Origin of the sequence: Streptomyces sp. NPDC059567 (assembly GCF_042735655.1) — a bacterium.
Lineage (GTDB): Bacteria > Actinomycetota > Actinomycetes > Streptomycetales > Streptomycetaceae > Streptomyces.
In genome coordinates, this window is record NZ_JBHWBS010000031.1 from 1 (window position 1) to 57671 (window position 57671).

Sequence of the window (57671 nt, forward strand, 5' to 3'; positions counted from 1 at the left end):
CCCCACGGGTTCGGGCCCCACACCCCTGTCGCGAGTCCGCTTCTCACCCGTCAGAGCGTCGTGGGGAACCGGTCCCAGGCGCGGTGGCCGGCCAGGGACTTCGTGATCTTCTTGAGGACCGCGCCGGCGGTGCCGCCCAGCACGATGCCCGGTTCGTTTGCTCCGATGCCGGCGGCCTCGAGGGCCAGGGAAGCGTCGCCCCATCCGCCGATCGCCTTGCCGTGGCGGTACGCCTCCGAGACCAGCAGCAGGACGCGGGGGTCCGGTCCCCCAGGCTCCGCCGCACCGGCCTTGGCGTCGCGGGCGCCGTGGGCGTCGGCGGCGGCCTCGGGCGTGCCGGCGAGCAGGAGGGCGTCGAACTCGACGGAACGGGCCGCGGCGAAGGTGCGCTGCACGTCGACCGGGTTCTTCGCGCGCCCGAGCGCGCCGCCTGTGGGGGCGATGACCAGGGGAACCATGCCTGCCTTGAACACGGCGTCCCGTACGGTACGGACGCTCCTCAGGTCTGCCGCCGGGTGGGCGATGATGCCGATGACCCGTCCGTCCACGGGCCAGGTCCGGCCGAGCTGCGACAGTGCCGGGCTCGGGTCGGGACGGGTCAGGGGTTCCGTGGGGGCCGGTGCGGGGAGACCGAGTCCGGTGGCGACCTCTTCGCAGAGCTGGGGGTCGATGTTGGCGAGGACGGCCAGGACACGTTCCTTGATGGCCTGCTCGTAGCACTTGCTCAGTTCGAAGGTGTAGGCGGCGACGATGTGTTCGCGCTCCACCGGCGTCATGCTCAGCCAGAAGAGCCGCGGTTGTCCGAAGTGGTCGGCGAACGACGCGGGGGCCTCACGGACCTTCTGCGCGGCGGGCAGCTCGACGGGCACTTCGATGGAGGCGGCCGAGTCGGCACCGGCGAGGAAGGGACAGCCGCCGTCGAGGCTGTTGGGCCGGAAGGGGGCGGTCCCCGCGTGGACGGCCGTCTGATGCATGCCGTCGCGGAGCATGTCATTGACGGGGGAGTGCGGGCGGTTGATGGGGATCTGGGCGAAGTTCGGGCCGCCGAGCCGGCTGATCTGCGTGTCGAGGTAGGAGAACAGCCGCCCCGCGAGGAGCGGGTCGTCGGTGACGTCGATGCCGGGAACGAGATGCCCGGGGTGGAAGGCGACCTGCTCGGTCTCGGCGAAGTAGTTGACCGGGTTGGCGTTCAACGTCATGAGCCCGATGGCCCGTACCGGAGCGAGCTCCTCCGGAACGATCTTGGTGGGGTCGAGGAGATCGATGCCCTCGAAGGTCTGGTCCGGGGTGTCGGGGAAGGTCTGGATGCCCAGCTCCCACTGGGGGAAGGCCCCCGCCTCGATCGCGTCGGCCAGATCCCTGCGGTGGAAGTCGGGGTCCATGCCGTTGGTGATCTGCGCCTCCTCCCAGACCAGGGAGTGGACGCCCAGCTTGGGCTTCCAGTGGAACTTCGCCAAGGTCGTGGCGCCCTTGGCGTCGACCAGGCGGAAGGTGTGGACACCGAAGCCCTCCATCATCCGGAAGGAACGGGGAAGAGCCCGGTCCGACATGTTCCAGAGAGTGTGGTGGGTGGCCTCGGTGTGCAGGGACACGAAGTCCCAGAAGGTGTCGTGGGCGCTCTGTGCCTGCGGGATCTCCCGGTCGGGGTGCGGTTTCGCGGCGTGGATGACATCGGGGAACTTGATGGCGTCCTGGATGAAGAAGACCGGGATGTTGTTGCCCACCAGGTCGAAGGTGCCTTCCCCGGTGTAGAACTTCGTCGCGAATCCACGCGTGTCACGGACCGTGTCCGCCGAACCCCGTGATCCGAGGACGGTGGAGAACCTGACGAACACCGGCGTCTCGGCGCCCTTGGCCAGGAACGCCGCCTTGGTGATCTTCGCCGCTGTGCCGTATCCCTGGAAGACCCCGTGGGCGGCGGCGCCGCGTGCATGCACGACGCGCTCGGGGATGCGTTCGTGATCGAAGTGGGTGATCTTCTCCCGAAGATGGTGGTCCTGCAGCAGCACCGGCCCCCGTGCGCCGGCCTTCAGGGAGTGGTCGCTGTCGGGGAGCCGGGCACCTTGCGCGGTCGTGAGGTAGGCGCCTGTCTGGGCCACGGCGGCCTCGGGCGCGCCCGTGGACTGCCCCGTGGGGCTCACCGTGTCCGGGCCGCTCTGGTCCGGCTTGGGCGGCAGCGGCTCCCGGGGCCGGGTCGGCTCCGCCGCGGCGGGTGGCCGGGGCGAAGGCCGCCCGGGCGGTTGTTCCGACGTGGCCTGCTTCTTCGGCGTGGTCCTGGCATTCGTGCCCCTGCCGGCCGCGGTCTTCTTCGCCTTCTTCTGCACCATGCCTGACGTCTCCTCCTGGCGGACTCGTGCCCGCGAGATCTCCGCCGCGCAGGTCGGCGGGGCCGGAGCGGCCCCGCCGCAACCCTCGCTCCTGTGGCTGCCCGCGGCACGCCGAGTACGCCCGTACCGCCTAACAGCCCCGACCAGCCGGCCGGGCACCACCCGCGTCATCCCGCATGTCCGGTTCTGGCGACAGACCGATAGATCGCCGCATCGTGGATGAGCCACCTCTCAGGGGGCAGTCGCAGGGAGCGGTCGGCGCCTGTCGGCCCGCGACCTGTCCCGTCGATCATGGAGGTGTGCCGTGTCCGGTACGGCTCTGACACCGGGCACGCTGCCTGCCGGACTGATCGCCCTGCCCGGTGTCTACCGACCGCAGGCGGACACCCGTCTGCTCGCCCACGCACTCGCCCACGAGGAGCTGGGCCCCGGGACGCACGTGCTGGAGATCGGTACAGGAACCGGCGCGCTCGCCCTCCATGCCGCGCGGAGACGTGCGCGGGTCACGGCGGTCGACGTCTCGTGGCCCGCCGTCGTCACAGCTCGGCTGAACGCTCTGCGCCAGCGACTGCCCCTGCGCGTCGTGCACGGCGACTTCGCGGCACGCGCCGCAGGCCGCCGCTTCGACCTCATCGTCTCGAACCCGCCCTACGTCCCGGCACCGGGCGCCGGGCCGCCCTCGCGGGGACCCGAACGTGCCTGGGACGCCGGACCCGACGGGCGCGGCGTCATCGACCGGATCTGCGCGAGCGCACCGGCGCTGCTGCGTCCCGGCGGGGTCCTGCTCATGGTCCACTCCGGGCTGTGCGGTGCCCAGGAGACCGTCGACCGGCTGCGCGGGGCGGGAATGGCCGCGGAGGTCACGACGAGAGCCTCGGTGCCCTGGGGACCCGTCCTGCGCTCGCGCCGGGCCTGGCTGGAACGAGTGGGCCTGGCAGCCCAGGCCGAGGAGTGCGAAGAGCTGGTGGTCATCCGTGCCCGTTGACCCCCGGAACACCGCCGGCCCGGCCCGCGGGGAAGCGCCGGCCCGCCGGGTGGCCGTGGACCCGAAGGGCCCCGTCCTCGTGGAGGGCCCCGTCGAGATCGTCCTCGACGACGGAACGGTCGCCCGGTCCGACCGCTTCATGGTCGCCGTCTGCACATGCCGCCGCAGCCGTACGTACCCGTGGTGCGACACAAGTCATCGCCCCCGCGTGCGCGCCACCTCGACCTCCGAGGACAAGGACCCCCGATGACGTCCTCCGCAACGAGCGCCACGGCCACCGCCGCCGGGCCCCGACTGGTCGAACCCCGCGGCGAGCTGTCCATCGCCGTCACCGAGGCCCTGCGATCGAACGGCGTCCCGGCCTACCGCCCCGGGGCCGTACGGACGGCGGATCCATGGGGTGAGGACCTTCAGCTCGCCCTCTACCTCCTCTACGAACTCCACTACCGTGGTTTCGACGGTGTGGACGACGCCCGCGAGTGGGACCCGGAACTCCTGCGTCTGCGCCAGGCCATGGAAGCCCGCTTTCTGCACGCCCTCCGCACCGAGCTGCCCGACGCCCCCCGATCGGTCACGGAGGCCTTCGCCCCGCTCCTGGTCGAGCCGCCGGACCCCGTCGGCAGTCTCAGCCACCACCTCGAACGGAAGGGCGAGTTCTGGCAGTTGCGCGAGTACGCCGCCATGCGCTCGCTCTACCACCTCAAGGAGGCCGACCCGCATGCCTGGGTGATCCCCAGACTGCGCGGCCGGGCGAAGGCGGCGATGGTGGCCATCGAGTACGACGAGTTCGGCGCCGGCCGCGCCGACCGGATCCACGCCCAGCTCTTCGCGGACCTCATGGAGGACCTCGGCCTCGACCCCGCGTACGGCCACTACCTGGAGCATGCTCCTGCTCCGCTGCTCGCCACCGTCAATCTGATGTCCCTCTTCGGGCTCCACCGATCCCACCGGGGTGCCCTCGTCGGTCACTTCGCCTGCGTCGAAGTGACCTCGTCACCCGGCTCCAGGCGGCTCGCCAAGGCGATGCGGCGCTGCGGGGCAGGACCGGCCGCCGAGCACTTCTACGACGAGCACGTCGAGGCCGACGCCGTGCACGAGCAGGTCGTACGCCATGAGGTCGTCGGCGGGCTGCTCGCCGACGAGCCGTCTCTGGAGGCCGACATCGTCTTCGGCTGCGCGGCCACCATCCATCTCGAGGACCGCCTCGCCGACCACATCGGCGCGGCCTGGGCCGAGGGACGCAGCGCGTTGCGCACGCCGTTGGAAGGGCCGTGACCGTACCGGCAACCGTCGTACCGTCCGACCGAGCGACCTGACGCGATCGGCGAGCCCGGACAGACCGCCGGCATGCGAGGGGCGTGGCTCCAGCGCAGGCCCTCGCATGCCGGATCGAGGCGAGCGAGGACCGCGTCAGGCATGCCGGCTCCCGGTGCGGTCCTCCTCCACGACCCTGGCGAGGCGGGCCAGCATGCCACGGTGCCGGAGCTGGACGGCTGCTTCGCTGACGGAGTTGTGCAGGGTCCCGCCCAGACCCCGCAGGGGGTGCTCGTCGCAGACGACCAGGGTCTCCTCTCCCCACGGCCTGAGTTGGAGGAAGATCCTCGCCGTGCCGAGGGCCTTGAACGCCGCCTCCAGTTCCAGCTCCCGGCCGGCAACGGTGTGCCGGACCGTGGTGGTTCCGTCGGTCGACCAGGGGCCGAGACGGACGGTGTAGCGGAGCCGGGAGCCGACCTCCGGCCAGGAGCGGTCGAGTGGCGTGGACTCGGACGGGCCCACCACCCACTCGCCGTAGCGGGTCGGATCGGCGAGAACGGCCCACACGGCATGCGGGGGACGGTGGATCAGCTGATGACGGACGGCCATGAGGATGCTCCTCCTACCGGGACGGTCTGGACGCGGCGGACCCGCTCGGCAGGGCCCTGGGCGGGCGAACCGGTCGGTTCCGCGGCTCCTGAGGCACGGCGACCTCCCTCGACGGATGGCGTCACGGTCATGGTGCGCGTGCCCCGATCGCACCGCATCTCACACGTTTCCGGCGGACACTTCCCGCCGAGGCCCGTCCGAGGAACCGGGCGCGCCGACGAGACGCTCGGAAGTGACGCTCCCACCACGGGGAGATCCTGAAGCGGAAGCGCACATCCGCCACTGCTCGGTCACTGTCGGTGATTGTCCGTGCGGGCAGAGGTGTTCCAGGGAAGGAGCCGTCAAGCGAGCAGGTTCACGACATGCTGGAACAGGCGAGGAAACCTGGCGGCCGCCGGCGCGATCAGGGGGGCCAGCCCGGGCTGGTTCCGGGCCCAGAGGAGGGACGTCGTCAGGAGACGGTAGGTGCGGGACAAACGACACCACGCACGTTCGTACGCCTGTGGGCGGTTGGCATGCAGGCAGCGCACCAACGCGTCCGCCGATGCCAGAGCGAGGGTGAGCCCCTCACCCGTCAGTGCGTCGACGTACCCGGCCGCGTCACCTACGAACAGCACCCGGCCGGCCACTCGGGAACGGGATTGCTGGCGCAGCGGTCCGGCGCCCCTGACCGGGGTCCTGTCGGCCCTGCGCAGGCGGGAGGCCAAGAGGGGGAAGTGGGCCAACTGGGATTCGTACGTGGCATGTTGGCAGGTAAGGATCGCGACACCGATCTGCCGTGGCCCCAGGGGCGTGACGTACGCCTCGCACTCGGCCGACCAGTGCACCTCCACCAGGTCGCTCCACGGTTCGACGGCGTAATGGCGCCGCAGTCCGTACCTCGGTGGGTGTCGCCGGGCATCCGGCCGGACGGTCAAGCCGAGCATCCGGCGGGTGGGGGAGTGCAGTCCGTCCGCCGCCACGAGATAGCGGGCGGCCATTCCGTCCGCGGTGACGTACGCGTCGTGCTGGCTCACCTGGCGAATGCGGTGCGGGACGACCGGAACACCCAGCTGAGCCGCCCGGGCGGTGAGGGCCTCGTGCAGCAGGGTTCGGCGGGTGCCGAGGCCGTACCCGGTGCGGAACTCGGCTTCGGCGCGCCGGCCGTCGGCGGCGTCGACGTAGCGGATACCCCGCAGGGCCTGGCCGGGCACGCTCACGTCGAGCGTCTTGAGAGCCTGTACCGCCGCGGGCATCAATCCCTCACCGCATGCCTTGTCGACAGGTGCGGGGCGCGGCTCGGCGACCACCACGTCGAGGCCGCGTCGCGCCGCGTGGATCGCGGTGGCCAGTCCCGCCGGGCCCCCTCCGACGACGAGGAGGTCGATCACGGCGCCGTACCGGAGGCGGAGAGGGTGCGTGACGGCGCCAGCGCGGTGTTCTCGCAGCGGATGCGTACGGTCAGCAGAGCCGCGTTGAGGAGCGTGAAGCACAGGGCGGTGAGCCAGGCGGTGTGCACCAGGGGAAGGGCCAGGCCCTCGACGACCACGGCCAGATAGTTGGGGTGCCGCAGGTACCGGTACGGGCCGGAGGAGATCAGCGGAAGGTCGGGGACGATCAGAACGCGGGTGTGCCAGCGGGGGCCGAGGGTGCTGATGCACCACCAGCGCAGCCCTTGGGCGGCCAGCGTGAGGGCGAGGGCGGGCCAGCCGAGCATGGGCACAAAGGGCCGGTCGGCCGCCCAGGGCTCGACGAGGCAGCCGAGGAGGAGCGCGGCGTGGAGGGCGACCATGGTCGGGTAGTGCCCGGCGCCGTGCTCGAGGCCGCCGCGGGCTCGGCTCCAGGCGCCGTTGCGGCGGGCCACGGCGAGTTCCGCGAACCGCTCGGCGACGACCAGGAGGATCAGTACGGTGTAGGGCGTCACGTCGTTCTCACCAGGCCAGCAGCACGAGTTCGGACGAGAAGCCGGGCCCGAGGGCGATCATCAAGCCCGTTGTACCCGCCGACGGCTGTGCTGTCCGCGAATCGCTCAGAATCTGCAGCACCGAGGCGGAGGACAGGTTCCCCGTGGCTGCCAGGGCGCGACGACTCGCGGCGAGGGCCGAGTCCGGCAGACCGAACTCCTCGGCGAGCGCGTCGAGGATCCGGGGGCCGCCCGGGTGGCAGATCCACTCCGTGACATCCATGGGCTTGAGCTCGTGCTCGGCGAGGAAGGACTCGACCTCCTCGGTCACGTGCAGCCGGACCAGCTCGGGTAGTTCCGGACCCAGCACCATGCGGAACCCCCACTCGCCGACGTCCCAGCCCAGCACGTGCTCGGTCCCGGGGTACAGACGGCTGCGCGTGGCCACGACCGTAGGCCCGAAGGCTTCCGTCCCGCCCGTCGCCGTGGACGCACGGTCGCTGTGCGCGGCCACGAGCGCGGCGGCACCGTCCCCGAACAGGCTTCCCGCCACCAGGTTCGCCATCGACATGTCCCCGCGCTGCAAGGTCAGCGAGCACAGTTCGGTGGACAGGAGGAGCGCCGTGCGGTCGGGCCGGACACTGAGATGGTCGTGCATGCGGGCCAGACCGGCTGCGCCTCCGGCGCACCCGAGACCGAACAGAGGCAGGCGCGTGACGTCGGACCGCAGTCCTATCCGCGTGGCGACGCGGGCCTCCAGGGAGGGGGTCGCGATCCCGGTCACGGTCGTCGAGACGACCAGGTCGATCTCCTCGGGGGCCACCCCCGCATCGCCGAGGGCCCGTTGGGCCGCTTCGACGGCCAGATCGGTGGCCAGTTCGACGAAGAGCCGGTTGGTCTCGCCGAACGTGCCGAGCGCCCGGTAGCGGTCGAGGGGCAGAGCGAGATGACGCGTGTCCACCTGAGCCCCGGCGTGCAGCCGGCGCAGGAGGCCGCTGTCGGCCCCGGGCGGCAGGCTGGAGACGAGGTCGTCAGTGATCTCCTGCTGCATGTAGCGGTGCGGCGGGAATGCCGTACTCACCGCGAGTACACGAGTCATTGCTCCAACATAGGGACAGGGAGACGGCGACACCCTGAACCCGGCCGTCACGGGCGCGCCGTGGCCTAGCGTGTCGGTGGTGCACGCCACCACTGATGAAGGAACCGACGGCTTGGTCGGCCCGGGCGGTCAGGGATGCGGCGAACGGACCGTCCTCATCGCTCTTCTGAAGGCCGCTCACCCTGTGCCGGCTGTGGCGGTCACGGCCCTGAGCGCGCTGCTGGCCGCCGCCGTCGGGCTGGGCCCCGCCGCCGGGGCCACGGCGACGGCAGCGGTCGCCGCAGGACAGTTGTCCATCGGCTGGTGCAACGACCGGATCGATCTGCGGCGCGACAGAGCCGCAGGCCGGCATGACAAGCCGCTTGCCGTGGGGGCGTTGCGGCCCGGGACCGTGGGTGCGGCGGCCCTGGTGGCCCTGCTCGCCTGCATCCCGCTGTCCCTTGCGTGCGGGTTCCGGGCCGGCGCGGTCCACCTCGCCTGCGTCGCCGCCGCATGGGCCTACAACCTGTGGCTGAAACGAACGGTCCTCTCGTGGTTGCCGTACGCCGTAGGCTTCGGGCTGCTTCCCGCGTTCCTGACCTTGACACTCCCGGGCAGCCCGTGGCCACCTCCGTGGCTCATCGCTGCGGCGGGCCTCCTTGGCACCGGTGCACACTTCGCGAATGTCCTCCCGGACATCCAGGACGACCTTGCGGGGGGTGTGCGGGGACTTCCGCAGAGAATGGGCAGGCGCGGATCGATCGCATGGGCCGCCATCCTGACGTTCACCTCCTGCGTGGTGGTGACGGTCGGGCCGACGGGGTCCATCACCCGCAGCGGAGGAGTCCTGATCGCGGTGACCCTGACGCTGTGCCTCGTGTCGGTGACCGGACCGACCGCACTTGTGGAAGGCCGCCTGCCGTTCCGGGTCATTCTGGTCATGGCCGGAGTCGATGCCGTACTCCTGGTGCTGGCCAGTCGCATGCCGTCCGCCGGACAGGCCTGGCCGTGACAAGGGCACCGCCGGGCCGCGCCATGACGGGGCGCTCGTGATCGCGGTCCGCTCGGGGGTGCGTCCTTCCCTGAGCCGTTGTCGGTGCGGGGGGTCAGCTTGTGGTGGGCCGCCAAGCGGCCTCGGCGGCTTCGGCGGTGGGGTGAGTGGGGAAGACGTGTTCCAGGCCGACGATGCGGAAGATCCGGTGGAGGTGGTTGGGCACCGCGGCCAGCGCGATGCTCGCGTCGGCGGCGAGGGCGTGGTTGCGTGCGGCGATGAGTACGGTGATGCCGCTGGAGTCGCAGAACGTGAGACCTGCGAGGTCGAGGACGAGCTGTTGGCCCGCACGCAGGCCGGCCGCGGGCAGCGCCGCGCGGACCTCGGGTGCGGTGCGGTGGTCCAGCTCCCCGGTCAGTTCGATGACCGCTCCGGTGGTGGTGGTGCGGGTGTGGAGGGCCAGGTGCCTGGTCATCGGTGCTCTTCACTGGTGGGCCGGGGCACGTGGACGGCCAGGACGGCGGTGTCGTCGTCCACGCCGGTGCCGAAGGTGCCGAGCAGGTCGCGGACGGCGCCGATGGTGGCTGACGCGGTGGTGGGGGCGAGGTCGCGACCGAAGGCGAGGAGGGCGTCGTCGCCGTAGCGGCCCTTGGTGCCGGTGTCGGTGTGGGCTTCGGTCAGGCCGTCGGTGTGCAGGAGCAGGGTGTCGCCGGGGGCGAGGTGGACGGAGGTGGTGGCGATGTCGGCGTCCGACAGGACGCCGATGAGTTGCCCGCCGGGCGTGTGCAGGTAGTCCGCGGTGCCGTCCGCGCGCATCAGCAGGGCTGGTGGGTGGCCGCCGCTGGCCAGGGTGATACGGAAGCCGCCGCGGCCGGGGTCGGGGGTGAGCAGGCCGAAGATGACGGTGCAGAAGCGCGGGTCGGTGCCGTTGTACTCGTGGTTGAGGACCGTGTTCAGGTTGGCGAGGACCGCGGCCGGGTCGGGGTCGTAGACGGCCGCGGCGCGGAGGGTGTAGCGGGCCAGCGAGGTGACGGCCGCGGCGGCGGCGCCCTTGCCGCAGACGTCGCCCAGGAACAGGCCCCAGGTGCCGGCGGCCAGGGGGAAGAGGTCGTAGAAGTCGCCGCCGACCTCTTCGACGGAGGCGATGTGGTAGTACGCGGCAACGTCCAGGCCGGGCACGTTCGCCAGCGCCGGGGGCAGCAGGGTCTTCTGCAGGGTGGTGTTCAAGAGCTTCAGGCGGTCGCGTTCCTGGTCGGCCTCCTGGCGGGCGCGCAGCAGCTCGGTCTCGTACGCGCGGCGGTCGCGGGCGTCGAAGATGGTGGTGCGGATCAGCAGTGGCTGACCGTCGCTGCCCGTCTTGACCGTCGAGGTGACCATGACGGGCAGGCGGGACCCGTCGGCGGCCTTCAGTTCCAGAGCGATTCCGCTGATCGCGCCCTGCATCCGCAAGAGCGGTGCGAAGTGCGTCTCGTGGTAGAGCCGCCCGCCTACGGTCAGCAGCTCGGAGAAGCGCTTGCGTCCCACCAGGTCTCCGCGCTCGTAACCGAGCCAGTCCAGCAGCGTGCTGTTGACCTTGGCGATCCGCCCGTCCAGCAGGGTGGTCAGGTATCCGCAGGGCGCGTGCTCATAGAGGTCTTCGGCGCTGTCCTCCAGCAGGGCGGAGAACCGGGCCTCCTCATCCGTTGGACTCCGGTCCTCGCCCAGGTCTCCGCTCTCTGCCGCGTCGCCTGCCCTGGCCATCTATCCGGCGGTTCCCATGAACGCGGCGATCGCCGCGGCGGTCTCCTCCGGGGCGGAGAGCTGGGGGCAGTGGCCCGTCGCGTTCAGCGTGACGAGCCGGCTTCCCGGAATCCGTGCGTGGACGAACGCGCCCACCTCCTGCGGAGCGATCGCGTCGCTCGAACACTGAGCGACCAGGGTGGGCACACTCACCGATGCGAGATCGGCGCGGTTGTCGGACAGGAACGTCACCCGGGCGAACACCCGGGCGATGTCCGGGTCGGTGCGGCAGAAGCTGTTGGTCAGCTCCGCACCCAGCTCCGGCCGCTCAGGGTTACCCATGATCACCGGGGCCATGGCGCCCGACCAGCCCAGATAGTTCGCGTCCAGCGACTCCAGGAGTTCGTCGATGTCCTCGGCGCTGAACCCGCCCCGGTATCCGGTGTCCGGGTCATCGATGAAACAGGGCGAGGGCGCGAGCAGTACCAGGCCGGTGAACGCCTCGGGCTCCCGAGCGGCGGCCAGCACGCCCATCATCCCGCTCACCGAATGCCCCACGAAAGTGACCGGGCCCAGCGCAATCTCCCGGCACAGCTCCAGCACGTCGTCGACATACCCGTCCAGTGACGAATACCGCTCGCGGCTCCACGCCGACAGCGCCGAGTTCCCCGAGCCCACATGATCGAAGAGGACCACGGTGAAGTCGCGCTCCAACGCGGGCACCACCAGTCGCCACATGTTCTGGTCGCACCCGAAGCCATGCGCCAGCACTACCACCGGCCCGCCGGTACGCCCGGTCACCGTCACATGGTTCCTGCTCCGCACGTCCATGCGGCACATCCTCGCAGACCCGTTCCCGACCGCCCGCACCGTCGAGCCTTGCACGAACGTGCCGCGGGCCGAAGCGCAGGTACGCGGTCAGCTCGACTTCGAGAACCCACGACTTCGTCGGGCCATCGTCGTCCCGCACCGTGAACGCCCAGGACGAGCCTCGCTGCCCGGCGAGGACGCGGACAACGACGACGAGACCGCCCGGGACCGGGTACGGCATCGCCCGGGAGCACGCCCCCATGCGGACCGCGCCCCTGACGGGCGCGGTCCGTCCGGCGTCAGCGGCCGCGGCGGCGCAGGTCGGGTTCCGTGAGCGACGGCGGGACATAACCCCCGTCGCGCGCGGAGAGGTTGGTGCCCGGAGGCACGATCTTGTCGATCCGGTCGAGGACGTCCTGGTCCAGCCGGACCGTGTCCGCGCCCAGCTGGCTCTCCAACTGGTCGAACGTGCGCGGGCCGATGATGGCCGACGTGACCCCCGGGTGTTCGAGGACGAAGGCGAGCGCGAGCTGGATCAGCGTCAGGCCGGCCTCCTCCGCGAGCTGCGCGAGGGCTTCCGCCGCGTCGAGCTTCGCCGTGTTCTCGGGTGAGGCGATGTCGAAGCGCTCGGCCTGGCGGTCCGCGCGGCTGGAGCGGGGCTGCTCAGCCCCCTTGCGGTAGCGACCGGACAGCCAGCCGCCCGCCAGCGGGCTCCAGGCCAGCACACCGAGTCCGTACCGCTGGGCGACCGGCAGCACCTCACGCTCCACGCCCCGGGCGAGCAGCGAGTATGGAGGCTGCTCCGCGACCACCCGCTCCCGCCCCCGCCGCTCGGCGATCCACTGGCCCTCGACGATCGCCGACGGCTCGAACGTCGACGTCCCGATGGAGCGGATCTTCCCCTGGCGCACGAGATCCGTCAGGGCGCCGAGCGTCTCGTCGAAGTCGGTGTCCGGCTCCGGCCGGTGGACCTGGTAGAGGTCGATCCAGTCGGTGCCCAGGCGCCGCAGGCTGTTCTCGACCTCCCGCACGATCCAACGGCGCGAGTTGCCCCGCTCGTTGGGGTCCTCCCCGACGCTGCCGTGGAACTTGGTGGCGAGCACCACGTCGTCCCGGCGGCCACCGGCCAGGGCCTTGCCGACGATCGTCTCCGACTCGCCCGCGGAGTAGACGTCGGCCGTGTCGACGAAGTTGATGCCCGCGTCGAGGGCGCGATGGATGATCCGTACGGAGTCCTCGTGGTCGGGATTGCCACGGGCGCCGAACATCATCGTCCCCAGGCACAGCGGGCTGACCTTCACGCCCGTACGGCCCAGACTGCGGTACTGCGTCATCGTGCACTCTCCTGCATCAGGTGATCGGTGGGGTGTGGATCGGTGGGGACGGCATGCGCCGAGCCGTCCCGGAAGGCGTCCCAGAGCCGGCGGTAGGGACCGTCCGCCGCGAGCAGCTCCTCGTGCGTGCCGGTCTCGGCGATCCTGCCGCCGTCGAGGACGACGACACGGTCGGCGCGCGCGGCGGTGGTGAGCCGGTGCGCCACGACGACGGTCGTACGGCGACGGGCCAGCGCGGCCGTCGCTGCGGTCACCCGCCGCTCCGTGGCCAGGTCGAGCGAGGCCGTGGCCTCGTCCAGCAACAGCACGTCGGGATCGACGAGTTCGGCACGTGCCAGCGCGATGAGCTGCCGCTGGCCCGCGGACAGATTCCGGCCCCGCTCGCCGACCTGCTGCAGATAGCCCCGGGGCAGCGCCGCGACCATGTCGTGCGCGCCGACCGCCCGCGCCGCGGCCTCGACGTCGGCGTCCGCCGCGTCAGGACGCCCGTACGCGATGGCGTCGCGCACGGTTCCGCTGAAGAGGTGGGGCTCCTGCGGGACCACGCCGAGCCGGCGCCGATAGCCCGTCAGATCGAGCTCGCGCAGATCGTCCCCGTCCACACGGACGTGACCCGAGGACGGATCGTAGAACCGGGCCAGGAGTTTGACGACCGTGGACTTCCCCGCTCCCGTCGTGCCGACCAGCGCGACGGTCTCTCCCGGAGCGACCCGCAGCCGCAGGTCGCTCAGCACCTCACGGCCGCCGGGGTACGCGAAGGACACGCCGTCGAACTCGAGGGCGCCGCGCAGCCGGTCGACCCGGCGTGGCCGGGCCGCGCCGGGGGTGCCGGTCGGCGTCCGCATGAGGGTCCGCAGCCGGGAGAGGCCGATCACCGCCTGCTGGTAGCCGTCGAACACCTGCGACAGCTGCTGGATCGGCGCGAAGAACAGCTCCACGTACAGCAGGAACGCGATGAGCGTGCCCGCCGTGAGCTCCCCGGCCGTCACCCTGCCCGCGCCGACGGCCAGCACCGTGGCCGCGGACAGCGTGCCGAGGAACTCCACGAACGGGAAGAAGACGCCCATGTACCGCTGCGCGCGGAGCCGGGAGTCCCGGAACTCGCCCGCGAGCCGCGCGAAGTGCCGGGCGTTGTGCTCCTCCCGGCGGAAGGCCTGGGTGACCCGGATCGTGGCGACGTTCTCCTGCAGCGCCGCGTTGACGACGCTGACGCGCTCGCGGGCATCCCGGTAGGCCGGCACGGAGTGGTGGCGGAACACGGCCGTCGCGACGGCCAGCACCGGGACCGCGGCGACGAGGACGAGGGCGAGGCCCGCGTCGATCACGAGCAGGGCTGCGAGCACGCCCACCACGGTCAGCCCGCTCACCACGGCCGTGATGAGTCCCGTCTGCATGAACGTGGACAGCGCGTCCACGTCCGTGGTCATCCGGGTCATGATCCGGCCGCCCAGCTCGCGCTCGTAGTAGTCGAGTCCGAGCCGCTGCAGCTGGGCGAAGGTCTTGACCCGCAGCGTGTACAGCAGACGCTCACCGGTACGGCCCGTCGTCCGGACCTGCAGGACGCCGACGGCCCAGTTCGCCGCCACCACGACAGCGGCGGCGGCCGCGGCCGCCAGCAGGGCGCCCCTGGCGCCCTGCGCCACCCCGCCGTCGACCCCGTGCCTGACCAGCACCGGTACGGCGATCTGGGCGAGCGCGTCCAGCGCGACCAGGAGCAGCCCGATCAGCAGCGGAACCCGGAAGGGGCGCAGGAGCCGCCCCAGGCCGAGGTCCGGCTCGGCGGCCGAGGCCACCTCCACCGGCAGCCCCGGATCGGCCTCGGGCATCGGCATCCGGGCGAGACCGGCGAGCACCTCGGGGTTCGGCGGGGCGGAGCCGAGCAGCCCGCCGCCGCCCGGCGCCCCACGACCGGGTCCGGACGTCGCCGCCGCCTCCGCGAAGGCCTGAGCGGCACGAACCGAAGCCTCTCCGCCCTCGTCGTCGGACGCGCCGTCCACGTCCCGCCGCCAGAGTGCGGCCGTGACGTCGGTGACGGACGGGGAATCGCGGGGGCCGGCGGTGGGGGCGTCCTCCACCGGCCCGGACGTCTGGTCCGGAGCGGACAGCAGGGAGCGCAACAGTGCCGAGCGGGACCGCAGTTCGTCGAGCGTTCCGGTGTCGACGACGCGGCCCGCGTCCAGGACGGCGATCCGGTCCGCCAGCTCCAGGGTGGAGCGCCGATGCGCCACGATGAGCGTCGTGGGCCGATGCGCCGCCGTCCGCAGGGCGTCGTGGATCTCCGCTTCCACCCGGGTGTCGATCGCCGACGTGGCGTCGTCGAGGACGAGCACGTCCGGCTCGCACAGCAGCGCCCTGGCCAGCGCGATCCGCTGCCGCTGACCGCCGGAGAGCGTGAGCCCCTGTTCGCCGACGACCGTGTCGTACCCGTGCGGCAGCCGCTCGATGAACTCGTCGGCGCGGGCGAGCCTGGCGGCCGCGCGGATCCGCTCGTCCCCGGCGTCGGGCAGCCCGTACGCGATGTTGGCCCGTACGGTGTCGGAGAGCAGCAGCGACTCCTCGAACACGAACCCGATCCGGGAGCGCAGGGAGTCGAGGGACAGCTCGCGCACGTCGTGGCCGCCGACCCGGACGCGGCCGCCGGCCACGTCGTAGAAGCGGGGGAGCAGCGCGGCCGCCGTCGACTTGCCCGAACCCGCGAGGCCGATGAGAGCGACGGTCTCGCCCGGCCGGATGTCCAGGGAGAAGCCGCGCAGGAGCGGATCCCCGCCGCCGTAACCGAAGGTGACGTCCTCCCAGGAGACCGTCGGCGGGCCGGGCGGCAGCGCCACCGGATGCGGTGCCTCGGCCAGTCCGGGCGTCTCGTCGATGACCTCCATGACGCGGACGGCGCCCGCCCGTGCGGGCTGCCAGACCGTGAGCAGGGTGGCCAGCTGCCGCACCGGGGTGACGAACGAGCCGAGGTACGTCGTGAAGGCGAGGAACGTGCCGAGCGAGATGCGGCCGTCCAGCGCCATCCAGCCGCCGAGCGCGAGCACGGCGACCTGTCCCAGGGCCGGCACGGCCTGGAGCGCGGGGTTGTACCGGCTGGTGTAGCGCACGACCCGCATACGGGAGGCGAAGAGCCGGCGCGCACGACCGTCCAGACCGGCCAGCTCCCGCTGCTCCTGGCCGAATCCCTTCACGACCCGCACACCGGTGACCGTCGCCTCCACGGCGGAGACGACCTCGGCCGCCTCCTGCTGGGCGTGCCAGTTCGCCGGGAAGAGGTCGCGACGGCTGCGGAACGCGATCAGCCAGAGCAGCGGCCCCACGACCAGGGCGACGGCGGTCAGCAGCGGGGAGAGCAGCGCCATGAGGACCACGGAGGTCAGGAACATGAGCACGTTGCCCGTGAGGTTCGGCAGGAACTGCAGCAGCGTCTGGATCAGGGTGATGTCCGAGATCGAGCGGCTCACCGCCTGTCCCGTGCGCAGCTCGTCCTGCTTGGACCCGCCGAGCCGGACGAGCGAGGCGAAGGCGTCGTTGCGCAGGTCGTACTGGACCCCGAGCGACACCCGGCCCGAGCGGTAGCGCCGGGTGAAGCTCGCACCGAAGCGGACGGCGCCGAGGGAGACCAGCACGACGAGCCAGGGCGTCAGCGACCCGGCCGCCCCCGCCGAGACGGTGTCGACGACATGGCGCAGGACGAGCGGCAGCGCGGCGGTGGCCACGGCGGCGACGACCGCGGCCCCGTACGCGAGGGCGAGATCACGGCGGTGACGCAGGCAGTAGCCGAGGAGCCGCCGCGCCCAGCCGGCCGGCCCCGACAGGGCGTCTTCCCGCGGGGCCCGTGGGGGACAACCGGTCACCGTGCGTCCACCAGCGTGGAGGGGGAGCGACCGCCATCGGCAGCCGGGGAGACAGCGGCGTCGACATCGGACGCCGGCGAGTCGAAGAACCGGTTGGCCGGGCGGGCCAGGCCGTAGTGCTCGCGCAGGGTCGTGCCCTCGTACTCGGAACGGAACAGTCCGCGCTCCTGGAGGATCGGCACCACCCGGTCGACGAACCGCTCCAGGCCCGACGGCAGTACCGCGGGCATGATGTTGAACCCGTCCGCCGCCCCGCTCCCGTACCAGTGCTCGATCGTGTCGGCGACCTGCTCGGCGGTCCCGGCGAAGGTCCGGTGTCCGCGGCCGCCGCCCAGCCGCCCGATGAGCTGGCGTACCGTCAGCCGCTCGCGGCGTGCGAGGTCCACGATGAGGGTGTAGCGGCTCTTGGCGCCCTCGATCTCGTCCTCGGTGGGAATGTCCTCGGGCAGCTCGCTGTCGAGGTCCAGGTCCTCCGGCGCGATCCGCAGCTTCTGCGCGAGCTGCCGCTGGGCGTACTCGGGTGCGATCAGCCGGTCGAGCTCCGCGTCCAGCTCACGTGCCTCGGCCTCCGTGTCGCCGATGACCGGCACGATTCCCGGAAGGATCTTGATTCCGTCCGGGTCGCGGCCGAAGGCGACGGCACGCTGCTTGACGTCCTTGTAGAACGCGATGCCGTCCTCCAGGGTCTGCTGCGCGGTGAACACGGCCTCCGCGTGGCGCGCCGCGAACTCCTTCCCGTCCTCGCTGGATCCGGCCTGCACGAGCAGCGGATGGCCCTGGGGCGATCGCCGGACGTTCAGCGGTCCGTCGACGCGGAAGTAGGCGCCGCGGTGGTCGATGCGCCGCACCCGGTCCGCCAGGGCGTGCACGCCGCGCTTCTTGTCGCCGACGACGGCGTCGTCCGCCCAGCTGTCCCACAGCTTGGTGGCCACGTCGACGAACTCGGCCGCGCGTGCGTAGCGTTCGTGGTGGAGCGGGGTGTCGTCGAGGCCGAAGTTGCGGGCCGCCTCGGCGCCTGCCGTGGTGACGATGTTCCAGCCGGCCCGCCCACCGGAGACATGGTCCAGCGAGGCGAAGCGCCGGGCGAGGTTGAAGGGTTCGTTGTAGCTGGTCGATGCGGTCGCGATCAGTCCGATCCGGCTGGTGACCGCGGCCAGCGCGGTGAGCAGGACGGTCGGCTCCAGCTTGCTCGACGGACGCCGCCCCGGGTCGCCGTGGAGGACCGGGCTGTCGGCGAGGAACACCGAGTCCAGTTTGCCGCGTTCGGCGACCCTGGCCAGGTTCTGGTAGTGCGCGATGTCGGTTCCGCCCTGCGCCGGGCTCTCGGGCAGTCGCCAGGCGGCCTCGTGATGCCCCACCGACATCAGGAACGCGTTGAGGTGGAGGTGCTTGCGGACGGGGGTGCCGGCCGGCGTGCGATCAGGCGTGCGGGACATGGGACTTCTCCTCCTGGGAGTCGTGCGGGGGAGCGGACGGCGTCGTCACGCCGAGCGCGGCGAGCAGGGCGTCCCGGTACTCCTGGAACCGGGGGTCGCGTCGGCTGCGGGGCGTGGGCAGATCGACCGCGATGTCCAGCGAGATCAGGCCGTCCTCCAGGACCAGCACCCGGTCGGCCAGCTCGACGGCTTCGTCGACGTCATGGGTGACCAGCAGCACGGCCGGCCGGTGGCGCTCGTACAGTTCGCGCAGCAGGCCGTGCATCTTGATCCGGGTCAGCGCGTCGAGCGCGCCGAACGGCTCGTCGGCGAGGAGCAGTTCGGGATCGTGGACCAGGGCGCGGGCGAGCGCGGCGCGCTGCTGCTCCCCGCCGGAGAGCTCGTGCGGCCAGGACCGGTCGCGTCCCGCGAGCCCGACCTCCTCCAGAGCGGTCAGTCCCCGCTCCCGGGCGCCGGGGCCGGTCAGCCCGAGCACCACGTTGTCCAGCACACGCAGCCAGGGCAGCAGGCGCGAGTCCTGGAAGGACTAGCGACACCCGGTCGGGTACGACGAGTTCGCCCGATCCCTCGACACCGTGGTCCAGCCGTGCCACGGCGCGCAGCAGCGTCGACTTGCCCGACCCGCTGCGTCCGAGCAGGGCGGTGAACTCGCCGGGCGCCAGGTCCAGATCGACGTCCTTCAGCACGGCCCGCTCTCCGAACCGGCGGACGAGTCGCCGCGTACGGACGGCCGGTGGTGCCGGGTCCTTCGGCGGCCGGACCGCCTCGGTCAGCCCGCCAGTGTGCGTCGCCACGAGAGGGCCCTCCTCTCGATGGCGCGGACGAGGGCGTCGGAGGCGAAGCCGAAGACTCCGTACGCCACGAGACCCACGATGATCACGTCGGACTGTGCGTACTGCTGGGCCTGGAACATCATGTATCCGATGCCGCTGGTCGCGTTGATCTGCTCGACGACGATCAGGCCGAGCCACGACGAGGTCACGCCCAGGCGCAGCCCCACGAAGAACCCGGGCAGGGAGCCGGGGATCACGACCTTCCGCACGAACCGCCACCGGCTCAGCCGAAGGACCTCGGCGAGCTCCACATGGCGGCTGTCGATGCCGGTCAGCGAGGCGTACGTGTTGATGTACATGTTCACGGCCACGCCGAGCGCGATCACCGTGACCTTCATGTCCTCGCCGATGCCGAGCCACAGGATCAGCAGCGGCAGCATCGCCAGGGACGGGATGGCCCGCTTGATCTGCAGGGGCCCGTCGACGAGGTACTCGCCCGTGCGGCTGAGGCCCGCCACGACGGCCAGGGCGACGCCGGACACGACACCGAAGAAGAGGCCGAGGCCCGCGCGCTGGAGGGAGATCAGCACATTGCCCTGAAGCCGGCCGTCCGCCACCAGGTCGACGGCGGTGGAGACCACGCTCCCGGGGCCGGACAGGATGCGCGGGTCGAGTACCCCGGCGGCCGAGGCGCCCGACCAGGCGGCGATGAGCAACGCGGGCCCCAGCAGCCGGCCGAACGGCACCGGCCGGCCCGGACCGAGCCGTCGTCGCCGCCCGCCACCACTCCTGCCCGGCTTGTCGTCGGCGCCCGGTGGGGAGCCGCCCCTGCTCGTCTGCTCGGGGGCGATCTTCGCGGTCGCACCTTCCGTGCGGCGGTCGTCGGCCACCGCGATTCCCCCGGAGACACGCGCGGGGGTCAGCGCCTCGGTCATGTTCCCTCCCGGTACCGGGCGTCGACGGCCTGGGCCGCCAGGCCTTCGAAACGTCGGTCGAAGAGCTGCTCGACGTCGAACCGCGGGACGAAGCCGCCCTCGGCCAGCAGCTCGGCGGTCTCCTGCTCCCAGGCGATCGCCTCGTCCCAACGCTCCGGGAAGTGCGGCTTGTTGAGCGATGTCACGATCCGCTTGCCGTCCTCGCGGCTGACGCCCTGGTCCTTGACGTAGTACGCGTCGATCCAGCGGTTCGTGTTCTCCCACGCCCACACCGAACCCCGCGCCCACAGTGGAACGAAGCTGCGGACCGCCGCCGCCTTCGCGGGATCGTCCAGGACCTCCGACGGGGCCCACAACACCGTCAGCAGGTCGACGACGTCGGTGCGGACGTCGCGTGCGCCGTCCTTCGCGTACTGGGCCAGGTACTTGGTCAGCGTCGGTTCGCCCAGTGGTGCGACGTCGACCTGCTTCGACTGCAGGGCGGTCAGGAACTGGGTGCTCGGCAGAGCGACCAGTTGGACGTCCTTCGGAGATATCCCGGCCTTCTTCAGGGCGCGCAGGACGACGACGCCCTGGGCCTGGCCCTGCGAGAACGCGACCTTCCTGCCCCGGAAGTCCTCCACCCGTGCGATGGGCGAGCCGGGGGCGGTGGCGAAGACGTACGTCGGCTTGCGGCGCAGCTGAACCGCCACGATGCGGGCCGCCACCCCGATGGCGTGGGCCTGGATCGGCGGAATTCCGGCATTGGTCGCCAAGTCGATGGAACGCGCCCGGAATCCCTGGATGATGTCCGGACCCGCGGAGAGGTTCGGCCATTCGGACACCTTGAACGGGAGTTCCTTCAAGAGGCCCGATTCGGCGAACTGAATGCGCGATGTTCGTACGGCGATGGAAAGCGAGGTGTTCGGTGGTGGAGGAGCGGTGGAAAGCGCCTTGACGGAGGCGGATCGGGCACCGGGATCGGACGGCGGCGCGCATCCGGCGATGCCGAGGGCCGCACCACCGGCGAGTGCGAGAAAGCCTCTTCGCGCCAAGCGGGGACGGGTAGGGGTGGGTGACATGAATGATCCTGTTCCGAAATGGTCCGGCGGGGGCGAGTGGGAAGCCGGACGGGGTGTGGGTCAGATGGAGAGGTAGCCGCCGTCGTGGAAGAGGAGGGGGCGCCGCCCCGGTTCCTGCCACGCGTCGAGCACGCGGGCCACGACGATGCGGTGGTCGCCCGCGGGCACGAGGTCCTCGATGCCGACCCGGAGCCAGCCGGCCACGTCCGAGAGGACCGGCTCGCCCTCGGGGAGACGCCGCCAGGCGGTGGGCGCCGCGAAGCGGTCGATGCCGCTCGTCGCGAACCGCCTGGCCAGCGGCTCCTGATCGGACCCGAGGAAGTGGACGACGGCGGTACGGGCCTGTTCGACGTGGGGCCAGGACGACGACTTCGTGGCGACGGCGAAGGAGATGAGCGGGGGAGTCAGGGACAGTGAGGTGAGGGAGGTGGCGGTGAAGCCGACGGGCCCGCTGCCGGCGTCGGCGGAGACCACGACGACCCCCGCGGGGTAGGCGCGGAACGCCTGCTTGAAGCGGTCGGGGGCGAGGTCCGTCGCGAGGTGCGAGGACAAGGAGACGGACACATTTCCTCCATGGCGAAGAAGCGCGGGGCGGGACGGTGGGAAGAGAGCGGTCATGGGGCGATAGGGCCGGCCGTAAAAGGGCAGGGAGCAGCGACCGCGCGAAACCGTGAGACTTGGGGGATCAGGCCGCTTTCATACGAAGCTGCGGGAGAGCGTCAACAGCTCTTTCCGGCGAGGAAGGCGTCGGCACAGCCGGATCCCGGAACGGAGAGCGGCAGGGGGCGACAGCGACGTGCCGTGGTGGGCACGAACCGAATAATCCCCCGCTGGCTGCTCATGAATCCATTTTCCGATCCGTGCTCCGGCCCGGTCAACAATGCAACTCGCTGAATTAAGTCGGACCTTCAGGTGCGGGGGCCGCTGCCCCCGCACCCCGCCGGTCAGGAGACGGCGGGTAGCGCCGGCCAGGGGCCGAGCGGATCGTCGTAGAGCGCCCCCAGCGCCACCGCCGGCCCGGCTGTCGCCAGTACGGATCCGGTGAACGAGCTGGGTACGACGCGGCGCTCGGGGTCGTCGCACACCCACGACCGGTCGGTCACCTCGGCCCGGAGCGTGGCGAGGCACTCGGGCAGCCGGCCCACCCCGGGCTCGACGACGATCAGCACCTCGGGGTCGAACATGTCCAGGAGCACGGCAGCCGCCCGCCCCACCAGACGAGCACGGCGCAGAAACAGCTCCCGCGCCGTCGCGTCTCCCGCCAACACCCGTTCCAGCAGGGCGGGGAAGGACGACACCGAGAGGCCCGCCGCCACGGCCCGCCGCACCATCTCGGGCTCCGACACCTCGGCCTGCAGGCACCCCGGGACGCCGCACACGCAGGACGAGGAGCCGTCGCCGACGGCGCCGACCGGGAGATGGGCGACGTTCCCCGCTCCCGAGCGCGGCCCCTGATGCACCGCGCCCCCCGACACGAAGGCCGCGTCCATGACGGCGCCCACGAAGAGCAGCACGGCGCTCCCGCGAGTGGCGCTCCGTCCCACGAGCTGCTCCGCCCGGGCCAACGCCCGGGCATGGCTGTCGACATGAACGGGAAGCCCGGTCCCCTCGGCGAGCACACTGCGTACCGCGACGTCACGCCAGCCGAGTTGCGGGTGCCGCACCACCACGCCGGCCTCGGGATCGACCCAATGCCCGGTCGCCGCCCCCAGGGCGAGCACGGTCCTGCCCGCGCCGTGCGCCTCCACCAGGCCGGGCAGGCGCTCCGTCAGACCGCCCAGCACCCGCCCAGGTTCCGTCGCCTGGTGCGGCCGTCGCTCCTCGGCGACGATCCGGCCGCGCGCAGATCCATCAGCGACAACGTCGTGTGCGTGACGGCGATATGGACGCCCGCGACCAGGAAGCGTCCGCTGTCGACCTCCAGGGGGACATGGGGGCGGCCCAGGCCGCGCGGACCCGCGGTTTCCTGTCCCTCACGGATCAGACCGCGACTCAGCAGCACACCGCAATGGCCGCTCACCGCCGCGGGGGAGAGCCCGGTCAACCGGGCCACCGTGCTGCGCGCCACCGGCCCGTGGTCGAGGATGGCCCCCATCACCGCCCCGGCCCCCGACGCACGGCGTGTGGCCGGTGGCGCGGGCGGGATGTCCGAGCGCCGTAGCGGCGCGGAACGTCGAGATGCGGTCGGCGGTGAACTCTCCACGAGGGGCCTTCCCGGTCCTGTGCAGTGACGCGGACGGTCGACGCCGGCGGCCGAACAGGCAGGCCGGTGCCGTCGGGGCGCTCCGGCGGGGATCACCCGGAACGCCTCTTCAACGGGTACGCGACGGCGCTGCGCGAGGAGGAAGGAGAGTCCCGTCCGGGGTCAACTCCCGGACAGAGAAGGGACAGCGGGCTCCGCGCCCACGCCGTGGTTCAGGACCACTGACACGCGGCAGAGCACACACGCTTCAGGTCGACATGACCTCGAGTCGTCAGAAGCGCGGATCGGTGCATGGCGCGCAACATAACCGTGCGCGCACAAGTCGGTCAAACGTCTGCCCGCATCATGGACGCCCGGTTCCGAGGAGCGGGACCCGGCCGACCGCCGGGCCGAGTGCGTGCGGCGCCGGACCGGGCCGCCGGGCCGGATTCTCCGGACCTCGCATATGTCAGGTCTCAGTCCGCAAACACCTCATAGATACGAATGGAATCCGCTGCTACGGTACGCAGCTGCCGCCCACCGCACTGAGCGGCACCCCCTGCGGAGATCCGAGGAGATGGATCCCATGCACCCTGTCTTCAACCGCCGTCCTCGCCCGATGGGCCGCGCTCTCGCCCTCGTGGCGGGAGCCGCCCTCGCCGTGACCGTCCCGTTCGTCGCGTATGCCAACTCCGTCGGCGCCACGGTCCGTACGCCCGGGGCCACCGCCGGCCCCGCGTCCCCGTTCGCCGAGATCACCACCGACGCCGCCTGCGCGAGCGGCCTGATCTCCGGCGGCGGCATCAGCCAGACCATCGGCACCGGCACCTCCTCCAACGGCAACAAGATCAACGGCACCGTGCCCAGCCCGAACGGAAGCACCGAGTACCTCGGTTCCACCGGGGTCGTCGGCACCGACGTCACCCACTGGCTCGGCATCGGCGGCAGCGGAGGAGCGGTCAACGCCTCCTTCTCCAGCACCCCGTACGCCATGTGCTTCACCAGCACCCTCGTCAACCACACCCAGGTGGTGATGAACAAGCTCGCCGGACCCACCAGCAGCGGAACCGTCGGCCTCGTCACCGCCACCTGCCCCGCCAACACCCGCCTGCTCGGCGGCGGCGCCCGCATCACCCCCGCGAGCGTCGGCAGCCTCAAGCCGATCGCGTCCTTCCCGACCTTCGACGACTCCGCCCACGGCTTCGGCCAGAAGGCCGCCGCCAATGGCGAGACCGACCCCGACTCATGGACCGCGGTCGGCTGGAACGGCGGCGGAGGCAACAGCAACAACACCACCTACGCGTACGCCATCTGCAGCGGCAACGGCATCGACGTCGGCGGGGCCACGGTCACCGTCCGGCACACCTCCGTGAGCGGCCCCACCGCCGCCACCAGCGGGCAGACGGCGACCGTCGGCTGTGGCGAAGGGGGCGGCACGCTGGTCAGCGGTGGCGCCGCGATCAGCGGAGGCAGCCTCACCACGACCAACTTCACGGGACCGGGCTCCGTCGGCGACCACCTCAACGGCAGCTACCCCAGTACCTCCGTCGCCGTCCCCGTCGGCGACGGAACGACCACTGCCGCGTACTGGACCGCCGACGCCCACACCGGTGGCGGCAGCTCCCCGAACACGTACACCGACGCCTGGGCGCTGTGCGCGGACGACGGCATCTGAACCCGTACGTCGCCCTCCCACGCCCCCTTTCCCGACTCGGCAGAAGAACTGACACATGAACACATCCCGCCCCGTGCGGACCCCTGCCCTGGTCCTGGCCGGCGCCGCCGTGCTCGTCGCCGCCGCCCTTCACCCACCCACCGCGGCGGCCGCCGCGGCCGAACCCGTCTGTGGGACGGCGGGTGCCGTCTCCACGGAGCCCGGAGCCGGATGCGCCTGGACCGCGCCCGGCACCGACACCTTCACCGTCCCGGCCGGGGTCAGCTCCGTGACCGTGGACCTGTTCGGCGCAGAAGGCGGCAGCGCGGCCGGATACGTCACCCCCAACCCGCCCAACGCCGGCGCCCCCGGCGGCCGCGGCGGCCACACCCGTGCCACCGTGGCCGTCACCCCCGGCCAGGTCCTCCAGCTCACCGTGGGCGCCGCCGGCATACCCGGCAGCTCCAGGCGAGGGGAGTACGCCCGACCCGGAGGGTACGGCCACGGCGCCGGCGGCGGCGGCGCGCACGGGGGAGGGGGCTCCGGCGGCGGAGCCTCCGATCTCCGGGTCGGTGCCTTCGGCCCCGCCGAGCGGATCCTGGTCGCCGGAGGAGGCGGCGGCGCCGGCAACGGCGGGCCCGAACTGCACGGCGGCGCCGGCGGTGGCCCGGCGGGTGAGCCCGGCGGCCAGGCCGAAGGGCCCGAGGGCTCCGGTGTCGCCGGCGGCGGCGCGACCCAAGCCGCCCACGGTACCGGCAGCCCCAACTCCCGTCTGGGCGGCCCCGGTTCCCCCGGTGGCGCCACCGACCCCAACACCGGCCTGCCCAACCCGGGCAGCGGCGGCGCCGGAGGCAACGGCGGGCGCGGCGGCAACGGCGGCGGGGGCGGGGGTGGCGGCTGGTTCGGCGGCGGCGGAGGCTCCGGGGGCGGCAACCCCGACAACCTGCCGGGCGCCGGAGGAGGCGGAGGCAGCGGCTACGCCGACCCCCTCACCACCGGAGCCGACCTGACCGCCGGCGTCAACCAGGGCAACGGCCGGGCCGTCATCACCTGGCGCTACGACACCGCCCTCGCACTCACCGCGGACACCACCGCCCCGCTGTACGGCCACGCCACCACCGTCACCGCGGAGGTCACCGCTTCCGCCGGCGGTACCCCGACCGGCAGCGTCGTCTTCCTCGACGGCGACGCACCGCTGGGCACCGCGCCACTCATGGACGGGCGGGCGGTATGGCGCACGCCCGTCCTGCGGCCGGGCGGCCACGCGATCACCGCGCGGTACGAGGGTGACCCGCTGCACGGCGCGAGCGGCAGTCCCCAACCGGTCGCCGTCACCGTCGGGTTCAGCCGCCGCTGCCTGACGGGGCACCACACCGGCCCGCTGACGGTCCTCGCGGGAGAGTCGCTCTGCCTCGCCGCGGGAGCCCGGCAGTCCGGCCCGGTACGGATCGAGCCGGGCGGCGCACTCGCGGCCTGGAACGCCGCCGTCACCGGACCGTTCTCCGCCGACGGCGCTCGCGCGCTGTCGCTGTGCGGCATGCGTGTCATCGGTCCGCTGACCGTTCGAGGGACCACCGGCCCGGTCGCCCTGTGCGACGGCGGATCGATCACCGGTCCGGTCACCTTCGAGTCCAACACGGGCGGCACCACGCTGTCCGGCAGCACCATCACCGGCTCCTTGAGGTGCGAGGGCAACACCCCTGCCCCCGAACTGACGGGCGTCACCGTGCGCGGTCCGCGCCTCGGCCAATGCCGCTGACACCGGCTGACCGACCGAGGTGAACGCCGGCGCGGGCCGGGGGCGTACGACCCCCGGCCCGCGCCAGGCGCGATGCTCTCGACCGCGTGGCGTCACGGACCGACCGCGGCGGCAACTGCCCGTCTTCTGCCGAAAGTTGCCGACCCGGTTCCGATCATCGTTGTAGTGTCCGCGCCATGACTACGGAAACCATCGACGCGGAGTGTCTCGCCCTCACACGCAATCTGCGCCGCCGAGGCGCGATCGTCCTCGCCGTCTTCGCCCTCGTCTGGGCCTTCGCCGGCGGCTCCGGGATCGCGGCGGTTCCGGTCTCGGTCGCCGTCGGCGTCGTCGCGGCCGTGGTGACGGTCGGCGCGGTGGTGCTCGCCTTCCGGGGCACCGCGGGGCCCGTGACTCGTACGGTGAGGCTGCCGGAGAAGTGGAACCGGGGCGTCGGCCTGGTCAACGTCGCCGAGCTGGTGGCGATCTTCGTCGTGATCGCCGCGTCGAACGCGTCGGGCCACCCGGAGTTCATCCCGGTCGGGATCTGCCTCGTCGTGGGACTGCACTTCTTCCCGCTGGCCCGCCTCTTCGACCAGGGACAGTACAAGTGGACCGCGATCTTCCTGACGGCGGTGTCACTGATGGGTCTCGCCGTCCTGGCGGCCGGCACCACGGCGGAGACGATCCGCACCGTGGTCGGCCTGGGCGCGGCGATCGTGCTGTGGGCCTCCTCCTTCCACGTCGCCCTGCGCGGTTGATCGGGGCCGGGGCCGTCACCGCTTCCGCGTGGGCGGAGTGAAGGGTCCGGTCTCGGGGGCCACGCACTTCTCGACGACGGTCCCCTCGCCGGCCGCCGAGCCCTCCACGCACAGCCGGCCACCCTTGGAGCGCAGGTCGATGAAGAACCGCGTGCTCGCGCCGGACTGCTTCAGGTCGTGGATGCGCTCGTCGAGGTAACCCAGGCCGTTCAGGATCTTCCTGACCTTGGCCGGCGTGGGGTCCTTCAGCTCCCAGAGCCCCTGGGCGATGCGCTCCTCATGGCGGTGACTCGCGCACCAGTCACGGGCGTTCAACTCCACCTCCGGCCCGCCGTGGGGGCGATGGGTCCCTCGAGGGCGTCGGTGGCGGGATCGTCGGAGGGCAGCGGCCGTCCCCCCGGGGCCCGCGAGGGCACCGGCGGTCCGGACTGGGCTCCCGTCGGGGCCTCCGCGGGCACCGGCGGACCCGACGGGGCGCCGGTGGGGCACGACCGCGCCATCTCGTCCAGCATCGCCGCGAAGGCAGCCTGTTGCCCGGATCCCGCGGCCGCCTCGGTGTGCCGGGCGCCGACCGCGTCGGCGGGCCTGCTCGGCGATCCCGAGGCACCCGACGTCCGGGTACCGCAGGACGCGAGTGTCAGAACCGCGAGGGTCGTCACCGCGAGGGCGAGCCCGGAGCGGCGTGTGGAGCGGGCAACCATGTCGGCGATGGCCGGAGTCGATCTCATGCGCACAGCTTCCGGTCACGTGTCCCGCCGCACATGAGTACACGTACTCAACAGGTCATGGGGTCAGACGCGCCCGAAGCCGATCGCCTGGTCGTAGCGGAACAGTCCGGTGGGGTCGTACCGGCGCTTGACCTCCAGCAGACGGGCGTAGTTGGGGCCGTAGTACGCGGTCTGCCACTGGCGCAGGTCGGGGTCGGGGAAGTTGACGTACGCCGCAGACGTCCTCAGGTCGCGGCGCAGGACGCGGTGCATGGCGCGGGTCTGGGCCAGCAGCTCCCGGACGGACTCGGGCGGAGTGGTGGGGGCCCAGTGGGTGCCGATGTCGATGACGAAGGTGGCGTCGCGGTGCGGGTAGGCGGTGTCCGAGGCGGCCGGCTCGCCGCTGCTGCCGCCCATCGCGAAGAGCGTGACGTAGCCGGCGTTCCCGGGTGGGCCCGGACGCCAGGCGCGGACCCATTCGACGATGGCCTCGACGGTACCCGCGTCCAACCACCGGTTCGGCACAAGGGACTTGGAGGCGGTCGCGCTTCCGGGCCCGGGCTGTTCGAGGAGGTGGTCCTGGGCCGCCCAGAAGTGGCGCTGCTCGATGAACCGCTTCGAAGGCCCGAGTTCGAGCACCGGGGCCAGCATCCGCCGCAGCTCGTCCTCCGTACCCAGCCGCTGGCCCAGCAGGGCGATGGCGGCGGGCGTTCCGTCGCCGGCGTTCTTGAACCCGATCCGGATGTCGAAGTCGTTGCCGCGGTCGGTACGCAGGATCTCCTGGAGCACGTCCATCAGGCGGACCGCGGTCCTCGGGTCGAAGGACAGCTCGAAGACCGTGGCCACCTGGTCGGCGACCGACGTGGCATCGAAGACGAAGCCGGTGTTGATGCCGAAGTTGCCGCCCGCCCCGCCGCGGCAGGCCCAGAACAGATCGCGGTTCTCGGTGTCCGACGCCCGGACGAGCGAGCCGTCCGCGAGGACCACCCGGGTCTCGGCGAGCCGGTCGCACGTCAGACCCCACTTACGGTCGTTGAAGCCCAGGCCGCCGCCGAGGGTCAGCCCGGCGACCCCCACTCCGGGGCAGCGTCCGCCGGGGAAGTAGAGGTTCGCGGCCCTGGCCGCGTACACGTCCGAGTTGGTGGCTCCGCCGCCGAGCCGGAGCCGGGTGCCGTCGACCGCCACCCCGTTCATCCGGCGCAGGCTGATGAGCAGGCCGCGGGTGGTGGAGTAGCCGGCGTAGTTGTGGCCGCCGGAGCGCGGGGCGAAGGGCAGGCCGTGCGACGCCGACCAGCGTACGCAGGCCCGCACATCGCTCTCCGTCGCACAGGCGACGATGCCGGCCGGCAGTACGCCCGCGTACCGGAGGTTGTCCGGCAGGGCCTGCCTGCGGTAGCCCTCGCTCGTCGGACGGTACAGCGTCGCGCCCGGGCTCAGGCTGCGGGCCAGGGCCCGCCAGGCCGCGGCCTCGGGGGCGTGGCCGGCCGGCGCTCCGATTCCTTCGGCCGCGGCGGTGTGCCCTCCCGCCCACGCCGTCGTCAGGCCGATCGCCGTCGCCTGAGCTCCCCTTCGCAGTACGGTCCGACGGCTGACGCTCACGGTGCTTCCTTCCTCGCGACCCCCGCGACCTTCGGCAGGGCATGGTGACAGGCCCGAGGCAGCGGCCCTCGCATCGACGGAACACGGCCCTCGGCGTGGGCCATGGTCGCGGAGTGCGCCGGTGGAGACCGACTCGGCGCACCGGGGTGTGGCCGGATCGCGTCAGGGCTCGCGCGGATGGGTGCAGAGGCGGCGCGTGGCGAGGGTGGCACGGACGCCGAGATCGCCTGCGAGGTCCGACCCGACCGGATGCGCGGGCCACCCCGGGCGGGACGACGCCCGGGGTGGCCCGTTCGGCCCAGGCCGCGGCCACGCTCACGGCGTACCGGCCGTCGGCAGGGCAGCGTGGGGAGGTGGTGTCTGTCCGGGAGCCTTCGCACGTCGACCGGGCGGACGCCCCCCGTGAGAGTCACGATGATGGGCAGGTGGGTCCGACCGTGCAGCAGAGCGAGATCACCGAGGTCCTGAACCGTCCGATGAGCCAGGAGCTCCTGGCCCGCGATCTGGTTCGCCTCGCCTACGTCGCCAAGGACGGCACGCCACGCGCCGTCCCGATCGGCTTCGTCTGGAACGGCTCGGAGATCGTCATGTGCACTCCGACGAACGCCCCGAAGCTCTCGGCACTCCGCGCCAACCCGTCGATCGCGCTGACCATCGACACGGAGGTGCACCCACCGAAGATCCTCCTGATCCGCGGTCGGGCCGAGCTGGACGTCGTCGAGGGCATCCCGGAAGAGTTCCTCCAGTCCAACGGCGCCTACACGATGACGCCCGAGCAGCGGGTCGAGTGGGAGGCCGAGGTCCGTTCGCTCTACGACGGCATGGTCCGGATCGTCGTGACCCCGACCTGGGCGAAACTGATCGACTTCGAGACGACCCTCCCCAGCGCGGTCGAGGAACTGGTCCGGCGGCGGGAGGAACGCAAGTGCGCCTGACCCGGTGCGAATTCCGATTGAGTGAGCGACCGCGGTGCGGTGCGCGCCGGCGACCCTGCCCCGGTGACCTCCGCTCCTCGGCGGCGGCCCCGGCTCCGAGGTGGCCGGTGGTCCGTTCCACCCGCCACCTCCGCCGGGGCCTCCGCCCAGGTCGAGACCGTCCGGGACGCCGGTCACGCCCCCGGCACGCCGCTACTCCTCCTTCAGGCCGGGGACCGGGCGCGGACGGCCTTCCGCGTCGATCGCGACGAAGGTCAGCCGGGCGGTGGCCACTTCGGTCGTGGGACCGGAGGTCGCGTTCCAGCGTTCCGCGGTGACGCCGACCGCGACGGCCATCGAGGTCCGGCCCGCGTGGCACAGCTCGGCGTGGACGGTGAGCAGGTCCCCGGCGCGGGCGGGGGAGAGGAACGTCATCCGGTCGACGGAGACCGTCACGGCGGGGCCGTCCGCGTGGCGGCCCGCCGCTGCCGCGGCCGCGTCGTCGATGAGTTTCATGACGACGCCGCCGTGGATGGTCCCGTACAGATTGGTTTCGTGCTCGCTCATGATGTGGGCGAGGGTCACCTGGGAGTCGGCCGGTGCCTTGTGGGCCCGATCGCCGACGGTGATACGGGTGTTCATGTGCTCAGCTCTCCGCCCGGGGCAGGCTGCCGCGGACTCGGCGGGCCGCCGCGGCCATGTGTTCCAGGGCCGGCCGGACCTCGCCCCAGCCGCGTGTCTTCAGCCCGCAGTCGGGGTTGATCCAGAGCCGGTCGGCGGGTACGGAGAGCAGGGCGCGCTCGATGAGGGTGACGGCCTCCGCCTCCTCCGGAACGCGCGGTGAGTGGATGTCGTACACGCCGGGGCCGACCTCCCGGGGGTATCCGGCGCCGGCGAGTTCGTCCGCGACCTGCATATGGGAGCGCGCTGCCTCCAGGCTGATGACGTCCGCGTCGAGGTCGTCGATGGCCCGGAGGATGTCGCCGAACTCGGCGTAGCACATGTGCGTGTGGATCTGGGTGTCCGGACGGACGCCGGCCGTGGCGAGGCGGAAGGCCTCGGTGGCCCAGGCGAGGTACGCGGCGTGGGCGTCGGCGCGCAGCGGCAGCGTCTCGCGCAGGGCCGGTTCGTCGACCTGGATCACCGACGTGCCCGCCGCCTCCAGATCGGCGACCTCGTCGCGCAGCGCGAGCGCGACCTGGCGGGCGGTGTCGGCGAGCGGCTGGTCGTCGCGGACGAACGACCAGGCGAGCATCGTGACCGGGCCGGTCAGCATCCCCTTGACGGGGCGGGAGGTCTGCCGCTGTGCGTACGTCGTCCAGCGCACCGTCATCGGCACAGGGCGGGAGATGTCGCCGGCCAGGACGGGCGGCCGGACGTACCGGGTGCCGTACGACTGGACCCAGCCGTGCTGGGTGGCGAGGTAGCCGGTGAGCTGCTCGGCGAAGTACTGGACCATGTCGTTGCGTTCGGGCTCGCCGTGCACGAGGACGTCGAGACCGGTCTTCTCCTGGAAAGCGATGACCTCGCGGATCTCGGCCTCGATCCGCTCCTCGTAACCCGCCTTGTCGAGCCATCCGGCGCGCAGATCGGCGCGTGCGGTGCGCAGTTCGGCGGTCTGCGGGAAGGAGCCGATGGTCGTGGTCGGCAGCGGCGGCAGGCCCAGGTGGGCCCGCTGCGCGGCGGCGCGCTCGGCGTAGGGCTGGGCGCGGCGGGTGTCGCTCTCGGTGACGGCGGCAGTGCGCGCCCGTACGGCCGGGTCGTTGGTGATCGCCGAGCTTGCCCGGGAGGCCAGATCGGCGCGATTGGCGGCCAGTTCGGCGGCGATCGCGCCGGTGCCCTGGGACAGGCCGCGCGCGAGCGTGGCGATCTCGGCGGTCTTCTGGCGGGCGAAGGCGAGCCAGCGGCGGATCTGCGGGTCGATGTCCCGCTCGGCCGCGGCGTCCAGCGGGACGTGGAGCAGCGAGCAGGACGCCGCGACGTCGACCTGATCGGCGAGGCCGAGCAGGGTGCCGAGGGTGGTGAGGGACTTCTGGTGGTCGTTGATCCAGATGTTGCGGCCGTCGACGACGCCGGCGACCAGCCGCTTGCCCGGCAGGCCGCCCACCGCCGCGAGATCCGCGAGGTTCGCGGCGGCGGCATCGGTGAAGTCGAGCGCGAGTCCCTCCACGGGGGCCTTCGCCAGCACGGGCAGCGCCTCGCCCAGCCGGTCGAAGTAGGAGGCGACCAGCAGCTTCGGCCGGTCGGCCAGGCCGCCGAGCTCGCGGTAGGCGCGGGCGGCGGCGTTCAGCTCGGCGGGGGTGCGGTCCTGGACGAGGGCGGGCTCGTCGAGCTGCACCCACTCGGCGCCCGCCGCGCGCAGGTCCGCGAGCACCTCGGCGTACACGGGCAGCAGCCGGTCCAGCAGGGTGAGCGGCTCGAAGTCCTCGGCGACACCGGGCGCCGGCTTGGCCAGCAGCAGGTACGTGACGGGTCCCACCAGGACGGGGCGGGCCGAGTGGCCGAGCGCGAGGGCCTCCTTCAACTCCGCGACCTGCTTGTCGCTCGTGGCACTGAAGGCGCTGTCGGGACCCAGTTCGGGGACGAGGTAGTGGTAGTTGGTGTCGAACCACTTGGTCATCTCCAGCGGCGCCACGTCCTGGGTGCCGCGGGCCATCGCGAAGTACCCGTCGAGCGCGTCGGCCTCGACGGCGGCGCGGTGACGGGCGGGTACCGCGCCGACCATGACGCTGGTGTCGAGGACGTGGTCGTAGAGGGAGAAGTCGCCGGTCGGGACCTCGTGGACGCCGGCGTCGACGAGCTGCTCCCAGTTGCTCCTGCGCAGCTCACGGGCGGTCTCCCGGAGGGCATCGGCGGTGACGCGGCCCTTCCAGTACCCCTCGACGGCCTTCTTCAGTTCCCGGTTCCCACCCTGGCGGGGGTATCCGTGGACGGTGGCCCGTGCTGCCGCGGACTCGGTTGTCACGTAACTCTCCTTCGCGAGCTTGCGTGTCGTGAGACAGACCCGGAGAGCCGCGAGCGAGGGGTGACGAACCGGACGGACCACCGCCGGGGCGTACATCGAGGTACGCGCGGCCGATCCGCCCTGCTGTGCACGCCGACCCGCCCACGAGGTCACCGGGATCACCGCACGCGAACGGTCGCGTGCGGGCAGCGGGCAGGTCTTCGGACTCGCGAGCACGTCTCGTACGGAAGCCGTACGAGACACCTACTGGCCGTCGCTTCCCAGGCCCTCACGGGCCCAGTGCGTATGACGGCGGTCGTTCTCGCTCACCGCTGCGGGGCAGTCCCGGATTCCCACCGGGTTCCCTCTTACGACGCGTCCCGCCTGGCTGACGGGGCGAACCAGCTGCCCGGGCAGCGTACCGCGCGGGCAGGGAACGACGCGATCGGCTCATATTCCGGACGGTGAAACGAGACACACCCGCTGCGAGGGGCCGTGGGGCGCGACCCGATCAGTGCCGAACCCGCTCCTCGGGGCGGCCTCGTTCAGCTCCCATGAACGACGGCGACGGAGTTCGTATAGGCTCCAGCCGCACGTGAGGAGGCGGCACCGATGGACGGGAGTGCTCGGCAGGTGGCGGCGGGGGATTCGCGGCGCGCGACCATCCGGGAGGTGGCCGCGCTCGCCGGCGTGTCGACGGCGACCGTCTCACGGGTGCTGAACCGCAACTATCCCGTGGCGCAGGCGACCCGCGACCGGGTCGAGGGCGCGATGCGGGAGCTCGGCTATGTCGTGAACGCGCATGCTCGCGCCCTGGCCGGCACCTCCAACCGCACCGTGGGGATCATCGTCAGCGAGATCGTCGACCCCTTCTTCGCGTACATCGCGCGCGGTGTGGAGCGCGAGGCGGCGCGCACGGGCCGGCTCTGTCTGGTCTGCTGCACGCAGGGCGACGCGAAGCGCGAACTGGCCTTCGTCGACCTCCTGCACGAGCAGCGTGCCGACGTGGTCGTGCTGGTCGGGGGGAGCGTCGTGGACCGCGCCTACACCGCGGAACTCACCCGCCGCGCGGAGGAACTGCACGCGGGCGGCTCCTCCCTGGTGCTGTGCGGCCGGCCCTCGCTGGGGGGACGGGTCCCCGCGGCGGCGGTGGAGTACGACAACGAGGGCGGCGCGTTCGCCATCACCGACCATCTGCTGACGCAAGGGCACCGCCGGATCCTCTACCTCGGCGGCCCGCCCGCCGTCTCGACCACGCTGGACCGCCTCGCCGGATACCGCAGGGCCCTCGAACTGCGCGGCGTGACGCCCGACGCCGGTCTGGTGCACACCGGTGCCTTCAGCAGGGGCTTCGGCTATCGCCGGATGGTCGAACTCCTCGGCGAGGGGCTCGACTTCACCGCCATCTTCGCCGCCAACGACATCGTGGCGGCGGGCGCGGCGCAGGCGCTGGAGGAGGCGGGTGCCCGGATCCCGGAGGACGTCTCCCTCGTCGGCTACGACGATGTGCCCGTGGCGCAGGAGATGCGTCCGAGGCTGACCACCGTGCACATCCCTCTGGAGGAGATGGGCCGGCAGGCCGTGCGGCTCGCGACGCCCGGGGACGACGGCGACGACGGTGACGACGCCTGGCGGGCTCCCACGACGGGGGTGCACCGGCTGGGTACGCACATCGTGGTGCGCGACTCGGTGGCTCCGCCGAAGGCGCCGCGCACCCGGCGCACCCGCACCGCGTGAAGCAGGGGCGAGAGCAGGGCTGAGCGCCGGGGAGGGCCTTGGGATGAGAACGTTTACCTACCCAAATCTCCGTTGGATCCCTTCGGGTTCATAGAAACCCCTAGAAACTTTGCGTCTTCTCTTGCCTCGGCATAGCAACCGCTTACATCCTGTCGGGCAGTCAGAGGCCAGGCCCTTGCCCCTCTCCGAGGAGACCGGATGCCCCACCTCCCTGCGCTCAACCGTCGTTCCGTCCTCGCGGGCCTGGCCGGTGCCGGCACCGTCGGCCTGCTGGGCACCGCTCCGGCCCGCGCGGCGACCGCCACCACCGCCGGCGGCCATGCGTGCACGGTCACCGTGACCGCACGCCCCGCCGCCGAGAGCGAGCGGCTCCGGCTCGCCCAGGCGCTGCGCGGCAGCGAGTTCCACGCGACCGGCCTGTACGCGCCGCCGGGCGCCGAGGTCACGCTCAACGTCCTGCCGTACGACGGCCTCGTGCCGACCCTGTGGATCGGCCTCTGGGACTACTACGGCACGCTCACCGAGCCGCGCGCCCACACGCTCAAGCCCGGGGCCAACACCGTCGTCGATCCCCACGGCGGTCCGGTCTACCTGACGCTCGCCGGTGACGGCGAGCGCGCGGGGGTCCGGTTCCGCTCCGGGGCCGTGCCCATGCCCACGTTCGCCCTGGGCCGCACCTCCGAGGCCGACTACCAGGCCCGGTTGGACGCGCTCACCGACGTCCCGTACGTGGAGCTGACGGCGCCGCACACGATCCTCACCCTCACGCGGGAGGGCGCCCTGCTCCACCGGAACGAGGACCACGACGCGCTCCTGCGGCTCCTGGAGACCGTCATCGCCTCGCATGCCGCCATCAGCGGTCTCGACGGGAGCTCCCCGGCACACCGCCGCAAGGCCGGCCCGTACCACTTCACCGAGGTCTCCAAGGTCCCCACCGGCGTCGGCGCCTACGCCACCCACGGCTACAACGGCTTCCCCCGCGCCTACCTCGACCGGCTGACCACCGTCGAGGGCCTGCGCACCCGTGGCTGGGGGCTCTACCACGAGCTCGGGCACCTGCACCAGCAGATGGCGTACAAGCCCTCGGGTCTCACCGAGGTGACCGTGAACATCTACTCCCTGGCGGCGCAGCGCAGCCTCGGCCAACCGTCGAACCTCCTCACCGTCGACCCCAAGACCGGGCTGAACCACTTCCGGTCGGCGCAGGCGAAGTTCGGCACCGCCGGGCTCGCGTACGAGAGGTCGTTCGGCGCGTACGAGAAGCTCGTCCCGCTGCGTCAGCTGGAACTCGCCTTCGGCGAGGACTTCTGGCCCCGGCTGCACAAGCTGGTCCGCGAGGAGAACCCGCAGTCCGACTGGACCGAGACCGCGAAGCGCTACCGCGCGCTCGCCACGTACTCCAGCCGGGTCGCCGGCCATGACCTCACCGCCTTCTTCCTCGACCGCTGGGCCTTCCCCATCGACGCCACGGGCCGGGCCGAACTCGCCGCGCTGAACCTGCCCACGCCACCCGTCGACCCCAGCACGCTGACCGACTGACGCCCCGTCCGGGAGGGACCGCCATGCACGACCTCACTCCCCGCAGACGCACCCTGCTCGCCGCCGGCATCGGCGCCCTCCTCCTCCCGCTCGCCGCGGGCGCGGGCGAGGCGCGCGCCGGGACCACCGGTGCGACGACCGATCCCTTCGACGCCCTGAGAGCCCGCGCCGCCGAGCTGGCCACCGGCGGCGCCATCGACCCCACCGACCCGGTCTACGCCACCGCACTCGCCGCCCTGAACACCTCGGCGGCGACGGCATGGACCACCCTGGACCGCGGCGCCGCCCGCACCGCGCTGTGGACCGACCTCGCCCCCGTCACCGCACCGGCCAACTTCAGCCTCTCGTACGGGCGACTGCTCACCCTGGCGACCGCCTGGGCGACACCCGGGGCCACCCTGCACGGAGACGAGCAGGTCGTCGCCGCGGTCGTCGACGCGCTGGCCTTCCTGAACGACACGGCCTACCACCCCGCCAAGCCCGAGTCCGGCAACTGGTGGTTCTGGGAGATCGGCGCGCCCCGCAACCTCATGGACGTCTGCGTCCTGCTCGGCGACCGCATCCCCGCCGACCGGATCGCGGCCTACTGCGCCGTCGTGGACCGGTTCTGCGCCAACCCCGACCGCCGCACCAACATCCCGTCCCTCGCCGAGACCGGGGCCAACCGTGCCGACAAAGCGGCGATCGTCGCCCTGCGCGGCATCGTCGGCCACAGCGCCGACAAGCTCGCGCTGGCGCGCGACGGACTGTCCGACGTACGGGACGCGGGCCGGAACAGCCTGTTCCGATACGTCACCTCCGGCGACGGCTTCTACCCCGACGGCTCGTTCGTCCAGCACTCCAACGTCGCCTACACCGGCACGTACGGCAATGTCCTGCTCAGCCGCGTCGCCTATCTCGTCGCCCTTCTCGCCGGCTCGGAGTGGGGGATCACCGACAGCGGCATCGCGGTGATCCACGAGGCGGTCGAGCGCAGCTTCGCGGCCGTCACCTTCGACGGGCTGATGATGGACGCCGTACGCGGCCGGGCGATCTCCCGCGGCCGGGAGCGGGACTTCCACACCGGCGCCGGGACCACCACCAACATGCTGCTCCTGGCGACGGGTGCCCCTCCGCAGTACGCGGCCAGGTGGCGTGCCATCGCCAAGGGCTGGATCCGGCGCAACACGGACACCCCGTATCTGCCGCTCGCCACCGTCCCCGCGCTCCGGCGGACCGCCGCCGTCCTCGCCGACCCCGCGATTCCCGCGGCCCCACCCGCCGTCGGCCACACCGTCTTCGCCGACATGGACCGGATCGTGCACCGCCGCGACGACTGGACACTTGCCCTGAGCCTGTCGTCCAAGCGCATCGCGGCCTACGAGGCGGGCAACGGCGAGAACCTCCACGGCTGGTACACCGGCGACGGCATGACGTATCTGTACGACGGCGACCGCGCCCAGTTCTCGGATGATTTCTGGCCCACGGTGAACCCCTACCGGCTCCCCGGAACGACCGTGGACACCCGGCCCCGCGCCGACGCGGGCAGCGCACCCGGCACCAGCACCTACAAGCCGACGAACGCCGTCGCGGGCGGTGCCGTGCTGCGCGGGCGCCACGGAGCAGCCGCCATGGAGCTGATCGCGGCCGGGAGCACGCTGCGGGCCCGCAAGGCGTGGTTCTGCCTCGATGACGCGGTGGTCGCCCTCGGCACCGGGATCACGGCCTCCGACGGACGCACCGTCGAGACGATCGTGGAGAACCGCAATCTGCACGCCGACGGGACCAACAGGCTCATCGTCGACGGACGGGCGCGGTCCGAGGGGCTCGGCGACTCCGCGGTGGTCCCCGGGGCGCGCTGGGCACATCTGGAGGGTGTCGGCGGCTATGTCTTCCCCGGCGGGACCGATCTGAGCCTTCTGCGCGAGGAGCGAACGGGCGCCTGGCGTGACATCAACTCCGGTGCGGACACGGGTGGTTCCGCCGAGGTCGTGACGCGGCGCTACGCGACGCTCTGGCTCGACCACGGCGTCTCGCCGGCCGATGCCGGCTATGCCTATGTGCTGCTGCCGGGCCACGGCGTGGTGCGCACGGCCGCCTGGGCGGCCTCCCGCCCCGTCGAGATCGTCGCCAACACCCCCGAGGCGCAAGCGGTGCGCGTACGACGGCTCGGGCTGACCGCCGCCCACTTCTGGACCGCGTCCGATGCCGCGGGCATCACAGCGAGCGGACCCGGCACGATCCTGGTCCAACGGCGGGGCGCGGGCGTCGCGGTGGCCGTGGCCGACCCGGGACGCACCGAGACCACCCTCACCTTCGAACTGCCCTGGGCGGTCAAGGGCGTCAAGAGCGCCGACGACACGGTCACCGTCACCACGGGCCGCCTGCCCGTCCTGACGGTCCAGGTCGGCGGCTCCCGTGGCCACACCCACACCGCCGAGCTCCACTGAACCGTCGAGAGGACTTCCCTTGCGTGTGAAGCGCACCGCCGCCCTGGTATCCGCCGCCCTGGTCTGCTGCTCCGCCGTCCTGGCCGGGGCCGGCCCGGCCACCGCCGCTGAGGCCGGCGGGTACACCGCGACCGACGTGCGGCAGCGGCTGGCCGGGATACCCGGTCTCACCGTGATCTCCGTGGGCGAGAAGAGCGGCTACCCCTACTACACCCTCACGTTCACCCAGCCCGTCGACCATCGGAACCCCGCGAAGGGGACCTTCGAACAGCGGCTGACGCTCTGGCACAAGTCGACCGAGGCCCCGACGGTGCTCTACACCGGCGGCTACACGCTCGCCACCGGCACCCGTGAGATCACCACCCTGCTCGACGCCAACCAGGTCAGCGTCGAGCACCGCTTCTTCGGCTCCTCCCGCCCGGACCAGGTCGACTGGGACGACCTCGACATCTGGCAGGAGGCCACCGACGAGCACGCGATCGTGGAGGCTCTGAAGACGCTCTACACCGCGAAGTGGATCGGCACCGGTGCCAGCAAGGGCGGCATGACGCAGGTCTACCACGAGCGCCACTACCCTGAGGACCTGGACGCCGTCGTCGCGTACGTCGCCCCCAACGACGCCGTCAACAAGGACGACCAGACCTACGAGACGTTCTTCGAGTCCGTCGGCACCCCAGAGTGCCGGGCCGCCCTGAACGCCGTGCAGCGCGAGATGCTGGTGCGCCGCGGTGCCCTGCTGCCCCGCTTCGAGGCCAACGCGGTCCAGAAGGGCTACACCTTCCACCACCTCGGTTCCGCCGACCGCGCCTACGAGTTCTCGGTACTGGACCAGGTGTGGAACTTCTGGCAGAGCGGGACCGCCGACAACTGCGCCACCGTGCCCGACGCGGGGGCCGCCACCGACGAGGAGCTGTGGACCTGGTCGCTCGGCCACGGCCTGAGCGTCTACCACGACGGATCGGGCTCACCCTCAGGCGTCGGCCCGTACTACCGCCAGGCCGCCACCCAGCTCGGCTGGGCCGATCTGAAGTTCAAGCACCTGCGCGACGTCCGCCGCCACCCGGGGCTCTACCAGCCCAACTCGCTGCTCCCGGCGGAGCTGCGCGGCGGATACGACAACGGCGCCACGCGGGACGTCGACCACTGGGTCCGCACCCGAGGCGAACGGATGATGTTCGTCTACGGCCAGAACGACCCGTGGAGCGCGGAGCAGTTCAAGCCGAGCAAGCGCGACTCCCATCTCTACGTCGCACCCAACACCAACCACTCGGCCCTGGTCTCCAAGCTCGCACCCGAGGACCGCGCGGCGGCCGAGGCCACGATCCGGCGCTGGGCCGCCCCGTAGCCCGGCCACTCGCCGGCACCCCCGAACCACAGGAAGTGAGGCGCTCCGTGCCCGCACCGTACGTGAAGCTCCCGGCGACCGACCGCGTCCTCTCACCGCGCACCGGGTGGACCCGCGCGCACTGGGAGGCGGTGGCCGACACGCTGCTCGCGGGTGTGGCGCCGTACGCCACGCCCGGCTTCGCCCAGTACCGGCTGCCGGGCCGGGGCAGCTGGTCGGGAGTGGTCTGCGACGGTCTGGAGGGGTACGCGCGGACCTTCCTGCTCGCGGCCTTCCGGATCGCGGGAGCCGGCGGGGACGTGGACCCACGGCTCGTCGAGCGGTACGCGACGGGCCTGGCGGCCGGCACCGACCCGGCGTCCGGGGAGGCCTGGCCCCGGCTGACGGACTGCTCGCAGCAGATGGTCGAGGCCGCCTCCGTCGCCATCGCCCTGCACGAGACCCGACCCTGGATCTGGGACCGGCTGGACACCCGGGTCCAGGAGCGGGTCGTCGACTGGCTCTCCGGCTTCGTCGGCCACCGCACCTGGGACAACAACTGGCGGCTCTTCCAGGTCGTGTCCGAGCAGTTCCTCGCCTCCGTCGGCGCGCCGTACGCCCAGGAGGACATCGACGGCGGCCTGGACCGGATCGACGACTGGTACCTCGGCGACGGCTGGTACACCGACGGCTACGGCCGCAACTTCGACTACTACAACGGCTGGGCCCTGCACCTGTACCCCCTGCTCTGGGCGCGGATCGCCGGCGAGGAGGACGGCGACCGGGCCAAGGTCCACAAGGAGCGCCTCACCGCGTTCCTGCGCGGATACGCGCACTTCTTCGGCGGCGACGGCGCGCCCGTGCACCAGGGCCGCTCGCTCGCCTACCGGTACGCCGCCGTCGCCCCGGTCTGGATGGGCGCGCTGAGCGGCGCCACTCCGTACGCCCCCGGTCTGACCCGCCGCCTCGCCTCCGGAGCCGTACGCCACTTCGCCGAGCGCGGTGTCCCCGACGAACGCGGGCTCCTCCCGCTCGGCTGGTACGACACCTTCCTGCCCAGCACCCAGCCGTACTCGGGACCCGCCTCGCCCTACTGGGCGAGCAAGGGCTTCCTCGGGCTGCTGCTGCCGCCGGACCACGAGGTGTGGACGGCACGCGAGCTGCCGCTGCCCGTCGAGGAGGCCGACCGGTACACCGCCCTGCCGGTCCCGGGCTGGCTGCTGCACGGCACCCGGCACGACGGCATCGTCCGGCTGGTCAACCACGGCAGCGACCACAACCCGCCCGAGCCCGAGCCCGCCTCGGACGACCCGCACTACGCCAAACTCGGCTACTCCACGCACACCGCACCGCAGAGCGCCCCGCACGCCTGGCAGCGGACGGTCGACAACCACATCGCCCTCGTCGACGCCGACGGCACGCCCAGTCGCCGCGTCCGTGTCCACCCGCTCGGGACCGGGGACCGCAGGGCCGCCTCCTGGTACGCGGCGCGGCTCCCCGGCGACGACACCGAGTACCGCATCGAGACCACCTCGCTGCTGCACGGACCGTGGGAGATCCGGGTGCACCGGGTCGAGGCACCGCCCGGCGTCACCGTCCGCGAGGGCGGACACGCGCTCGCCGACGCGCGCCGGCCGGCCGCGCACACCGGACCGCGCTGGGCGACGGCCCGCCGCCTCGACGGACTGACCAGCGCGATCGTCGGCCTGTACGGCTGGCAGGAGGCCGCCGTCACCCGCGACGTCGAGGCGAACGCCTTCGGCCCGCACTCGGCCGTCCCCTACGTCCGGTCCGCCGCGCTGCCGGGCGGACGCAGCGTCCATGTGACCCTCGTCGTCCTCTCCGGCGATGCCGTCCATCCGGCGGAACTCCGCGAGGCCGTCTCCGTGACGGTCGACGACGCCTCCGGTGTGACCGTCGGCTTCCCCGACGGCACAGAACTCCGCGCCTGACCAGGGCGGTCGGGCCGGTCCTTCCCCCCAACCCAGCCCCTTGGAGGAGAGATGAACCGCTTCCTCGCGCACCTTCGTTCGGCGAGACCACCGGCTGTCACGGCCGCTCTGCTGGCCGTGCTCTCCGTGTTCTCCTTCGCCCCGGCGTCAGCCGCACCCGAGCGGCAGGGCGGTGAGAGTTCCGCGTCCACCCTGGCGGCGGGCTACGCCGTGACGGAGAACAAGTACCGGGCCGACGCCGGCCTCGGGACGTGCCTGCGCACCTTCAACGGCGACGACACCGTGCAGGTCGGCGACTGCGCCGCCGCGGGCACCCCCACCGACTACACGTCCATGCGGCAGTGGCAGGCGGTGGACCAGGGCAACGGATACGTCCTGATCCAGAACAAGTACAAGACGGACGCCGGACTCGGCAGCTGTCTGCGGACCTTCAGCGGCTCCGCCGACATCCGGGCGGGAGCCTGCACCGGGACCGGCACCCCCACCGACTACACCTCCATGCGGCTGTGGAAGACGGTCGACCAGGGCAACGGGTACGTCCTGCTCCAGAGCAAGTACCGGGCGGACGCCGGGCTCGGGACGTGCCTGCGCACCTTCAACGGCAACGACAGCGTCCAGGTCGGCGACTGCGCCGCGACGGGCGGAGCCGGCGACTACACCTCCATGCGGCTGTGGGACTCCGCCGCCTTCGGCGCCGCCGGCTGGCCCACCCGCCCCGTGACCGGTCAGAAGCGGGCCCTGGTGGTGGCCACGCACTGGAACGACGCCACCCCGGCGGACCCGGCCCCGATCCGCCAGGCCACCCTCGGCGACGGCTACCCCTCGCTCCGGTCCTACCTCCAGGAGGTGTCCGGAGGAGCGCTCGACCTCACGGGCGACATGCTCGAGAACGTCGACCTGGGCGCGCGCCCGACCGCGTGCGACTCCGGGGCGATCCGGAGCTCCGCGCGGGCGGCCGCACTGGCCCGGGGCGTGAACCCCGACACGTACGACTACTTCCTCGTCGACATCTCCCGCCACTCGGCGTGCGCGTTCGAAGGGCTGGCCTCCCAGCCCGGCAACTGGATCATCTCCAACGGGGTCGGCCACAAGACCTGGATGTGGACCCACGAGTTCGGCCACAACCTCGGCTTCCAGCACTCCGCCACGCTCAAGAACTGCCCGGTGGCGGGCGCGGTGACGCGGGTGAACACCAGCTGTACCCAGGCCGGTGGCGACGACCCGACGGACACCATGGGCGGCGGTGGAATGCATCTCTACCCCGTGAGCTACCGCCAGTTCGCCGGCTGGATCCCGGAGGCCCAGGTGGTCGGGATCGGCACCACCGGCAGCTACTCGCTGGGCGTGCTGGGGGCGAGCGGCACTCAGGAGTACCGCATCGCCCGCGGTGACGGCACCTACCTGTCGCTGGAGTTCCGTCGTCCCACTCCGCCGTACGACGCCTACACCGATGCCGATCCCCTGGTGAACGGCGTGATCGTACGTATCGTCACCAGCGGGGCGACGATGCACAACAGGCTCGTGGACGCCACGCCCGCGACCACGACCACCGCGGACGCGCCGCTGGCCGCGGGCAGGACGCTCGTGGACGAGATCGCCGACGCGGCGGTCACGGTCTGTTCGGTCTCGGCCCAGGGCGCGAACCTCCGGGTCGCGGTGGGCGGCACGACACCTCCCGCCTGCTGATCCCGGGAAGGCCCGGACGGGCCCAGGTGGCCCCCCGCTCAGCGGCGGGGGGCCACCGAGTCCCGTACGACCACATGGGTGCCCAGGCGCACCCGCCGGGCCGCCGGTGGGCGCCAGGCGTCGTCGTCTTCGAGGGGGAGCGCGCTGCGGACGGCCCGGCGGCCCATCTCCTCCAGCGGGACATGGACGGTCGTGAGGCGGGGGCGCACCGTCAGCGCGGCGGGGATGTCGTCGTACCCGACGAGGGAGATGTCCTCGGGAACGCGCCTGCCGGCCTCCTCCAGCGCCTGCAGCGCGCCGATGGCCACCATGTCGTTGGCGGCGAACACGGCCGTGAACTCCAGGCCCGAGGCGAGGATCCGGGACAGCTCGCGCCAGCCGAAGGCCGGGCTGAAGGCGCCGGTCCGCACGAGTTCGGGAGCGGGCTGGATGCCGCGCAGCGCGAGCGCCCTGCGGTGTCCGGCCAGGCGGTCGCGGGTCGTGGAGAGGGCCGGCGGGCCGCCGAGGTACAGGATCCGCTCGTGGCCGTTGGTCAGCAGGTGGTCGGTGATGGCGAAGGCGCCGCCCTCGTTGTCGTACTCGACCGACGAGGTGGGCACCTCGTCGCCGATCGAGGGACGGCCGCAGAGCACGAGCTTCATGCCCCCGTCGTCGAGTTCCCGTGCCTTGCGGGCCAGTTCGCGGGTGTACGAGCGGTCGTCGGTGCTGCCGCCCACGAGGATGACCGCGGCGGCCCGGCGCTCCTGCATCAGCTCGATGGCCCCCAGTTCGCGCTTCGGATCGCCCTGGGTGGTGCACACCAGGCACAGCCGGTTGCCGGCCGACGCCTCGCGTTCCACACCGCGCGCGATGAAGGCGTAGAAGGGGTCGACGACGTCGTTGACGATGATGCCGACCGTCTGGCCGTCCGTGCCCGCGAGCGCGCGGGCATGGGCGTTGACCACGTAGCCGAGCTCGCGCACGGCGGCCTCGACCCGTTCCCGAGTGGCGGACGAGACGGGGTAGTTGCGGTTCATGACGCGGGAGACCGTCGCCGTCGAGACCCCCGCATGCCGGGCGACGTCGACGACGGTGGCGCGGCGCTGCCCTTCCGCGGTCGCCTTCCTGGTGGTCATGCGCGGCGCGCCAGGTCCTCGTGGCGGACGGGGTGCAGCAGGGGCTCGCCCCGGGCGTAGCGGGCGAGTTCGTCGACGGCCAGCGCTCCCAGACGGCCGACCTCGTTGCCCAGGGCGCCGGCGAGGTGGGGGGTGAGGAACGCGTTCGGCAGGCCCCAGAGGGGGTGACCCTCGGGGAGGGGCTCGGGGGAGGTGACGTCGAGCACGGCGTCGAGGCGGCCGGCGACGAGCTGTTCGGTGAGGGCATCGGTGTCGATCAGCGCGCCGCGGGCGGTGTTGACCACGAGCGTCCCGGGCCGCATCAGGCCGAGGCGACGGCGGTCCAGGAGGTGGTGGGTGTCCGGGGTGTCGGGCGCGTGGACCGTGACCACGTCGCTGGTGGCGACGAGGGTGTCCAGGTCGACCAGGGTCCAGCCCTGGCGCTCGGCCTCGGCGGGTGTGACGTACGGGTCGTAGAGCCGCACCGTGGCGTCGAGGAGCCGCAGCATGTCGAGCAGCCGGCGGCCGGTGTGGGAGGCGCCGATCACTCCGACGGTCAGGCCGTGCGCGCCGAGCCAGGGGCGTTCGCGCAGGTCGGCGGGGGTGCGATGGGTGCGGCGCGTGCGGAACAGCTCGGCCAGCGAGAAGGCGCGTTTGGCTCCGAGCACGATCGCGGCGAAGGCGAACTCGGCGACGGGCACGGCGTTGGCCGCGGCCGCGGACGAGACGACGATGCCGCGGCGGTGGACCTCCGGTGTGAGGAAGGTCTTCACGGTGCCGGCCGCGTGGATCACCGCCCGCAGGCGGGGCGCGGCGTCGAGCACGGCGACGTCGACGGCGGGGCATCCCCACCCCGTGACCAGCACCTCCGTCTCGGCGAGCAGCGACCGGGCGGCGGGGGAGGAGAACTCGGTCAACGGGTCCGGTCGCAGCAGACGCGCCGTGGACAGCAGGCGCCCATGCACGTCGGGCGGGAAGACGCTGTCCAGTTGAGCGGGATCCATGGCCAGTGCGGTGTGCGGCCGTCGGAGTGTGCGGGCTCCCACTGTGCCTCCGGGATAGTAAACGTGTACTGCGATGAGGGAACCGTAGGGACGCGGGAGTTGGAGCGTCAAGGGCTTCTTTTCAACGCACCCTATTGACGCGAGGGTTAAGCGGTTACTACCTTCCGGCGGCAGATACCCGCTACACCCTGATGGCCCGATCGGGCGCCTCCCCGCCGAACAGGACTGCTCATGGCCGAAACAACGTCCCCTCCGCCGCGGGCCGTTCACCGACTCTCGCTGCGGCAGCGGCTCCAGCGCGACAAGGTGATGCTGCTCCTGTGCCTGCCGGGGTTCCTGTACTTCGTGGTCTTCCACTACGTACCGCTGCTCGGCTACGTCGTGGCCTTCCAGGACTACCAGCCGTACCTCGGCTACATGCACAGCGTCTGGGTCGGCTTCACCAACTTCACCTCGGCCTTCACCGACCCCGACTTCTGGTCGGCCACCGGCAACACCCTGACGATCGCCGTCGTCCAGCTGGTCCTGTTCTTCCCGGTGCCGATCGCGCTGGCCCTGCTCCTGAACAGCATCGTCAGCGACAAGCTGCGCCGCTTCGTGCAGAGCGTCGTCTACCTGCCGCACTTCATCGGCTGGGTCATCATCGTCTCGATCTTCCAGCAGATCCTCGGCGGCGCAGGCGTCGTGCCGGACCTCCTGGCGGCGATCGGCCTGCCGCGCTACGACATGATGACCGACCCGGACGCGTTCCCCTGGCTGCTGGCGCTCCAGGTCATGTGGAAGGACGCCGGCTGGGGCACCATCATCATCCTCGCCGCGCTGCTCTCCATCGACCGCGGCCTGTACGAGGCCGCCGCGATGGACGGAGCGGGCCCCTGGCGCCGCTTCTGGCACGTCACCCTGCCCGGTCTCTCCCCGGTCGTCGTCCTGCTGCTGATCCTCAACCTCGGCAACATCCTCACCGTCGGCTTCGAGCAGATCCTCCTCCAGCGCGACGCCGTCGGCCCCGACGCCGGTGAAGTCCTCGACACCTACGTCTACTTCCACGGCATCCAGGACAACGAGTGGGGCACCGCCGCCGCCGTCGGCCTCGTCAAGGCCGTCATCGGCACCGTCCTCGTCGTCGGTGCCAACACATTCGCCCACCGGCTCGGCCACGAAGGGGTGTACCGCGGTGCTGACCGCTGAGAAGACATCGCGCCGCAAGGGCGCCCTCCCGCGCCCCGTCCCCACCGGCGAGCCGGCCGGCCACCGCGAACCGCGCCCCTCGGGTGCCCGGCCGCCGTGGATGGAGCAGCCGACGAAGCTCGGGCAGGCCGGGAAAGCGCTCGTCATCGTCGTCGTCGTGGCGCTGGTCGCCTACCCGCTGCTCGGCGTGATCGGCACGAGCCTCGCCTCGCAGAGCGACATCATCACGTCCAACGGCCTCGTCCTGTGGCCCGACCACCCCAACCTCGACGCCTACCGCACCGTCTTCACCGGCGGCGTCGTCACCCGCGCCCTCCTGGTCAGCCTGGGCGTCACCCTCGTCGGCACGCTCGCCAGCCTGCTCTGCACGATCGGCATGGCGTACGGCCTCTCGCGCCGGGAGGTGGTCGGCTCCCGCTTCATCCTCATGACCGCCCTGTTCACCATGCTCTTCCACGCGGGCGTCATCCCCAACTTCCTCCTGGTGAAGGAGCTGGGCCTCTACGACACCTTCGCCGCCCTCGTCCTGCCGACCATGGTCAGCGCCTTCAACCTCGTGGTCATGCGGGCCTTCTTCATGAACCTTCCCGAGGAGCTGTACGACGCCGCGAAGGTCGACGGCGCCGGCGACTTCCGGATCCTCGTGAGGATCGTGCTGCCACTGTCCAAGGCGGTCATCGCCGTGGTCGGCCTCTTCTACGCGGTCGCCTACTGGAACGCGTACTTCAACGCCCTGCTCTACCTCGGCGACAACGACAAGTGGCCGCTGCCCATGGTGCTGCGCACCTTCGTCCTCCAGGGGCAGAGCCTCGCCGACGGCTCCGTCGGAGAGGCCACGTCCCCGCAGCAGGCGGTGCAGATGGCCGTGCTGGTCGTCGCGGTCGTACCGATCCTGCTCGTCTACCCCTTCCTCCAGCGGTTCTTCACCAAGGGCGTCCTCACCGGCGCCGTCAAGGGCTGACCGGCCGCACCGCAGACTCCCCACCCCCCTCGAACCTTCCTGTCCCGTACGCCATTTCGCTGAGGAGACCTCAGATGTCCGGCTCCACATTCATCAATCGGCGCACCCTTTTCCGCTGGGGTGCGGGCGTCGGCCTCGGTGTGGCCGCGGCCCCGCTGCTCGCCGCCTGCGGCGACGGCGGCACCACGGCGAAGGCGGAGGCGAAGAGCGCCTCGCTGATCCCCCGCACCACGGTCCGCAACATCGGTCTGAAGCCCGACCTCGCGGGCACGGCCGCCGGTGTCCCGCAGGGCTACTTCTCGTACCCGGCCAAGCCCTTGCGCGCCACCCGGGGCATTCCGCTCAAGGGGGCCAAGAAGATCACGGCGACCACGGAGACCTTCACCACGCCGCCGCCCGCCCGGGAGAAGAACGCCGCCTGGCGCGCGATCGAGGAGATGCTGGGCACCGAGGTGGACTTCACGGCCGTGCCCGCCGACGACTACCCCGCCAAGTTCTCCACCATGGTGGCCAGCGACAGCCTCCCGGACATCTTCATGTACCCGGAGACCGGTGGCGTCGACGATCTGCCCGGCTTCCTCGGCGCCAAGTGCGCCGATCTCACACCGCACCTGGCGGGCGACGCGATCAAGGACTATCCGAACCTCGCGGCGATCCCCGAACAGGCCTGGCGTCAGGCGATCTTCGGCGGCAAGCTCTACGGCATCCCGATCACCCGCTACGGCACCACCGGCGCGGGCTTCTACCGCCACGACCTCTTCGCGCGGGCCGGCGTCACCAGCCTTGACCAGATCACCGACATGGACCGGTTCGTCGAGCTGGCCAAGGAGCTGACCCGGCCCAAGGAGAACCAGTACGCCTTCTCCGCCGGCATCACGACCCTGCTCGCCGAGTCCGCCGGAGCCCCGTACTTCTGGTCCATGGACGCCACCTCGGGGAAGTGGAAGTACCAGCTGGAGACCGACGCGTACCGACTGGCCGTCGAGACGGCCGCCCAGCTGTACAAGGCGGGCTGCTTCTACCCGGGCACGGTCCAGATGGTCGGTGCCCAGAAGGCCGAGTACACGAACCTGTTCAAGAGCGGCAAGGCCGCTTACGTCTACGACGGGATGCCCGCCTTCCTCCAGCCCGGCACCGGCTACGTCGACGCGATGGCGGCCGTCGACCCGTCCTTCGACGTGCGGCCCATGACCCCGTTCGGCAAGGACGCGGTCGCCTGGATGGACAACGTCGCCCTGCAGAACACCCACATCAGGAAAGCCGACGACAAGCGGGTCACGGAGATCCTCACGCTCGCCGACTTCGCCGCGTCGCCGTTCGGCTCCGTCGAATACACCCTCATCTACTACGGCGTCGAGGGCGTCGACCACAAGCGCGACGCCAAGGGCAATCCGTCCCTCACCAAGCAGGGCGTCCAGGACATCGCCGTGCCGTGGAACAAGCTCGCCTCCCCGGTGCCGCCGCTGTTCAACGCGGCGTCCGAGGACGCCGTCCGGCACGTCCACGACGCCTACACCCGGCTGATCCCGATGATGCAGCACGACCCGACGCAGGAGTACGCCTCGCCGACCTGGGAGTCCAAGGGCCAAGGCAGCCTCTACACCATCCACCGGGACGGCATCAAGGACATCATCGCGGGCCGCAAGCCGATCTCCTCGTACGACGCCGTGGTGCGCAAGTGGCGCGGCGCGGGCGGCGACACGTGCCGCGCCGAATTCGAGCAGGCCTCGCAGAAGGGGAAGAAGTGACCACCATGAGACGTGCGATCCTCACCAGGGCGGGCAGCGCCGTCGCCGCCGCGGCGATCGCCCTGCCGCTGCTCGGTGCACCGGCCCACGCCCACGGCTTCGACCCGAAGCCCGGCTCCGACGGCGTCGGCGACCCGCTCTTCCCGACCCTCGGCAACGGCGGCTACGACGTCCGGCACTACGACCTGTCGTTCGACTTCACCCCGGTGACCTACGACTTCACCGGCACCATGAAGATCCGCGCGAAGGCCACCCAGGACCTCTCCTCCTTCAACCTCGATGTCGACTCCCTCGCCATCGACGAGGTGAAGGTGAACGGCGAGGACGCCGCCTGGGCCGTCTCGCTCGGCAAGAGCGGCCAGGAACTCACCGTCACCCCGGCCGGCGGCCTGCGCGACCGCCGCCCCTTCGACGTCACGGTCACCTACCACGGCAACGGCAAGACCAAGCCGATCGGTGCACCCGGCTGGCGCTACACGAGCGACGGCGGCTTCGTCTCGGCTGCGCAGTCGTCCCGCGCCGACACCTTCGCCCCCGTCAACGACACCCCGATGGACAAGGCGAGCTGGACCTTCCACCTCACCGCGCCCGACGGCTGGACGCCCGCCGCCAACGGCACGGCGACCGGCACCCGCCCGGCCGGCGACGGGAAGACCACCTTCGACTTCCGCCTCGACGCCCCCATGGCCTCCGAGCTCCTCGGCATCTCCGTGGCGAAGCAGACCCTGCTGACCGGGAGCGGACCGCACGGTGTGCGGCTGCGCCACTACGTCCCCGAGGACCAGGTCGCCGCCTACCGGCCGATCGTCGAGCAGACCGGCGGCCAGATCGCCTGGCTGGAGCAGACCCTCGGCGTCCGCTACCCCTTCGACACCTACGGGATGCAGATCGTCCGCGACGGGTACGCCGACGCCCTGGAGAACCAGACCCTGTCGCTGTTCGGGCCCGGCTGGTTCAAGAACGCCGCCACCTCGACGACGTACACGAACGTCATGATCCACGAGCTGACCCACCAGTGGTTCGGCGACTCGGTCACGCCCCGCACCTGGCAGAGCGCCTGGCTGAACGAGGGGCCCGCCGTCTACTACGCCGCGCTCTGGGCCGACCAGCAGGGCACCGCCTCCATGGAGGACAAGATGCGCATGGCGTACGGCAAGCTCGACGCCGTGCGCAAGACCGACGGTCCGCCCGGACTGCCCACGGCCCTCGGCGGGTTCAACATCTACGACGGTGCGGCGGTCGTCCTGTACGCGCTGAACCAGCGGGTCGGCCAGGACGAGTTCGACGCGATCATGAAGTCCTGGCTGGTCAAGCACCGGCATGCCAACGCCGACTCCCAGGACTTCATCGACAACGCCGTGCGCGTGACGCACGACCCCACGCTGCGGCCCTTCCTGGAGGACTGGCTCTTCGGCCAGGACAACCCGGCCATGCCCGGCCACCCGGACTGGAGCTGATGTCGACCATGAACGGCACCCGGCTGGTCCTGGCACTCGCCACGACAGCCGCCCTCCTCTCCGCCGCCCCGGTCGCTCAGGCCGGGGCGGGCCCCCGCACCCTGCACGCCGCCCCCGACGGGTCGGGCTCGACCTGCAGCCCCGGCCGGCCCTGCTCCCTCGACGGCGCCCGCGACGCCGCCCGCGCCGTGCACGGGCGGGACGTACGCGTCGAACTCGCGGACGGGACCTACACCTTGAGCAAGCCCCTGCAGCTCGGGGCCGCCGACTCCGGACGTGACGGACACACCGTCACCTGGACAGCCGCCCCCGGGGCCGATCCCGTGCTGTCCGGCGGCAGGGCACTCACCGGCTGGTCCGCGAACGCGGACGGCACCTGGACGGTGAAGGTCCCCGACGGCGTCACCCCGCGCCAGCTCTTCGTCGACGGTGAACGGGCCGTCCGGGCGCGCGGCGACTCCTGCGCCGCTTCCGTGTGCGATGCCACGAAGACCGGGATGACCGGCGCGCGGGCCACCGGCATCGCGGACTGGGCGCGGCCCACCGACGCGGAGGCCGTCATCCGGGTCCGGTGGCGCAACTACCACTGCCGGATCGCCTCCGTCAGCGGCGACGCGATGACGTTCGCGCAGCCCTGCTGGACCAACTCGGCCTCCGGCACCGACCGCACCGGGCCCGCCTGGGACACGACCACCGTCGACTCCACCCGCTACACCAAGGTCTCGTACTTCGAGAACGCCCCCGAACTGCTCGACCAGCCCGGGGAGTTCGTCTGGGACTCGGCCGGGCGGACGGTCACGTACCAGCCGCGCCCGGGCGAGGACATGCGCCGGGCCGAGGCCGTCACCCCGGTCACCGAGAACCTGCTCGTCCTCGACGGCACGCACGACGTCCGCGTCACGGGCATCGGGTTCGCGTACGCCGCCTACCGGCAGCCCTCCACGGATGAGGGGTACGCGGGGACGCAGGCGGGTCTCACCCTGACGGGGGCCACCGGGCCCACCGACCACGCGGGCCGCCACTACACCAAGCCGGCCGCCGCGCTCACCGTCCGGGGCGGTCGGAACGTGGTCGTCGACCGTGGGGTGTTCACCCGTCTCGGCGGCGCCGGCGTGGTCTTCGAACAGGGCACCCAGGACTCGATACTCACCCGGTCCCGGTTCACCGACCTGTCCTCCGGAGCCGCCTACATCGGTGACACGGAACCCATGCCGGCCGCCGAACTCGTGGGGGCTCGCAACACGGTGTCGTACAACACCGTCCGCCGTGCGGGAGTGGAGTACACCGACGCCGTCGGCATCTGGGCGGGCTACGAGGCCGAGACCGTCATCGACCACAACACCCTCGACGACCTGCCGTACTCCGGCATCTCCGTCGGCTGGGGCTGGAACCAGCCCGAGGCCCGGCAGTCGGTGCTGCGCGACAACCGGATCACGAACAACCGCATCACGAACGTCATGCGGGTCGCGTACGACCAGCACGACGGCGGCGCGATCTACACCCAGGGCGCCCAGCCCGGCACCGTGATCTCCGGCAACTACATCAACCGCAGCGCCTACGGGAACACCGAGCGCGACGGCAACGGCATCTACCTCGACGAACAGTCCAGCCACATCACCGTCACCCGCAACGTGATCACCCGCATCGGCTACAAGTGGGTCTCCAACTGGGCCGACTACGGCATCGACAACCACGCCACCGGCAACTGGACCGACACCGCCGCGCCCGCACTCACGGGCACCGGCTCGACCATGACCGACAACCGCACCGGGCTCGACCGCCTGCCCGACGAGGCGCTCCACGTCGCCGCGGCCGCGGGCGCCGCCGGTCGGGGCCATGTCGAACAGCTCCGCCCCGACCTGGCCCGCGCGGGCACGGCCACCCAGTCCTCCACCGACGGCACGGCGGCCGCCGCCCTCGCCACCGACGGCGACACCACCACCGACACCCGTACCCTCGCCGAACCGGGCGCCTGGTGGCAGCTGGACCTCGGCGACACGCGTCACATCGGACAGATCGAGGTCTGGAACAACACCTCCATGACCACGGCCGACTTCGACGTGCAACTGGCCACCACGGCGGACTTCTCCGACGCCACGACGCTCCACGTCACCGGCAAGGCGCTCCGACCCACCGTTCTCGACACCGACAGAGAGGCCAGGTACGTGAGGATCAAGCTCAGCGGCACCGGACGCGTCGCCCTGGCCCACGTCCTGATCCACCCGTAACACCTCTCCACAGGAAGGCGGCTCCCATGACCACCCCCTCCGATCTGCGTCTCGGCGTCCTCGGCTACGGACTGCGCGGCACCCTCGCCCGCACCGCACACCGGCCGGGCGCGGGCTCCCGTGTCACCGCGCTCGCGGACCACGACGCCGCGGCGCGGACGGAGGGGGCGCTCGCCTTCCCCGACGCACGGGTGACCGATGACCACCGGGAGGTGATCGCCGACCCTGACATCGACGCGATCCTCGTCCTCACCCCCGACCACACCCACGCCGACATCGCCTGCGAAGCCCTGAAGGCCGGCAAACCCGTCTTCGTCGAGAAGCCCCTCGACATCGGCATCGAGCGCTGCGACGAGATCCTGCGGACCGCGTACGAGACCGGGACACGGCTGTACGTCGGCCACAACATGCGCCACATGCCGGTCGTCCGACTGATGCGCGACATCATCGCGCGCGGCGAGATCGGCGAGGTCAAGACCGTATGGGTACGGCACTTCGTGGGCTACGGAGGCGACTGGTACTTCAAGGACTGGCACGCCGAACGCCGCTACACGACCGGACTGTTGCTGCAGAAGGCCGCGCACGACATCGACGTCCTGCACTGGCTCGCGGGCGGCTGGACGCGCCGGGTCCAGGCCCTGGGCGACCTCATGGTCTACGGCGACAATCCCCACCGGCGCGCGCCCGGCGAGCCCAAGGCCGACGACTGGTACACGGCCGACGGCCACTGGCCCCCGCACACCCAGCGCGCCCTCAACCCGGTGATCGACGTCGAGGACGTGTCGATGGTCAACATGCGTCTCGACAACGGGGTGCTGGCGGCGTACCAGCAGTGCCACTTCACCCCCGACTACTGGCGCAACTACACCGTCATCGGCGACGCGGGCCGCCTGGAGAACTTCGGCGACGGACCCGGGGGAGTGGTGAAGGTGTGGAACTCCCGCCGCTCGACCTTCCGTCCGGACGCCGACGCCACCCATCCCGTGCCGGACGCCGAGGACAACGCCGGCCACGGCGGCGCCGACCCCCTGCTCATCGACGAGTTCCTGCGCTTCGTCCGCGACGGCGGCCGCACCGACACCTCGCCGGTCGCCGCGCGCATGGCCGTCGCGGCGGGCGTCCGCGCCACCGAGTCGCTGCGCGACGGCGGTACACCCCGCGAGGTCCCGTCCCTCGACCCGGAACTGGTCGCCTACTTCGAGCGCGGGCAGTGCCCTAGCGGCCGAGCCAGCCGCGCAGGATCCGGCTCACGGCCGGCATCGCCACGTACGTCATCAGGACGTTGAACACGCATGCCATGACCGCGCTGCTGAGGAGGAGCGGCAGCGCGGTCAGACGGGGCACGAGGAAGTAGCCGCCGAGGACGGAGATCGGGTAGATCGCCAGGGTCGCGCTGATCGCCATCTTCCATCGCGGCGGCGCCGGCCGCGTCGAGCCCGGTTTGGCGAACCACGTCTCCATACCGGTCAGCCGGCGCCGGGCTATCTCGGTGTGATGGTGCCCCTCGCAGTCCGCGAACCACGCCGCCCGCTCCGGTGACTCCTGCCACTCCCGGCAGGCCTCCGCGTCGCGGAAGCGATGGACGAGGAACCAGGGGGCGTCGCCTCCCGAGGAGCGGAAGAGCCCGTAGCCGAGATGGCCGGGAAAGGTGGCCGCACTGGCGAGGATGCCCTGGGCCCACTTCTCGAAGGCGGCTTCGTATCCAGGCTCCACCCGGCGGGCTATCAGCAGGGTCACCTCGCCGGTGTCGGCGGGGACCGTGGCGTGTTCAAGACTCACAGCGGTCACTCGTACTCCTCGTGATCACGCCGCGCCCGCGCCCACTCTACGCGGAGCCCGCGCCCACGCTTCCGGCCGCCGCCCTCAGTAGTACCGGCGCATGATCTCCCTGGTCCACGCGGGCTGGGTCACGTCGCCGATCGGGCCGAACTCGGCCATGTAGGGCTTGATGTCGAGGACGGGCGTCCCGTCGACCGCGTCGAGGCCCGTCACATGGATGTCGAGTCCGTCGGTCTTGACCAGTCGGCAGCGCGAGACGCCGAGCCGGTTGGGACGGTTCTTGCCGCGCTGGGCGAAGATGCCGACCAGAGGCCAGTCGGTGTTGCCCCGCGGGTGGCGAGCGCCGGTCTCGATCTTCCGGGGTGGGACACGGTCGAAGTGGTACACGACCTCGATGTGCGAGAAGGCGTCGAGGCCGGCGAGCGCGTCGGGGGTGAACCGGCTCCCGTCCAGGCGGATGACGGCGGACACCTCGCCCCAGGCGTCGTCGTAGACCTCACCACGGCCGCCGACGACCCGCCCCACCGGCAGGGAGACGACCTCGAAGGGTGCGGCCCCGAGCGCGCCGTCGACCAGCACATCGCCCGCGTCGGCCCGGTGCACGGAGAGCGGCACGTCGTCACCGGGAATGCCCAGGAGGCGGCCCAACTCGTCGCGCAGCGACCGCGGCAGCCGCTCGACGACGTCCGGCGCACAGGACTCCTCGCAGCTGACATAGCCCATGGGGGAGTGCGGACCGTCGCCCTGCCACTCCGGCCGCGGGCCTGTCGCGGCATCGGGGCCGACCTGCTGCCAGGTCACCCGGCAGTGGCCCTCCGGCAGGCCGAGATCGGTGGCGACCGCGGCGGCGATGCCTTCCAGGGCGGCGCGACCCGGGCTCGGCTCGGGGGACAGGAGGGCGATCACGGGCATGGGACGGCCTTTCCGGAGGGGGTACGGCAGCGCGCGCTGATCACACGCCTGGCGAGGTTACGTCCCTCCGGGCCACGGCATGCAAGATCGGCGGGAATCGTCGCCGTCGGCAATTCTCCGTGCGACGAGGACGCAATTGGCTTGCGGTGCTTGCGCTAGTCTTGCGTGCATGACGCGACGACTTGCTCAGGTGGCCAAGAAGGTGGGGGTCAGCGAGGCCACGGTCAGCCGTGTCCTCAACGGCAAGCCCGGTGTCTCCGAGGCGACTCGGCAGTCCGTCCTGACGGCGCTGGACGTCCTCGGCTACGAGCGGCCCACCCAACTGCGGGGCGAGCGGGCGCGTCTGGTGGGTCTCGTGCTGCCGGAGCTGCAGAACCCGATCTTCCCGGCCTTCGCCGAGGCGATCGGCGGAGCGCTGGCACAGCAGGGGCTGACCCCCGTGCTGTGCACGCAGACGAAGGGCGGTGTGTCGGAGGCCGACTACGTGGAGCTCCTGCTGCAACAGCAGGTCTCCGGGATGGTCTTCGCCGGCGGTCTGTTCGCCCAGGCCGACGCGCCGCACGACCACTACCGGCAGCTCGCCGAGCGGAACGTCCCGGTCGTCCTCATCAACGCCCCCATCGAGGGGCTGGACTTCCCCTGCGTCTCCTGTGACGACGCCGTCGCCGTCGAACAGGCCTGGCGCCATCTCGCCTCGCTCGGACACGAGCGGATCGGCCTGGTCCTCGGCCCCGGCGACCATGTGCCCTCGCGCCGCAAGCTGGAGGCCGCCCGGCTCGCTGCGAAGGCCGCGGGCGGGGAGCTGCCGGAGAAGTTCGTCGAGCGGACCATGTTCTCCCTCGAAGGCGGCCAGGCGGCGGCCGCGCGCCTCCTGGAGCGGGGGGTGACCGGGATCGTGTGCGCGAGCGACCCGCTGGCGCTCGGCGCGATCAGGGCCGCCCGCCGACGGGGGCTGATGGTCCCCGCGGACGTCTCGGTCGTCGGATTCGACGACTCCGCGTTCATGAACTGCACCGAACCGCCGCTGTCCACCGTCCGGCAGCCCATCGAGGCGATGGGGCGGGCCGCGGTCGAGCTCCTCTGCGCCCAGAT

General features: G+C 71.9%; 44 protein-coding genes, 2 pseudogenes and 1 riboswitch (1 of these 47 running past the window's edge). Of the genes and pseudogenes, 21 read left to right on the forward strand and 25 right to left on the reverse strand.

The genetic code is table 11. The features are described 5' to 3' along the window. Positions 1-50 precede the first annotated feature (50 nt). Complete coding sequence (locus tag ACFVZW_RS16430) at positions 51-2327, reverse strand: catalase (protein ID WP_384521663.1); 2277 nt, start codon at positions 2325-2327, stop codon at positions 51-53. 304 nt (positions 2328-2631) lie between these two features. Between ACFVZW_RS16430 and ACFVZW_RS16435 the strand changes: the two genes are divergently transcribed. The 3 genes from ACFVZW_RS16435 to ACFVZW_RS16445 are packed head-to-tail and all read left to right on the forward strand — an operon-like array spanning position 2632 to position 4587. After that, positions 2632-3312 carry a HemK2/MTQ2 family protein methyltransferase gene (locus ACFVZW_RS16435; protein WP_384521667.1) on the forward strand — a complete coding sequence of 227 codons (681 nt, stop codon included), beginning with the start codon at positions 2632-2634 and terminating at the stop codon, positions 3310-3312. Next, a complete protein-coding gene (locus ACFVZW_RS16440) occupies positions 3302-3562 on the forward strand; it encodes a CDGSH iron-sulfur domain-containing protein (protein ID WP_384521670.1) in 261 nt (86 codons plus the stop codon). The genes ACFVZW_RS16435 and ACFVZW_RS16440 overlap by 11 nt, the downstream gene beginning before the upstream one ends. After that, positions 3559-4587 (forward strand): iron-containing redox enzyme family protein, encoded by a 1029-nt coding sequence (locus ACFVZW_RS16445; protein WP_384521672.1) that lies wholly within the window; start codon positions 3559-3561, stop codon positions 4585-4587. The genes ACFVZW_RS16440 and ACFVZW_RS16445 overlap by 4 nt, the downstream gene beginning before the upstream one ends. A 135-nt stretch (positions 4588-4722) precedes the next feature. Here the strand turns inward: ACFVZW_RS16445 and ACFVZW_RS16450 are convergent, their stop codons facing one another. The 4 genes from ACFVZW_RS16450 to ACFVZW_RS16465 form a co-directional block, all read right to left on the reverse strand. Then, on the reverse strand, positions 4723-5175 hold the full coding sequence (locus tag ACFVZW_RS16450) for an SRPBCC family protein (RefSeq protein WP_384521675.1): 453 nt from the start codon (positions 5173-5175) through the stop codon (positions 4723-4725). Between the two features lie 341 nt (positions 5176-5516). Continuing rightward, positions 5517-6545: an NAD(P)/FAD-dependent oxidoreductase gene (locus tag ACFVZW_RS16455; RefSeq protein WP_384521678.1), complete on the reverse strand. Its 1029-nt coding sequence runs from the start codon at positions 6543-6545 to the stop codon at positions 5517-5519. Then, the gene (locus ACFVZW_RS16460; protein ID WP_384521681.1) at positions 6542-7078 is read right to left on the reverse strand and encodes an isoprenylcysteine carboxyl methyltransferase family protein; all 537 of its coding nucleotides are present in this window, start codon (positions 7076-7078) and stop codon (positions 6542-6544) included. Before ACFVZW_RS16460 ends, ACFVZW_RS16455 begins: the two co-directional genes overlap by 4 nt. A gap of 7 nt (positions 7079-7085) precedes the next feature. Then, positions 7086-8156, reverse strand: coding sequence for a type III polyketide synthase (locus ACFVZW_RS16465; protein ID WP_384521684.1), 1071 nt, complete (start codon positions 8154-8156; stop codon positions 7086-7088). 79 nt (positions 8157-8235) lie between these two features. On the opposite strand from ACFVZW_RS16465, the gene ACFVZW_RS16470 reads away from it, so the two are divergent. After that, positions 8236-9147 carry a UbiA family prenyltransferase gene (locus ACFVZW_RS16470; RefSeq protein WP_384521687.1) on the forward strand — a complete coding sequence of 304 codons (912 nt, stop codon included), beginning with the start codon at positions 8236-8238 and terminating at the stop codon, positions 9145-9147. Between the two features lie 94 nt (positions 9148-9241). On the opposite strand, the gene ACFVZW_RS16475 is transcribed toward ACFVZW_RS16470, so the two are convergent. The 11 genes and pseudogenes from ACFVZW_RS16475 to ACFVZW_RS16525 all read right to left on the reverse strand — a co-directional run bounded on the left by ACFVZW_RS16475 (position 9242) and on the right by ACFVZW_RS16525 (position 23137). Further along, complete coding sequence (locus tag ACFVZW_RS16475; protein ID WP_384521689.1) at positions 9242-9601, reverse strand: STAS domain-containing protein; 360 nt, start codon at positions 9599-9601, stop codon at positions 9242-9244. Then, complete coding sequence (locus ACFVZW_RS16480) at positions 9598-10866, reverse strand: PP2C family protein-serine/threonine phosphatase (RefSeq protein ID WP_384521692.1); 1269 nt, start codon at positions 10864-10866, stop codon at positions 9598-9600. Before ACFVZW_RS16480 ends, ACFVZW_RS16475 begins: the two co-directional genes overlap by 4 nt. Further along, positions 10867-11676 carry an alpha/beta fold hydrolase gene (locus ACFVZW_RS16485; RefSeq protein WP_384521695.1) on the reverse strand — a complete coding sequence of 270 codons (810 nt, stop codon included), beginning with the start codon at positions 11674-11676 and terminating at the stop codon, positions 10867-10869. A gap of 278 nt (positions 11677-11954) precedes the next feature. Beyond that, the gene (locus ACFVZW_RS16490; protein ID WP_384521697.1) at positions 11955-12989 is read right to left on the reverse strand and encodes an aldo/keto reductase; all 1035 of its coding nucleotides are present in this window, start codon (positions 12987-12989) and stop codon (positions 11955-11957) included. Then, complete coding sequence (locus ACFVZW_RS16495) at positions 12986-16837, reverse strand: ABC transporter ATP-binding protein (protein ID WP_384521700.1); 3852 nt, start codon at positions 16835-16837, stop codon at positions 12986-12988. Before ACFVZW_RS16495 ends, ACFVZW_RS16490 begins: the two co-directional genes overlap by 4 nt. Beyond that, positions 16834-18273, reverse strand: a complete 1440-nt coding sequence (locus ACFVZW_RS16500; RefSeq protein WP_384521703.1) for an LLM class flavin-dependent oxidoreductase — start codon at positions 18271-18273, stop codon at positions 16834-16836. The genes ACFVZW_RS16495 and ACFVZW_RS16500 overlap by 4 nt, the downstream gene beginning before the upstream one ends. Beyond that, positions 18257-19067, reverse strand: a pseudogene (locus ACFVZW_RS16505) (ABC transporter ATP-binding protein). Before ACFVZW_RS16505 ends, ACFVZW_RS16500 begins: the two are co-directional and overlap by 17 nt. Next, a complete protein-coding gene (locus ACFVZW_RS16510; RefSeq protein WP_384521706.1) occupies positions 19043-19981 on the reverse strand; it encodes an ABC transporter permease in 939 nt (312 codons plus the stop codon). The pseudogene ACFVZW_RS16505 and the gene ACFVZW_RS16510 overlap by 25 nt, the downstream one beginning before the upstream one ends. Next, positions 19978-21042, reverse strand: a complete 1065-nt coding sequence (locus tag ACFVZW_RS16515; protein ID WP_384521709.1) for an ABC transporter substrate-binding protein — start codon at positions 21040-21042, stop codon at positions 19978-19980. Before ACFVZW_RS16515 ends, ACFVZW_RS16510 begins: the two co-directional genes overlap by 4 nt. Positions 21043-21102: 60 nt before the next feature. Continuing rightward, positions 21103-21606 carry a flavin reductase family protein gene (locus tag ACFVZW_RS16520; RefSeq protein ID WP_384521712.1) on the reverse strand — a complete coding sequence of 168 codons (504 nt, stop codon included), beginning with the start codon at positions 21604-21606 and terminating at the stop codon, positions 21103-21105. Positions 21607-21986: 380 nt separating this feature from the next. Next, positions 21987-23137: pseudogene (locus ACFVZW_RS16525) on the reverse strand (ROK family protein). A 673-nt stretch (positions 23138-23810) separates the two neighbouring features. Here ACFVZW_RS16525 and ACFVZW_RS16530 point away from each other — a divergent pair. The 3 genes from ACFVZW_RS16530 to ACFVZW_RS16540 all read left to right on the forward strand — a co-directional run bounded on the left by ACFVZW_RS16530 (position 23811) and on the right by ACFVZW_RS16540 (position 27377). Continuing rightward, positions 23811-24899, forward strand: coding sequence for a hypothetical protein (locus tag ACFVZW_RS16530; protein ID WP_384521715.1), 1089 nt, complete (start codon positions 23811-23813; stop codon positions 24897-24899). 55 nt (positions 24900-24954) lie between these two features. Next, a complete protein-coding gene (locus ACFVZW_RS16535) occupies positions 24955-26637 on the forward strand; it encodes an Ig-like domain-containing protein (protein ID WP_384521718.1) in 1683 nt (560 codons plus the stop codon). A 176-nt stretch (positions 26638-26813) separates the two neighbouring features. Further along, entirely contained in the window at positions 26814-27377 is a 564-nt protein-coding gene (locus ACFVZW_RS16540; protein ID WP_384521720.1) for a hypothetical protein, read from the forward strand. Positions 27378-27392: 15 nt separating this feature from the next. Here the strand turns inward: ACFVZW_RS16540 and ACFVZW_RS16545 are convergent, their stop codons facing one another. From ACFVZW_RS16545 to ACFVZW_RS16555, 3 genes are all read right to left on the reverse strand, one after another. Further along, on the reverse strand, positions 27393-27692 hold the full coding sequence (locus ACFVZW_RS16545; protein WP_384521723.1) for a hypothetical protein: 300 nt from the start codon (positions 27690-27692) through the stop codon (positions 27393-27395). Further along, complete coding sequence (locus ACFVZW_RS16550; protein WP_384521726.1) at positions 27689-28105, reverse strand: hypothetical protein; 417 nt, start codon at positions 28103-28105, stop codon at positions 27689-27691. The genes ACFVZW_RS16545 and ACFVZW_RS16550 overlap by 4 nt, the downstream gene beginning before the upstream one ends. Before the next feature lie 63 nt (positions 28106-28168). Continuing rightward, positions 28169-29683: an FAD-binding oxidoreductase gene (locus ACFVZW_RS16555; RefSeq protein WP_384521728.1), complete on the reverse strand. Its 1515-nt coding sequence runs from the start codon at positions 29681-29683 to the stop codon at positions 28169-28171. 437 nt (positions 29684-30120) lie between these two features. Between ACFVZW_RS16555 and ACFVZW_RS16560 the strand changes: the two genes are divergently transcribed. Beyond that, positions 30121-30618 (forward strand): pyridoxamine 5'-phosphate oxidase family protein, encoded by a 498-nt coding sequence (locus tag ACFVZW_RS16560; protein ID WP_384521811.1) that lies wholly within the window; start codon positions 30121-30123, stop codon positions 30616-30618. A gap of 192 nt (positions 30619-30810) precedes the next feature. Here the strand turns inward: ACFVZW_RS16560 and ACFVZW_RS16565 are convergent, their stop codons facing one another. Then, positions 30811-31239 (reverse strand): acyl-CoA thioesterase, encoded by a 429-nt coding sequence (locus tag ACFVZW_RS16565; RefSeq protein WP_384521731.1) that lies wholly within the window; start codon positions 31237-31239, stop codon positions 30811-30813. Positions 31240-31243: 4 nt separating this feature from the next. Further along, complete coding sequence (gene metE, locus ACFVZW_RS16570) at positions 31244-33562, reverse strand: 5-methyltetrahydropteroyltriglutamate--homocysteine S-methyltransferase (RefSeq protein ID WP_384521734.1); 2319 nt, start codon at positions 33560-33562, stop codon at positions 31244-31246. A 173-nt stretch (positions 33563-33735) separates the two neighbouring features. Continuing rightward, positions 33736-33962: riboswitch (cobalamin riboswitch) on the reverse strand. A 191-nt stretch (positions 33963-34153) separates the two neighbouring features. Here metE and ACFVZW_RS16575 point away from each other — a divergent pair. From ACFVZW_RS16575 to ACFVZW_RS16600, 6 genes are all read left to right on the forward strand, one after another. Next, complete coding sequence (locus ACFVZW_RS16575) at positions 34154-35278, forward strand: LacI family DNA-binding transcriptional regulator (RefSeq protein ID WP_384521737.1); 1125 nt, start codon at positions 34154-34156, stop codon at positions 35276-35278. A gap of 198 nt (positions 35279-35476) precedes the next feature. Continuing rightward, the gene (locus tag ACFVZW_RS16580; protein WP_384521740.1) at positions 35477-36817 is read left to right on the forward strand and encodes a M60 family metallopeptidase; all 1341 of its coding nucleotides are present in this window, start codon (positions 35477-35479) and stop codon (positions 36815-36817) included. Between the two features lie 23 nt (positions 36818-36840). Continuing rightward, entirely contained in the window at positions 36841-39246 is a 2406-nt protein-coding gene (locus tag ACFVZW_RS16585) for a polysaccharide lyase 8 family protein (protein ID WP_384521743.1), read from the forward strand. Between the two features lie 25 nt (positions 39247-39271). Next, positions 39272-40591, forward strand: a complete 1320-nt coding sequence (locus ACFVZW_RS16590) for a S28 family serine protease (RefSeq protein WP_384521745.1) — start codon at positions 39272-39274, stop codon at positions 40589-40591. A gap of 47 nt (positions 40592-40638) precedes the next feature. Beyond that, positions 40639-42522: a DUF2264 domain-containing protein gene (locus tag ACFVZW_RS16595; protein WP_384521748.1), complete on the forward strand. Its 1884-nt coding sequence runs from the start codon at positions 40639-40641 to the stop codon at positions 42520-42522. 51 nt (positions 42523-42573) lie between these two features. Continuing rightward, positions 42574-44208, forward strand: coding sequence for a hypothetical protein (locus ACFVZW_RS16600; protein WP_384521750.1), 1635 nt, complete (start codon positions 42574-42576; stop codon positions 44206-44208). A gap of 38 nt (positions 44209-44246) precedes the next feature. Here the strand turns inward: ACFVZW_RS16600 and ACFVZW_RS16605 are convergent, their stop codons facing one another. Beyond that, positions 44247-45323: a LacI family DNA-binding transcriptional regulator gene (locus tag ACFVZW_RS16605; protein WP_384521753.1), complete on the reverse strand. Its 1077-nt coding sequence runs from the start codon at positions 45321-45323 to the stop codon at positions 44247-44249. After that, a complete protein-coding gene (locus tag ACFVZW_RS16610; protein WP_384521756.1) occupies positions 45320-46306 on the reverse strand; it encodes a hydroxyacid dehydrogenase in 987 nt (328 codons plus the stop codon). The genes ACFVZW_RS16605 and ACFVZW_RS16610 overlap by 4 nt, the downstream gene beginning before the upstream one ends. A gap of 231 nt (positions 46307-46537) precedes the next feature. Here ACFVZW_RS16610 and ACFVZW_RS16615 point away from each other — a divergent pair, with 231 nt between their 5' ends. The 6 genes from ACFVZW_RS16615 (at position 46538) to ACFVZW_RS16640 (ending at position 55174) form a co-directional block, all read left to right on the forward strand. After that, positions 46538-47494, forward strand: coding sequence for an ABC transporter permease (locus tag ACFVZW_RS16615; RefSeq protein WP_384521758.1), 957 nt, complete (start codon positions 46538-46540; stop codon positions 47492-47494). A gap of 100 nt (positions 47495-47594) precedes the next feature. After that, positions 47595-48455 (forward strand): carbohydrate ABC transporter permease, encoded by an 861-nt coding sequence (locus tag ACFVZW_RS16620; protein WP_384521814.1) that lies wholly within the window; start codon positions 47595-47597, stop codon positions 48453-48455. 74 nt (positions 48456-48529) lie between these two features. Continuing rightward, positions 48530-50203, forward strand: a complete 1674-nt coding sequence (locus tag ACFVZW_RS16625; protein ID WP_384521761.1) for an extracellular solute-binding protein — start codon at positions 48530-48532, stop codon at positions 50201-50203. A gap of 5 nt (positions 50204-50208) precedes the next feature. Next, entirely contained in the window at positions 50209-51660 is a 1452-nt protein-coding gene (locus tag ACFVZW_RS16630; protein ID WP_384521764.1) for a M1 family metallopeptidase, read from the forward strand. An 8-nt stretch (positions 51661-51668) separates the two neighbouring features. Further along, on the forward strand, positions 51669-53888 hold the full coding sequence (locus ACFVZW_RS16635; RefSeq protein WP_384521817.1) for a right-handed parallel beta-helix repeat-containing protein: 2220 nt from the start codon (positions 51669-51671) through the stop codon (positions 53886-53888). A gap of 26 nt (positions 53889-53914) precedes the next feature. Then, the gene (locus ACFVZW_RS16640; protein WP_384521766.1) at positions 53915-55174 is read left to right on the forward strand and encodes a Gfo/Idh/MocA family protein; all 1260 of its coding nucleotides are present in this window, start codon (positions 53915-53917) and stop codon (positions 55172-55174) included. Here ACFVZW_RS16640 and ACFVZW_RS16645 read toward each other — a convergent pair. Then, entirely contained in the window at positions 55104-55676 is a 573-nt protein-coding gene (locus ACFVZW_RS16645; protein ID WP_384521769.1) for an antibiotic biosynthesis monooxygenase, read from the reverse strand. The genes ACFVZW_RS16640 and ACFVZW_RS16645 overlap by 71 nt on opposite strands. A 75-nt stretch (positions 55677-55751) precedes the next feature. Then, positions 55752-56198, reverse strand: coding sequence for an SAM-dependent methyltransferase (locus ACFVZW_RS16650; RefSeq protein WP_384521819.1), 447 nt, complete (start codon positions 56196-56198; stop codon positions 55752-55754). Between the two features lie 550 nt (positions 56199-56748). Between ACFVZW_RS16650 and ACFVZW_RS16655 the strand changes: the two genes are divergently transcribed. After that, positions 56749-57671 carry the 5' portion of a LacI family DNA-binding transcriptional regulator gene (locus ACFVZW_RS16655; protein WP_384521772.1) on the forward strand. It continues 88 nt past the right edge of the window, so the window shows 923 of its 1011 coding nt (coding positions 1-923); the start codon lies at positions 56749-56751; its stop codon lies beyond the right edge, outside the window.

Coding starts and splice junctions, on each gene's coding strand:
- ACFVZW_RS16430 (WP_384521663.1), bottom strand. CDS start 2,327: ATGGTGCAGAAGAAGGCGAAGAAGACCGCGGCCGGCAGGGGCACGAAT.
- ACFVZW_RS16445 (WP_384521672.1), top strand. CDS start 3,559: ATGACGTCCTCCGCAACGAGCGCCACGGCCACCGCCGCCGGGCCCCGA.
- ACFVZW_RS16450 (WP_384521675.1), bottom strand. CDS start 5,175: ATGGCCGTCCGTCATCAGCTGATCCACCGTCCCCCGCATGCCGTGTGG.
- ACFVZW_RS16465 (WP_384521684.1), bottom strand. CDS start 8,156: ATGACTCGTGTACTCGCGGTGAGTACGGCATTCCCGCCGCACCGCTAC.
- ACFVZW_RS16475 (WP_384521689.1), bottom strand. CDS start 9,601: ATGACCAGGCACCTGGCCCTCCACACCCGCACCACCACCACCGGAGCG.
- ACFVZW_RS16480 (WP_384521692.1), bottom strand. CDS start 10,866: ATGGCCAGGGCAGGCGACGCGGCAGAGAGCGGAGACCTGGGCGAGGAC.
- ACFVZW_RS16485 (WP_384521695.1), bottom strand. CDS start 11,676: ATGGACGTGCGGAGCAGGAACCATGTGACGGTGACCGGGCGTACCGGC.
- ACFVZW_RS16490 (WP_384521697.1), bottom strand. CDS start 12,989: ATGACGCAGTACCGCAGTCTGGGCCGTACGGGCGTGAAGGTCAGCCCG.
- ACFVZW_RS16500 (WP_384521703.1), bottom strand. CDS start 18,273: ATGTCCCGCACGCCTGATCGCACGCCGGCCGGCACCCCCGTCCGCAAG.
- ACFVZW_RS16510 (WP_384521706.1), bottom strand. CDS start 19,981: ATGACCGAGGCGCTGACCCCCGCGCGTGTCTCCGGGGGAATCGCGGTG.
- ACFVZW_RS16515 (WP_384521709.1), bottom strand. CDS start 21,042: ATGTCACCCACCCCTACCCGTCCCCGCTTGGCGCGAAGAGGCTTTCTC.
- ACFVZW_RS16530 (WP_384521715.1), top strand. CDS start 23,811: ATGCACCCTGTCTTCAACCGCCGTCCTCGCCCGATGGGCCGCGCTCTC.
- ACFVZW_RS16535 (WP_384521718.1), top strand. CDS start 24,955: ATGAACACATCCCGCCCCGTGCGGACCCCTGCCCTGGTCCTGGCCGGC.
- ACFVZW_RS16540 (WP_384521720.1), top strand. CDS start 26,814: ATGACTACGGAAACCATCGACGCGGAGTGTCTCGCCCTCACACGCAAT.
- ACFVZW_RS16550 (WP_384521726.1), bottom strand. CDS start 28,105: ATGAGATCGACTCCGGCCATCGCCGACATGGTTGCCCGCTCCACACGC.
- ACFVZW_RS16565 (WP_384521731.1), bottom strand. CDS start 31,239: ATGAACACCCGTATCACCGTCGGCGATCGGGCCCACAAGGCACCGGCC.
- ACFVZW_RS16575 (WP_384521737.1), top strand. CDS start 34,154: ATGGACGGGAGTGCTCGGCAGGTGGCGGCGGGGGATTCGCGGCGCGCG.
- ACFVZW_RS16580 (WP_384521740.1), top strand. CDS start 35,477: ATGCCCCACCTCCCTGCGCTCAACCGTCGTTCCGTCCTCGCGGGCCTG.
- ACFVZW_RS16585 (WP_384521743.1), top strand. CDS start 36,841: ATGCACGACCTCACTCCCCGCAGACGCACCCTGCTCGCCGCCGGCATC.
- ACFVZW_RS16600 (WP_384521750.1), top strand. CDS start 42,574: ATGAACCGCTTCCTCGCGCACCTTCGTTCGGCGAGACCACCGGCTGTC.
- ACFVZW_RS16605 (WP_384521753.1), bottom strand. CDS start 45,323: ATGACCACCAGGAAGGCGACCGCGGAAGGGCAGCGCCGCGCCACCGTC.
- ACFVZW_RS16610 (WP_384521756.1), bottom strand. CDS start 46,306: ATGGATCCCGCTCAACTGGACAGCGTCTTCCCGCCCGACGTGCATGGG.
- ACFVZW_RS16615 (WP_384521758.1), top strand. CDS start 46,538: ATGGCCGAAACAACGTCCCCTCCGCCGCGGGCCGTTCACCGACTCTCG.
- ACFVZW_RS16620 (WP_384521814.1), top strand. CDS start 47,595: ATGGAGCAGCCGACGAAGCTCGGGCAGGCCGGGAAAGCGCTCGTCATC.
- ACFVZW_RS16625 (WP_384521761.1), top strand. CDS start 48,530: ATGTCCGGCTCCACATTCATCAATCGGCGCACCCTTTTCCGCTGGGGT.
- ACFVZW_RS16630 (WP_384521764.1), top strand. CDS start 50,209: ATGAGACGTGCGATCCTCACCAGGGCGGGCAGCGCCGTCGCCGCCGCG.
- ACFVZW_RS16635 (WP_384521817.1), top strand. CDS start 51,669: ATGAACGGCACCCGGCTGGTCCTGGCACTCGCCACGACAGCCGCCCTC.
- ACFVZW_RS16640 (WP_384521766.1), top strand. CDS start 53,915: ATGACCACCCCCTCCGATCTGCGTCTCGGCGTCCTCGGCTACGGACTG.